The sequence below is a fragment of the Limnohabitans sp. genome, from assembly GCF_046052765.1.
Taxonomy (GTDB): Bacteria; Pseudomonadota; Gammaproteobacteria; order Burkholderiales; family Burkholderiaceae_C; genus Limnohabitans.
Genome location: NZ_JAVLFQ010000065.1, coordinates 1 through 57,671, shown reverse-complemented (window position 1 = coordinate 57,671; position 57,671 = coordinate 1). Strand labels below are relative to the sequence as shown.

The 57,671-nt window shown below is 46.2% G+C and carries 53 protein-coding genes, 2 tRNA genes and 1 pseudogene (1 of these 56 running past the window's edge); 19 read left to right on the top strand and 37 right to left on the bottom strand.

Annotated elements, in window-relative coordinates; all coding sequences use genetic code 11:
• The 10 genes and pseudogenes from der to AC9UG7_RS09305 form a co-directional block, all read right to left on the bottom strand.
• Positions 1 to 1,072, bottom strand: the 5' portion of a protein-coding gene (gene der / locus AC9UG7_RS09350) for a ribosome biogenesis GTPase Der (RefSeq protein WP_509586924.1). The gene continues 266 nt to the left of window position 1, outside the view; 1,072 of the gene's 1,338 nt are visible here — the first part of the coding sequence; its start codon is at positions 1,070 to 1,072; the stop codon falls past the left edge of the window.
• A gap of 16 nt (positions 1,073 to 1,088) precedes the next feature.
• Complete coding sequence (gene bamB / locus AC9UG7_RS09345; protein ID WP_509586922.1) at positions 1,089 to 2,225, bottom strand: outer membrane protein assembly factor BamB; 1,137 nt, start codon at positions 2,223 to 2,225, stop codon at positions 1,089 to 1,091.
• Positions 2,222 to 2,884 carry a YfgM family protein gene (locus AC9UG7_RS09340; RefSeq protein ID WP_509586919.1) on the bottom strand — a complete coding sequence of 221 codons (663 nt, stop codon included), beginning with the start codon at positions 2,882 to 2,884 and terminating at the stop codon, positions 2,222 to 2,224. Before AC9UG7_RS09340 ends, bamB begins: the two co-directional genes overlap by 4 nt.
• A 21-nt stretch (positions 2,885 to 2,905) precedes the next feature.
• A complete protein-coding gene (gene hisS / locus AC9UG7_RS09335; protein WP_509586916.1) occupies positions 2,906 to 4,201 on the bottom strand; it encodes a histidine--tRNA ligase in 1,296 nt (431 codons plus the stop codon).
• Positions 4,202 to 4,223: 22 nt separating this feature from the next.
• Positions 4,224 to 5,477, bottom strand: coding sequence for a flavodoxin-dependent (E)-4-hydroxy-3-methylbut-2-enyl-diphosphate synthase (ispG, locus tag AC9UG7_RS09330; protein ID WP_509586914.1), 1,254 nt, complete (start codon positions 5,475 to 5,477; stop codon positions 4,224 to 4,226).
• 18 nt (positions 5,478 to 5,495) lie between these two features.
• Positions 5,496 to 6,605: a dual-specificity RNA methyltransferase RlmN gene (gene rlmN, locus AC9UG7_RS09325; RefSeq protein ID WP_509586913.1), complete on the bottom strand. Its 1,110-nt coding sequence runs from the start codon at positions 6,603 to 6,605 to the stop codon at positions 5,496 to 5,498.
• 22 nt (positions 6,606 to 6,627) lie between these two features.
• Positions 6,628 to 7,053: a nucleoside-diphosphate kinase gene (ndk, locus tag AC9UG7_RS09320; RefSeq protein ID WP_509586911.1), complete on the bottom strand. Its 426-nt coding sequence runs from the start codon at positions 7,051 to 7,053 to the stop codon at positions 6,628 to 6,630.
• Positions 7,054 to 7,102: 49 nt separating this feature from the next.
• Positions 7,103 to 8,131, bottom strand: a pseudogene (locus tag AC9UG7_RS09315) (pseudouridine synthase); the annotation flags it as partial.
• Positions 8,132 to 8,139: 8 nt separating this feature from the next.
• Positions 8,140 to 8,832: an SMC-Scp complex subunit ScpB gene (gene scpB, locus AC9UG7_RS09310; RefSeq protein WP_509586908.1), complete on the bottom strand. Its 693-nt coding sequence runs from the start codon at positions 8,830 to 8,832 to the stop codon at positions 8,140 to 8,142.
• Positions 8,833 to 8,865: 33 nt separating this feature from the next.
• Positions 8,866 to 9,879: an RluA family pseudouridine synthase gene (locus AC9UG7_RS09305; protein ID WP_509586905.1), complete on the bottom strand. Its 1,014-nt coding sequence runs from the start codon at positions 9,877 to 9,879 to the stop codon at positions 8,866 to 8,868.
• Between the two features lie 63 nt (positions 9,880 to 9,942).
• Between AC9UG7_RS09305 and AC9UG7_RS09300 the strand changes: the two genes are divergently transcribed.
• Complete coding sequence (locus AC9UG7_RS09300; protein ID WP_509586903.1) at positions 9,943 to 10,716, top strand: outer membrane protein assembly factor BamD; 774 nt, start codon at positions 9,943 to 9,945, stop codon at positions 10,714 to 10,716.
• On the opposite strand, the gene yoaA is transcribed toward AC9UG7_RS09300, so the two are convergent.
• From yoaA to zapE, 3 genes are read right to left on the bottom strand one after another with little or no spacing between them, the layout of a single operon-like run.
• Complete coding sequence (yoaA, locus tag AC9UG7_RS09295) at positions 10,703 to 12,724, bottom strand: DNA repair helicase YoaA (RefSeq protein WP_509586901.1); 2,022 nt, start codon at positions 12,722 to 12,724, stop codon at positions 10,703 to 10,705. The genes AC9UG7_RS09300 and yoaA overlap by 14 nt on opposite strands.
• A gap of 12 nt (positions 12,725 to 12,736) precedes the next feature.
• Positions 12,737 to 13,429, bottom strand: a complete 693-nt coding sequence (locus AC9UG7_RS09290) for a hypothetical protein (RefSeq protein ID WP_509586899.1) — start codon at positions 13,427 to 13,429, stop codon at positions 12,737 to 12,739.
• Entirely contained in the window at positions 13,426 to 14,523 is a 1,098-nt protein-coding gene (gene zapE, locus AC9UG7_RS09285; protein WP_509586897.1) for a cell division protein ZapE, read from the bottom strand. The genes AC9UG7_RS09290 and zapE overlap by 4 nt, the downstream gene beginning before the upstream one ends.
• A 16-nt stretch (positions 14,524 to 14,539) precedes the next feature.
• Here zapE and AC9UG7_RS09280 point away from each other — a divergent pair, with 16 nt between their 5' ends.
• From AC9UG7_RS09280 to AC9UG7_RS09270, 3 genes are all read left to right on the top strand, one after another.
• The gene (locus tag AC9UG7_RS09280) at positions 14,540 to 14,980 is read left to right on the top strand and encodes a cupredoxin domain-containing protein (RefSeq protein ID WP_509586895.1); all 441 of its coding nucleotides are present in this window, start codon (positions 14,540 to 14,542) and stop codon (positions 14,978 to 14,980) included.
• 16 nt (positions 14,981 to 14,996) lie between these two features.
• Positions 14,997 to 15,815, top strand: a complete 819-nt coding sequence (locus AC9UG7_RS09275; protein ID WP_509586893.1) for an FTR1 family iron permease — start codon at positions 14,997 to 14,999, stop codon at positions 15,813 to 15,815.
• Positions 15,816 to 15,896: 81 nt separating this feature from the next.
• The gene (locus tag AC9UG7_RS09270; protein WP_509586890.1) at positions 15,897 to 16,589 is read left to right on the top strand and encodes a Bax inhibitor-1 family protein; all 693 of its coding nucleotides are present in this window, start codon (positions 15,897 to 15,899) and stop codon (positions 16,587 to 16,589) included.
• Between the two features lie 51 nt (positions 16,590 to 16,640).
• Here AC9UG7_RS09270 and rlmD read toward each other — a convergent pair whose 3' ends face one another.
• Genes rlmD through surE form a run of 4 tightly spaced genes read right to left on the bottom strand, consistent with a single transcriptional unit; the run spans position 16,641 to position 20,490 of the window.
• Positions 16,641 to 18,056, bottom strand: coding sequence for a 23S rRNA (uracil(1939)-C(5))-methyltransferase RlmD (gene rlmD, locus AC9UG7_RS09265; RefSeq protein WP_509586888.1), 1,416 nt, complete (start codon positions 18,054 to 18,056; stop codon positions 16,641 to 16,643).
• An 11-nt stretch (positions 18,057 to 18,067) separates the two neighbouring features.
• Positions 18,068 to 18,928, bottom strand: a complete 861-nt coding sequence (locus AC9UG7_RS09260; protein WP_509586886.1) for a peptidoglycan DD-metalloendopeptidase family protein — start codon at positions 18,926 to 18,928, stop codon at positions 18,068 to 18,070.
• On the bottom strand, positions 18,929 to 19,729 hold the full coding sequence (locus tag AC9UG7_RS09255) for a protein-L-isoaspartate(D-aspartate) O-methyltransferase (protein WP_509586883.1): 801 nt from the start codon (positions 19,727 to 19,729) through the stop codon (positions 18,929 to 18,931). It lies immediately after the preceding gene.
• Entirely contained in the window at positions 19,726 to 20,490 is a 765-nt protein-coding gene (gene surE, locus AC9UG7_RS09250) for a 5'/3'-nucleotidase SurE (protein WP_509586881.1), read from the bottom strand. Before surE ends, AC9UG7_RS09255 begins: the two co-directional genes overlap by 4 nt.
• An 89-nt stretch (positions 20,491 to 20,579) precedes the next feature.
• On the opposite strand from surE, the gene AC9UG7_RS09245 reads away from it, so the two are divergent.
• Both AC9UG7_RS09245 and AC9UG7_RS09240 read left to right on the top strand, forming a co-directional pair.
• The gene (locus AC9UG7_RS09245) at positions 20,580 to 21,557 is read left to right on the top strand and encodes an NADPH:quinone oxidoreductase family protein (protein ID WP_509586879.1); all 978 of its coding nucleotides are present in this window, start codon (positions 20,580 to 20,582) and stop codon (positions 21,555 to 21,557) included.
• Between the two features lie 249 nt (positions 21,558 to 21,806).
• Positions 21,807 to 22,238 (top strand): urate hydroxylase PuuD, encoded by a 432-nt coding sequence (locus tag AC9UG7_RS09240; RefSeq protein WP_509586877.1) that lies wholly within the window; start codon positions 21,807 to 21,809, stop codon positions 22,236 to 22,238.
• A 92-nt stretch (positions 22,239 to 22,330) separates the two neighbouring features.
• On the opposite strand, the gene AC9UG7_RS09235 is transcribed toward AC9UG7_RS09240, so the two are convergent.
• From AC9UG7_RS09235 to dnaE, 8 genes are all read right to left on the bottom strand, one after another.
• The gene (locus tag AC9UG7_RS09235) at positions 22,331 to 22,888 is read right to left on the bottom strand and encodes a YggT family protein (protein ID WP_509586874.1); all 558 of its coding nucleotides are present in this window, start codon (positions 22,886 to 22,888) and stop codon (positions 22,331 to 22,333) included.
• A 6-nt stretch (positions 22,889 to 22,894) separates the two neighbouring features.
• Entirely contained in the window at positions 22,895 to 24,049 is a 1,155-nt protein-coding gene (locus AC9UG7_RS09230; RefSeq protein WP_509586872.1) for an aminotransferase class V-fold PLP-dependent enzyme, read from the bottom strand.
• Positions 24,050 to 24,089: 40 nt separating this feature from the next.
• A tRNA-His gene (locus tag AC9UG7_RS09225) sits at positions 24,090 to 24,165 on the bottom strand.
• A gap of 42 nt (positions 24,166 to 24,207) precedes the next feature.
• Positions 24,208 to 26,121: a peptidylprolyl isomerase gene (locus AC9UG7_RS09220; protein WP_509586869.1), complete on the bottom strand. Its 1,914-nt coding sequence runs from the start codon at positions 26,119 to 26,121 to the stop codon at positions 24,208 to 24,210.
• A 53-nt stretch (positions 26,122 to 26,174) separates the two neighbouring features.
• Positions 26,175 to 26,250: transfer RNA gene (locus tag AC9UG7_RS09215), tRNA-Val, on the bottom strand.
• A gap of 14 nt (positions 26,251 to 26,264) precedes the next feature.
• A complete protein-coding gene (locus AC9UG7_RS09210) occupies positions 26,265 to 26,588 on the bottom strand; it encodes an HU family DNA-binding protein (protein ID WP_509587092.1) in 324 nt (107 codons plus the stop codon).
• Between the two features lie 124 nt (positions 26,589 to 26,712).
• A complete protein-coding gene (gene pgsA, locus AC9UG7_RS09205) occupies positions 26,713 to 27,282 on the bottom strand; it encodes a CDP-diacylglycerol--glycerol-3-phosphate 3-phosphatidyltransferase (RefSeq protein WP_509586867.1) in 570 nt (189 codons plus the stop codon).
• Positions 27,283 to 27,284: 2 nt separating this feature from the next.
• On the bottom strand, positions 27,285 to 30,746 hold the full coding sequence (gene dnaE / locus AC9UG7_RS09200) for a DNA polymerase III subunit alpha (protein ID WP_509586865.1): 3,462 nt from the start codon (positions 30,744 to 30,746) through the stop codon (positions 27,285 to 27,287).
• 89 nt (positions 30,747 to 30,835) lie between these two features.
• Between dnaE and trxA the strand changes: the two genes are divergently transcribed.
• The 5 genes from trxA (at position 30,836) to AC9UG7_RS09175 (ending at position 36,025) form a co-directional block, all read left to right on the top strand.
• A complete protein-coding gene (gene trxA / locus AC9UG7_RS09195; RefSeq protein ID WP_509586863.1) occupies positions 30,836 to 31,168 on the top strand; it encodes a thioredoxin TrxA in 333 nt (110 codons plus the stop codon).
• 143 nt (positions 31,169 to 31,311) lie between these two features.
• Entirely contained in the window at positions 31,312 to 32,574 is a 1,263-nt protein-coding gene (rho, locus tag AC9UG7_RS09190) for a transcription termination factor Rho (protein ID WP_509581340.1), read from the top strand.
• A gap of 79 nt (positions 32,575 to 32,653) precedes the next feature.
• Positions 32,654 to 32,911: a type B 50S ribosomal protein L31 gene (locus AC9UG7_RS09185; protein WP_509586861.1), complete on the top strand. Its 258-nt coding sequence runs from the start codon at positions 32,654 to 32,656 to the stop codon at positions 32,909 to 32,911.
• Positions 32,912 to 32,994: 83 nt separating this feature from the next.
• Complete coding sequence (locus AC9UG7_RS09180; protein ID WP_509586859.1) at positions 32,995 to 34,683, top strand: hypothetical protein; 1,689 nt, start codon at positions 32,995 to 32,997, stop codon at positions 34,681 to 34,683.
• Positions 34,676 to 36,025 carry an MATE family efflux transporter gene (locus AC9UG7_RS09175; RefSeq protein WP_509586857.1) on the top strand — a complete coding sequence of 450 codons (1,350 nt, stop codon included), beginning with the start codon at positions 34,676 to 34,678 and terminating at the stop codon, positions 36,023 to 36,025. Before AC9UG7_RS09180 ends, AC9UG7_RS09175 begins: the two co-directional genes overlap by 8 nt.
• Here AC9UG7_RS09175 and phoR read toward each other — a convergent pair.
• The 7 genes from phoR to pstS all read right to left on the bottom strand — a co-directional run bounded on the left by phoR (position 36,012) and on the right by pstS (position 42,639).
• Positions 36,012 to 37,370 (bottom strand): phosphate regulon sensor histidine kinase PhoR, encoded by a 1,359-nt coding sequence (phoR, locus tag AC9UG7_RS09170; protein WP_509586855.1) that lies wholly within the window; start codon positions 37,368 to 37,370, stop codon positions 36,012 to 36,014. The two genes, AC9UG7_RS09175 and phoR, sit on opposite strands and share 14 nt — an antisense overlap.
• 18 nt (positions 37,371 to 37,388) lie before the next feature.
• Positions 37,389 to 38,084, bottom strand: a complete 696-nt coding sequence (gene phoB, locus AC9UG7_RS09165; RefSeq protein WP_509586853.1) for a phosphate regulon transcriptional regulator PhoB — start codon at positions 38,082 to 38,084, stop codon at positions 37,389 to 37,391.
• A gap of 3 nt (positions 38,085 to 38,087) precedes the next feature.
• Positions 38,088 to 38,789: a phosphate signaling complex protein PhoU gene (gene phoU / locus AC9UG7_RS09160; RefSeq protein ID WP_509586851.1), complete on the bottom strand. Its 702-nt coding sequence runs from the start codon at positions 38,787 to 38,789 to the stop codon at positions 38,088 to 38,090.
• Between the two features lie 23 nt (positions 38,790 to 38,812).
• Positions 38,813 to 39,601, bottom strand: coding sequence for a phosphate ABC transporter ATP-binding protein PstB (gene pstB, locus AC9UG7_RS09155; protein ID WP_509586849.1), 789 nt, complete (start codon positions 39,599 to 39,601; stop codon positions 38,813 to 38,815).
• A 27-nt stretch (positions 39,602 to 39,628) separates the two neighbouring features.
• Complete coding sequence (gene pstA / locus AC9UG7_RS09150; protein WP_509587090.1) at positions 39,629 to 40,495, bottom strand: phosphate ABC transporter permease PstA; 867 nt, start codon at positions 40,493 to 40,495, stop codon at positions 39,629 to 39,631.
• 60 nt (positions 40,496 to 40,555) lie between these two features.
• Positions 40,556 to 41,533, bottom strand: coding sequence for a phosphate ABC transporter permease subunit PstC (gene pstC / locus AC9UG7_RS09145; protein WP_509586846.1), 978 nt, complete (start codon positions 41,531 to 41,533; stop codon positions 40,556 to 40,558).
• 83 nt (positions 41,534 to 41,616) lie between these two features.
• Positions 41,617 to 42,639: a phosphate ABC transporter substrate-binding protein PstS gene (gene pstS / locus AC9UG7_RS09140; protein WP_509586844.1), complete on the bottom strand. Its 1,023-nt coding sequence runs from the start codon at positions 42,637 to 42,639 to the stop codon at positions 41,617 to 41,619.
• A 206-nt stretch (positions 42,640 to 42,845) separates the two neighbouring features.
• On the opposite strand from pstS, the gene ppx reads away from it, so the two are divergent.
• Positions 42,846 to 44,348 (top strand): exopolyphosphatase, encoded by a 1,503-nt coding sequence (ppx, locus tag AC9UG7_RS09135; RefSeq protein WP_509586842.1) that lies wholly within the window; start codon positions 42,846 to 42,848, stop codon positions 44,346 to 44,348.
• Here ppx and AC9UG7_RS09130 read toward each other — a convergent pair.
• From AC9UG7_RS09130 to AC9UG7_RS09115, 4 genes are all read right to left on the bottom strand, one after another.
• Positions 44,345 to 45,478 (bottom strand): branched-chain amino acid ABC transporter substrate-binding protein, encoded by a 1,134-nt coding sequence (locus AC9UG7_RS09130; RefSeq protein WP_509586840.1) that lies wholly within the window; start codon positions 45,476 to 45,478, stop codon positions 44,345 to 44,347. The genes ppx and AC9UG7_RS09130 overlap by 4 nt on opposite strands.
• Positions 45,479 to 45,622: 144 nt before the next feature.
• A complete protein-coding gene (locus AC9UG7_RS09125; protein ID WP_509586838.1) occupies positions 45,623 to 45,889 on the bottom strand; it encodes a hypothetical protein in 267 nt (88 codons plus the stop codon).
• Positions 45,886 to 46,326, bottom strand: a complete 441-nt coding sequence (locus AC9UG7_RS09120) for a DNA polymerase III subunit chi (protein WP_509586836.1) — start codon at positions 46,324 to 46,326, stop codon at positions 45,886 to 45,888. The genes AC9UG7_RS09125 and AC9UG7_RS09120 overlap by 4 nt, the downstream gene beginning before the upstream one ends.
• Before the next feature lie 28 nt (positions 46,327 to 46,354).
• Positions 46,355 to 47,836 carry a leucyl aminopeptidase gene (locus AC9UG7_RS09115; protein ID WP_509586834.1) on the bottom strand — a complete coding sequence of 494 codons (1,482 nt, stop codon included), beginning with the start codon at positions 47,834 to 47,836 and terminating at the stop codon, positions 46,355 to 46,357.
• A gap of 26 nt (positions 47,837 to 47,862) precedes the next feature.
• Between AC9UG7_RS09115 and lptF the strand changes: the two genes are divergently transcribed.
• The 4 genes from lptF (at position 47,863) to AC9UG7_RS09095 (ending at position 51,473) form a co-directional block, all read left to right on the top strand.
• Complete coding sequence (gene lptF / locus AC9UG7_RS09110; RefSeq protein WP_509586832.1) at positions 47,863 to 48,969, top strand: LPS export ABC transporter permease LptF; 1,107 nt, start codon at positions 47,863 to 47,865, stop codon at positions 48,967 to 48,969.
• The gene (gene lptG / locus AC9UG7_RS09105; RefSeq protein ID WP_509586830.1) at positions 48,966 to 50,072 is read left to right on the top strand and encodes an LPS export ABC transporter permease LptG; all 1,107 of its coding nucleotides are present in this window, start codon (positions 48,966 to 48,968) and stop codon (positions 50,070 to 50,072) included. Before lptF ends, lptG begins: the two co-directional genes overlap by 4 nt.
• A complete protein-coding gene (locus AC9UG7_RS09100) occupies positions 50,072 to 50,428 on the top strand; it encodes a sirohydrochlorin chelatase (protein ID WP_509586828.1) in 357 nt (118 codons plus the stop codon). Before lptG ends, AC9UG7_RS09100 begins: the two co-directional genes overlap by 1 nt.
• A 124-nt stretch (positions 50,429 to 50,552) precedes the next feature.
• Entirely contained in the window at positions 50,553 to 51,473 is a 921-nt protein-coding gene (locus AC9UG7_RS09095) for a CysB family HTH-type transcriptional regulator (protein ID WP_509586826.1), read from the top strand.
• Positions 51,474 to 51,580: 107 nt separating this feature from the next.
• On the opposite strand, the gene hrpA is transcribed toward AC9UG7_RS09095, so the two are convergent.
• Positions 51,581 to 55,711 (bottom strand): ATP-dependent RNA helicase HrpA, encoded by a 4,131-nt coding sequence (gene hrpA / locus AC9UG7_RS09090; protein WP_509587088.1) that lies wholly within the window; start codon positions 55,709 to 55,711, stop codon positions 51,581 to 51,583.
• Between the two features lie 154 nt (positions 55,712 to 55,865).
• Here hrpA and AC9UG7_RS09085 point away from each other — a divergent pair, with 154 nt between their 5' ends.
• The 3 genes from AC9UG7_RS09085 to argA form a co-directional block, all read left to right on the top strand.
• Positions 55,866 to 56,132, top strand: coding sequence for a ribbon-helix-helix domain-containing protein (locus tag AC9UG7_RS09085; RefSeq protein WP_509586823.1), 267 nt, complete (start codon positions 55,866 to 55,868; stop codon positions 56,130 to 56,132).
• Positions 56,129 to 56,566: a TA system VapC family ribonuclease toxin gene (locus AC9UG7_RS09080; protein ID WP_509586820.1), complete on the top strand. Its 438-nt coding sequence runs from the start codon at positions 56,129 to 56,131 to the stop codon at positions 56,564 to 56,566. The genes AC9UG7_RS09085 and AC9UG7_RS09080 overlap by 4 nt, the downstream gene beginning before the upstream one ends.
• 11 nt (positions 56,567 to 56,577) lie before the next feature.
• On the top strand, positions 56,578 to 57,671 hold a 1,094-nt coding region (gene argA / locus AC9UG7_RS09075; RefSeq protein WP_509586818.1), incomplete at its 3' end, for an amino-acid N-acetyltransferase.

Genomic DNA, 57,671 nt, shown 5'->3' with positions numbered 1-57,671 from the left:
TAGACATTTTGCACATAGCTGATTGATGTGCCTGCGAAATGGATAACCAAACCGGGCCCAGACCTTGACGCTTGACAGCAGATATGTGGTGCAGTTTGGCAAACTTCAAAAATGCCAATCGACTTTCAATAGATCGCGCCAGCAGTTCTTTTTGGTAGTCGTCAACTGCGTCCCATTTGTTGACAACCAGCACCACTGCTCTGCCTGTTTCAAGGATATATCCAGCAATGTGAGCATCTTGGTCCGTGACACCTTGGGTGGCGTCTAGCAAAAGTACAGCGACATTCGAAGATTCAATCGCCTGCAGGGTTTTGACGACAGAGAATTTTTCAATGGCTTCAAATACTTTTCCACGACGTCGCAAACCAGCGGTGTCGATCAACTCAAATTGTTGGCCGTTACGTTCAAATGGAACGCTGATGGCATCGCGGGTCGTGCCAGGAAGGTCAAAGGCAACCAACCGTTCCTCCCCCAACCATGTATTGATCAACGTAGATTTACCGACATTGGGACGGCCCACCACCGCCAGCTTCAAAGGCTTGATGACGCCGTTGTCCTCTTCTTCTTCCTCTTCGGGCAGGTGTAAAGGTTCAAGGGCAGCCTCGATCATGCTGCGAATACCCTGTCCATGAGAAGCTGACACAGGCATCACTTCGCCGAGTCCAAGCTCGAAAAATTCACCCAGCTTGATGCCGTTTTGCATGCCCTCGGCTTTGTTGGCGACCAGCAGACAGGGTTTGCCTAAGCGACGTAAATAATTTCCGATGTCATAGTCTTGAGAAGACAAACCTTCACGGGCATCAACAACAAAAATAACCGCATCAGATTCAGCCACTGCTTGGCGCGTTTGTTTGGCCATTTCCTTGAATATGCCGCTTTCCGCGTCTGGTTCAAAACCACCTGTATCGATGACAATGAATTCATGCTTGCCATGTTTGGCGTTGCCGTAGTGTCTGTCGCGTGTTAGGCCAGCATAGTCAGCAACGATAGCATCGCGGGTTTTGGTGATGCGGTTAAACAGCGTTGATTTACCGACATTGGGACGGCCGACAATGGCCAGGACAGGTTTCACAGTTGAATGATACCGATCACGGCAGTTGGTAAGCCGAGAGTTGACCGTTGCGAGACAACATCACAAAGCCTCCATCGGCCAATGGGGTCGGTGCAGAGGCAAAACCAGAAGCAGTGGTTTGCAAACGGTTCAGCAAACTGCCATCCTTACCAGAGAGGACATATATCCATCCACCCTCATCACCGACCACCACACCCTTGGTTGTCCATAAGGGGGCAGAGAGTTCACGGTACTTCAAACGGTCTGTATCCCAAACTCTTTCTCCGGTGGAACGCGACCACGCTCTGACGACGCCATTGGATTCACTGCTGACAAGGACTTCAGCCTCACCGCCTAGACCTTTGATTCCCACAGAAGATTTGTTCCAAACCAATGCACCTCGGCTGGCATCCACGCACCCGATTTGCGCTTGAAATGCCCGAACGCAGACTGAATTGCGAACACGGGATGGACTTGCCACCAAGTCAACCAGTCGCTCTAAGTCATTGATGCCACGAGGGTTAGCGATGGCAACATCCCAAAGGATTTGACCGTTATCAGGGTTGAGAGAAACCAGATGGCCGCCCATGCCCGCCAGCAAACTGTTTTGGAATGCAGAAAGTACGCCGTTTTGTTTTAACACCAAGGGTTCGCCAGGGCGTTGTTGTGTCCACAGCGGCTGCCCAGTGCCCGCATCAAAAGCAGCAACCGAGCGATCAGCCAACAAAACAAATACCCTATCACCAGCGACCAAAGGATTGGTGTAGGACTGAGCTTTCATGCGTTTACGCCACAGTAACTTGCCGTCTTGCAGCACGACCAGTTCGTTAGATGCAGAGATAACCGCCAGTTTTTCACCATCGAAACCTGCACCGGAAAGCAAACGCATGCCCAATGCGTACTTCCATGATAGTTTTCCATCCGTGGTGTTCACCACCGCAACAGTGCCATCGGCAGATGCAAGTGCGACATGGTCATTGACTATCTGCAAGCTCTGGTTCAATTGATCTGTTGCAGCGAATTTAAATGTCCACAGCGTTTTGATAGCTTGCTGTGCCTTGAATTCACCTATGGGAGGCGGCTCAGGCCGGGACGATGATCCACATGCCGCCAGCAAGCCCAGCAAAACCAAACCAATTGCTGAAGTAAAAATAGAGGAACGGCGGATCTTCATGGATGTGATGCTGGCTGGGGATTGACACCTAAAGCGGCCAACTTGATTTCAATCAGTCGACGGTATTCATTTTTTTCTTCCATGGCCTTCCAAGCAGATAGGAAATAAGCTTTGGCTTCTTCTTTTTTGTCCTGCATCATCGCAATATCGCCCAAACGGTCGTCATAAAGCGCCTGAAAACCAGTGGGCGCTTTTTGACCCGCCAGCCAGCTTTGTGCTTTAGCAGGGTTTTTACGCTCGATATCAATGGCGGACATACGCAATCGCGCCAACGCAACAAATCCAGCGTCTGAGGACTGGTCAATCACCCATGCAAAACTTTTTTCCGCCTCGACATAGTCTGCTTTGTCCGTATAAACGCGGGCAGCCAGCAGTGAAGCCTGTTGCGCAGCGGTGGTACGGGGAAACTGAGATTGCAAATCAGACAATGAACGAGACATCAACTTTTCGTCTTTGCCACGCACAGACTTTTCAAAGGTGTCATACAACTTGGCCGCTTTCGTAGCCTGATGTTGTTGCCAATAATTCCAACCGTTCCAGCCTGCATAAATAAGCAACACAACGGTCAATAAACCGCTGATCAGGTTACCCCAGCGGTTCCAAAAATGTTTGAACTGGTCAAGTTGTTCTTGTTCTTCAAGGTCAAGATGGGTAGCCATGCGTTTCCAACTGTGCAAATATCAAAAGCTTGATTGTAGGCTGTGGCCCCATTCAGCAGTCTTGAGCAGGGATTCGGTTCTTTGCGCCCCTGTTCCGTCCCTTAAGGCCTTGATGGTGACTTGCTGCTGGGCCAATTCGTCAGCCCCGAAAATCAGCGCATAACTTGCGCCGCTGGCATCGGCTTTTTTGAACTGTGACTTCATGCTGCCCATGCCTCCCGAGGAATCTGCAGGTGAGTGCATTTGAACTGACACGCCCATTTGTCGCAAAGATTGCAGCACCGGCGTCACCAAAGGCAAGGCGTCGGCATCAGAAATGACGGCGTAGGCATCTGGCGTGACTTCGGGAGAGGCGTTGCCTTGCTCTTTCAAAAGTTCCAACACGCGTTCCACCCCCAGTGCCCAGCCGACAGCAGGGGCAGGCTTGCCGCCGATTTCCCCGATCAGGTAGTCATAGCGGCCGCCACCACATACCGTGCCCTGCGATCCCAGACGCTCGGTAATGAACTCAAACACAGTCAAGTTGTAATAGTCCATGCCACGCACCAAACGCGGATTGATGCTGTAAGCCACCCCGTTTGCGTCCAAAATCGCGCGCACCTTGTTGAAGTGAGCCAGACTTTCCTCACCAAGAAAATCCAGCAATTGGGGTGCTGCATCGTTCAAGGCTTTCATCGCCGGGTTTTTACTGTCCAAAATTCTGAGTGGGTTGGTGTGCAAGCGTCGTTTGGCATCCTCGTCCAGAAGGGTTGCGTTTTGCTCGAAATAATGAATCAAAGCGGCACGGTGTTGCATCCGCTCCGGCGGTTGACCCAAACTGTTGAGCTCGAGTCGAACATCCTGTAAATCAATGGCTTTCCACAACGCGCTAGCCAGCAGTATCAACTCGGCGTCCAGCTCGGCACCGCCAAAGCCCAGCGCCTCAGCCCCGATCTGATGGAACTGCCGGTAACGACCACGCTGGGGGCGTTCATGGCGAAACATGGGGCCCGTGTAATACAAGCGCTTGCCACCTTCATACAACAGGTTGTGCTCAACCACCGCGCGAACCACGCCGGCGGTGGATTCGGGTCGCAACGTCAGTTGTTCACCGTTCAACCGGTCCTCAAAGGAATACATTTCTTTCTCGACAATGTCGGTGACCTCGCCAAGACCACGCACAAACAAAGCAGTAGGCTCAACAATGGGCGTACGTATATTGCGATAGGCATGTAAACGCATGACTTCGCGCACAGCCGTCTCCAGCGCCTCCCAACGAGCAGACTCGGGCGGCAATATGTCGTTCATGCCTTTGACGGCGGTCAGTTTTTCAGCCATGGGTTTGTTTCGTGGTCAGCGCTTAGGCCTTGACCGCATATTTCTTGTGAACGTAGTTTTCGACAATGTCGTGGAATTCTTTGGCGATATTGTCGCCGCGCAAGGTCACCGCCTTTTCGCCGTCAATAAACACTGGTGCCGCGGGAGCTTCTCCGTTACCCGGCAAACTGATGCCTATGTCAGCATGCTTGCTTTCACCAGGCCCATTGACGATGCAACCCATGACAGCCACTTTCAGATTTTCTACACCGGGAAATTGTTTGCGCCAGACGGGCATTTGGTAACGCAGGTAATCGTCAATTTGCATGGCGAGTTCCTGAAACGTGGTGCTGGTCGTGCGTCCGCAGCCAGGGCAAGCGGTCACACTTGGTACAAAGCTGCGTAAACCCAATGCTTGAATGATTTCGGTGGCAATCAGCACTTCTTGCGTGCGTGCTTCACCCGGTTGCGGAGTCAGCGATACACGGATGGTGTCACCTATGCCTTCTTGTAACAACACGCCCAGGGCCACGCTGGAAGCAGCCGTGCCTTTGGTGCCCATGCCAGCTTCGGTCAAACCCAAATGCAACGGATGGTTGGTACAGTGGGCAAGTTCGCGGTAGACGGCTATCAAGTCCTGCACGCCGCTCATTTTGCAACTCAAAATGATTTGCTCTCTGGCCAAACCCAGTTTTTCAGCCAGTTCTGCAGACTCAAGCGCAGACGTAACCAGCGCTTGGTACATCACCTGCTTCGCATCCCAAGGATGGGCCCGCACAGCGTTATCGTCCATCAGTCGCACCAGCAGTTCCTGGTCCAGGCTGCCCCAGTTGACGCCGATGCGCACCGCCTTGTCATAGCGGATGGCAGCTTCAATCATTTGTGCAAATTGTTTGTCGTGCTTGTCGCCTTTGCCGACGTTACCTGGGTTGATGCGGTATTTGGACAGCGCCTTGGCACACTCGGGAAATTCAGTCAAGAGACGGTGACCGTTGTAATGGAAGTCGCCAATGAGCGGCACATGCACGCCCATTTTGTCGAGTTGTTCGCGTATGTACGGAACCGCCTTGGCAGATTCAGGTGTATCTACCGTGATTCGAACCAACTCCGATCCGGCCAATGCCAATTCCTTGACCTGAATGGCGGTACCGATGGCATCAGCCGTGTCGGTGTTGGTCATTGACTGCACACGGACTGGCGCATCGCCACCGACTGTGACGATTTGCTCGCCCCAGCTGATGCGGGCTTGCAGGCTGCGATGACGGATAGGCTTGGAAAATGGAATAGGTTGATTCATGCGGTGATTTTGCCGTAATCAAGCGTGAATACGGATGGTTTTAGCTCGTCTACCCGCAACATCAGTGCGGTCTTGGATGTCGCCAGCCAATTGCCCGCACGCAGCAGCAATATCGTCTCCACGGGTTTTGCGGATGGTAGTCACGATACCTGCCTCAGACAACAAAGCTGCAAAAGCTTTGACGCGGGTTGGCGTTGACCTGAGCAGGCCCGAGGCAGGAAATGGGTTGAAAGGGATCAGGTTGAATTTGCAAGGCAGCGGTTCGCCGTGCGGCGGGCGCACCAGCGCAACCAATGCCCTGGCATGCGCATCGCTGTCATTAACGCTATCTAGCATGCAGTATTCGAAAGTAATGAAGTCTCGCGGCGCATAAGCCAAGTAATCTCGGCAGGCTTGCATTAACTCGGCAAGGGGAAATTTCTGATTCAGCGGAACCAGTCTGTCACGTAACTCGTCGTCAGGCGCATGCAACGATACGGCCAAGGCAACCGGACAATCTTGGCTGAGTCGCTCAATCATTGGCACCACACCTGAGGTGGACACGGTCACACGGCGTCGCGACATGCCGTAACCATGGTCGTCCAGCATGGTTTTCAAAGCAGGCACCAAAGCGGTGTAGTTTTGCAGCGGCTCACCCATGCCCATCATCACGACGTTGGAGATGACACGTTCATCAGTCCCCAGTTCCCGACGCAAAGTGGTTTCAGCAAACCAAAGCTGAGCAAGTATTTCAGCAGTGGTGAGGTTTCTGCTGAAACCTTGTGCGCCTGTTGAACAAAAGGGGCAACCCACGGCGCAACCAGCTTGCGAGGAAACGCACAGGGTTCCTCGGTCGGTTTCGGGGATAAACACAGTTTCAATCGCGTTGCCCTGCCCCACATCAAACATCCATTTGATGGTGCCGTCTAGAGAGTCATGCCGGGAAACCACTGTCAAGGCGCGTACCTCGGCTTGGTCTTGCAACATCAATCGCAGGCTTTGTGCAAGATCGGTCATCAACGCAAAATCAGATACCCCTTTGTGGTGTATCCAGCGAAAAAGCTGAGTCGCACGGAATTTTTTTTCGCCCTGCGCCTCGCACCAAGCCACCAACCCGTCGAGATCAAAGTCGAGCAGATTGGTTTTCATGGTCAGGCGGGGCAAGCCGCCATCAACGGTTGAAAACGTTCAGGCCAGCAAAAAAGAAGGCGATTTCGTTCGCGGCTGTGTCAGGGCCATCAGATCCGTGCACGGCATTGGCATCAATACTGTCTGCAAAGTCAGCGCGGATAGTGCCTTTGTCGGCCTTTTTAGGGTCGGTCGCGCCCATCAGGTCGCGATTTTTCAATATGGCGCTTTCACCTTCAAGCACTTGAATCATGACAGGTCCAGAAATCATGAAATCGACCAAATCTTTGAAAAACGGACGCGCCTTGTGAACAGCGTAAAAAGCCTCGGCTTCAGCTTGGCTGAGATGCGCCATGCGCGAAGCTATGATTTTCAGACCGGCACCTTCAAAGCGGCTGTAGATTTGGCCGATGACGTTTTTGGCGACAGCGTCGGGTTTGATGATGGAGAGTGTGCGTTCAATGGCCATGTGAAAAGTTTCCAGAAAGTTAACAAAAATTGAGGACAAATATCCCGTATCAGCTGATTTTAGCCCTGCGCGGCAATACCTTTTTGCGTGAGGCCTGTGTTTTTTGGTCTCGCCGCTGTCTTGACAGGCTGTCGGCGCCAATGAAATCTGGTTTGGCTGCACCAACGGCTTGGTTTGAGCGGGTATTTCGCGCAACTGCTGGGGCCGGTGTGGACTGGCGAACACCAGCTGACTTGGCAGATACCCGACCCAATCCTGCACTGCGAATCAGTTGTTCAGTATCGACGCCATCGAGCTCCATGCATTCACCTCGCTTTAAGCCGCGCGGCAACAACATTTTGCCGTAGCGAATACGAATCAGGCGGCTGACAGCATGGCCTACGGCTTCAAACATACGGCGCACTTCACGGTTGCGGCCTTCCTGAATCGTTACTCGGTACCAACAATTGGCGCCCTCACCGCCGCCCTCCTCCAAGCTGCCAAAACGGGCCTCCCCGTCTTCCAATTGCACGCCTTCGAGCAATTTGGCTTTTTCAATATTGCTTAAATGACCCAGCACACGCACTGCATATTCCCGCTCCAAACCGAAACGCGGGTGCATCAGTTTGTTGGCCAATTCGCCCGAATTGGTGAACAGCAACAGCCCTTCGGTATTTAAATCCAGACGCCCGACGGATTGCCACTTGCCCGTTTGTAAACGCGGTAATTTTCGGAAAACAGTAGGACGGCTTTGCGGATCATCGCGGCTGACAATTTCCCCGGCGGGCTTGTGATAGGCGATGACGCGCGGCGGTGGCGGCTCTATGCGAACAAACAGTGGTTTACCGTTGACTTTGATGCGATCACCGTATTGGATTCGTTGGCCTACGTGGGCAGGTTCGTCATTGACCAGAACCTTTCCGTCGACGATAAGTTGTTCCATGTCCAATCGTGAACCCAGACCGGACTGGGCCAAGACTTTGTGAAGTTTGGGGGTGTCAGGTTGTGCGCTCAGCACACGTTTAAGAGGCTCGGGATGCGTACTGTGTTGAGCCTGACTGTCGTAGGCACCAGAGACAATTTCATCAAATTGAATACCGGTTTTAGTCAAGGTGTGGTACCCGCACGGTTGTTATCTTCTGCAGATGGACTTTCAGTCAGAGGCAGGTCTATCGTGACGGATGGACTTTCTGAATCCATATGTTCTTCAGTATCAAGAGAAATTTGCATTTGCGCCGGGTCAGCCTCTTCTGTGGTGGCCAATTGGTCGAAAAACCCTTGGGTCGCACCCTGGGTTTCCAGCGGGGGTAATTGGTCCAACGATGAAATACCTAAATCGTCCAAAAACTGACGAGTGGTGGCATAGAGCATAGGTCGGCCTACAGTTTCGCGATGACCGATGACTTCCACCCAGCCACGGTCCTCCAATTGTTTAATCACCAGCGAATTGACTGTCACACCGCGTATGTCTTCCATGTCGCCCCGAGTCACAGGCTGTCGATAAGCAATGATGGCCAAGGTTTCCATCGCAGCGCGGGAATATTTAGGCGGTTTTTCCGGATGTAATCTGTCCAAAAAATCTTGCATCTCTGGTCTGCTTTGCATACGCCAACCGCTGGCCACTTGCACCAGTTCAAGACCGCGTTGCTGCCAGTCCTGTTGAATGGACTCAAGCAAAGTTTTCAAAGTGTCTGCGCCAAGTTCATCATGGAACAACTGGCGTAATTCCCTGACCTGAAGGGGTTGGGAGGCGCATAACAAAGCCGTCTCTAGGACCCGCTTGGCATCCAGGGTATTCATAGTCGGTCATCCGGGGGAAAACAATCCGCCATTCTATCCGAGGGGGTTATTCAGCCCCATTTCAGAGAGTGCGGCTTGCATATCCAAGGGCAAAAGCGCTTCAAACTGCATCGCTTCTGCGGTGAACGGATGTTTGAAGCCCAGCCTGAATGCATGCAACGCCTGCCTTGCCAGCGAAGCACTTGCTGAGCCACCATACAAACCATCTGCCAGCAATGGCAATCCAATGGCAGCCATATGTACACGAATTTGATGGGTACGCCCTGTATGCAAGGTGCAATGCACCAAGCAACCTTGATCATTGCTGTCAAGGCTTTGCAAGCTGGTGTGTGCCGCTTTGCCAGATTGTTTTTGTAAATCAATCACAGCCATACGCAAGCGTTGTCGCGGGTCCCTGCCAATCGGCAACTCAACCTCACGGCGAACGTCACCACGCCAGGGACGTTGGCTCACTGCCAAGTATTCGCGATGGACTTCACGCGCAGCAATCATGTGAACCAAGGCATCCATACAGAGCCGGGTACGTGCTACCACCATCAAACCGCTGGTGTCTTTGTCCAATCGGTGAACAATCCCGGCGCGAGGCACCTGCGCTGCCGTAGGGTCCATAGCGAGCAAGCCATTCAGTAAAGTACCGCTCCAATTACCAGGTGCAGGATGGACCACCAAGCCTGCTGGTTTATGGATGATCCTCAAGTGCTCATCTTCGTAAACTACGTTTAACGACATGGGCTGAGGCACATAGGCCTGCGACATGGGGGTTGGTTGCAAGCGTACTTTGATGGCTTCGGCAGCCTTGACCAAATAAGCCACTTTGGCGATAGGAATCGCTGACACATTGGAGCTGACGTAGCCATCTTCGATCAGGTGCTTGAGATGATTGCGCGAAAATTCAGGCATCAATTGAACCAAGGCACGATCAAGACGCTGGCGATGAAGTTCAGCAGGTATTTCCAAATGTCTTTCCTCAACTTCTATGTCAAGGTCATCGGGCTCAGCATCCCCGGGCAAGGTCGATAAAGGGATTTGGCTGGCTGTGGGGTGCATCGTTGATAATCTGCTTAGTTCAATGTTCAAAGGGTTAATGTGTTGAGATTTCTTTCATTATCAATGGTGTTGGTTTCTGCGCTTTTGGTTGCGTGTGCAACCGATGAAAAAGACGCAACCGCCAAAATGTCACCTGAGGAAATTTATGCCGAAGCCAAAGACATCATGAAGGGCAATGTCTATGACAAAGCCATCGTGTTGTTCGACAAACTTGAGGGCCGAGCAGCTGGCACCCCCTTGGCACAGCAGGCGCAGCTTGACAAAGCCTATGCGCAATATAAAAACGGGGATCGGATATCTGCGCTCATGACACTCGAACGGTTTATCAAACTCAATCCTGCCAACCCCGCCATTGACTATGCGCTGTATCTCAAAGGCACGATCAATTTCAATGATGACTTAGGTTTAATGTCTAAATGGTTCAAGCAAGATTTGGCTGAACGCGATCAGATGGCGGCACGTGACTCGTTTGAAGCCTACAAGGAACTGGTTACACGCTTTCCCAATTCTAAATATTCCTCGGATGCCTCTTTACGAATGCGTCATATTGTCAATATTTTGGCCCAATCAGAATTGAAAGTAGCCAGACACTATTTCAACAAAGGTGCATATGTTGCAGCTGTGAATCGGGCGCAAACCACCCTCAATGACTACCCCAACAGCGAGGCTGCGGAAACCGCGCTCATCATTCTTATCGATTCTTACCGGGCACTTGGCCTGACACAACTCAGCGAAGATACTGAAAGAGTGTTGAAAGCCTCTTTTCCTGACAGCAAATACTTTCCCCAATCGGTAACGAATAAACCTGAAAAGAAAAAATGGTTTAACTTTTGGTGATCGAAGCCAGTGCGCTCAACAAGTCGGGTAATTGATCCAGCCTTTTCATGGGCGGCAAGCTTGCTAATAAGCGTCTGCCGTAGCCTGTGCTTACCAAACGGTTATCGCAGATAACCAGTGCGCCGCGGTCTGTTTCACGCCGAATGAGACGTCCAGCGCCTTGCTTGAGCGAGACACCGGCTTCGGGTAAAAAGTAATCATTGAAGGAACTTCGGCCTTGCGACTCCAGTCTTTGACTGCGTGCTTCGACCATCGGGTCATTCGGCGGAGGAAACGGCAATTTATCAATAATGACCGCCTGCAAAGCGTCTCCGGGCACATCAAAACCTTCCCAAAAACTGGCTGTGGCCACAAGCACGCAGCCGCTAGCGCCAGGCTTTGTCGCATCTCTGAAACGCTGCATCAACTCACGCTTGGGATGCTCACCTTGGACCAATATGACCAATTCAGGCGTGTTTTGCGTTGCTGCTTGGAGCTGTTCGCCAATCACACGCAAGGCTCGTGTGGTTGTGGTCAACACCAAGGTGCGACCACCTAAAACACGCGCTACCTGCAAGGACAAATCGGCAACTTCAGCGCTATGGCCTGGATCTTTGGGCTCGACCATCAATCTCGGCACATGCAGCCACGCCTGGTCTTCATAGTTAAATGGGCTTTGCACTTGCAAAACTTGCGCATTCTTTAACCCACACGGCTCAGTAAACCAAGTCAGTTGAGCGTCCGACCCCAATGTGGCTGAGGTGAAAATCCAGCTTCGCGGTAAGGAAATCGGCTCACTGTTTTCCCCTGGAACCGTCAGCACTTCGGAATCCAGCAATTTATGTTGAACCACGTCTGCAATATCCAATGGCGCTTCGATGCAACGAAGTTGTGCGTTCACATCCAACCATCGAACGCAACCTGGGGCGCAGGGTCGGGAAAAATAATCGATCAAGCCAACAATATCTGACAAACGCTCGTGCAAGCGCTGAAAATCTGGGGCTGCGTCCATGACTTTTTCTATGGCTTCTTGCAGTACAGCGGCAGCATTGTTCACATCAACCATAGCATGTTGCCAGTCATGATCGTTGACTCCATGGGGCTGAGATTGGTTCCAGCGCAACTTTGTATTGGGAGATTGTTTGCCCACCACCAAACGCCAATCACGCACACTTTTTTCAAAAGCTCCCGTCAAGGTTTGCCAATCAACCAGTCCCCTCGCCCATTGCAGTCCTGCCGTCAACACATCCCGCGAGAGGTCAAGCAATTGGGCACTGCCTAGTTGCTTTCCTAAAAACTGAATACCAGTCTCATTCAACTGGTGCGCTTCGTCAAAAATGACAACCCGCACGGTTGGTAACAGTTCTGCCATGCCTGATTCGCGCACGGCCAGGTCAGCAAAGAACAAGTGATGGTTAATGACCACCACGTCAGCTGCCATGGCATCTCGCCGTGCCAGGTTGACATGGCAGTCCCGCCAATGCGGGCAAGTAGAACCCAGACAGTTATCTCTGCTGGAAGTAATCAAAGGAATAAGTTGTGAACGTTCATCCAGCGTTGCCACTTCTGCCAGGTCCCCGGTCAAGGTGGTTGTCGCCCATCGCTTGACAATGGCCAGCGTTTTGACAGATTGCTTGTCCGGCAAAGTCGCTGATTCGAGCGCCAATTCAAACCGCTGCTGACAAAGATAGCTGCCGCGCCCCTTTAGCATGGCCAATTTGACTGGCAGGCCTAAAGCCTGGATGACATCGGGAATATCACGGGCAAACAATTGATCCTGCAAAGTCTTGGTTGCGGTAGACACCAAAACACGTTCACCACTGAGCAAAGCAGGAACCAAATAGGCGAAGGTTTTTCCTACGCCAGTGCCAGCTTCAACCACCAGGGAGCCGCCGCTTTCAAGCGTGTGAGCAACTGCCATTGCCATCTCCGTCTGGCCTTGGCGTGGTTGAAAAAATGCGGTTGCGCGTGCCAAAGGACCATGGGGCGTGAACATTTCGCGCACCACATCGCTGAGTTTCTCAGTCAAACCGACTCCTGATCATTGAGTAATGTCTGTGGTTTTTGGCTTTGTTAAGGATCGCGGCGTGTTGCTTTGGTTGGCCGCATCCTTTGCCAAATTTTTTCTATGAGTTTCAGCTTCTTGCTGCTTGCGCTGATACTCTGCCCTTTTTCTCTCTACTTCCGCCGCTTTTTCCGCATGTTTGCGTTGACGCTCCTGAACCTCTTCTAAACGTTGCTGGTTTTTTTCACGGTTGGATTCAATTTCCAATTGTTTATTGAGGTAGTTTTCGTTTTTCTCCAAGTTCTCGTTCAGCTTGTCTATGTAGTCATTTTTCTTGTCTAAGCGCTCTTGGTCCTGCTGTATTTGTTTATCCAAACTTTGTTTTTCCTCATTCCGTATCAAAGCTTTGTCCCCGCGTTGCTGTCTGGCGGCATTGTTGATAACCAATTCGAGACTGCGCAGCTCGTTATCCACGGCTATTTTCTGATCAAGCGCATCTTGTTTACAGCTGTTGACTGCAAATTTTTTGTAGCACAACTTAAGAGATGCCTTGTACAGATCATCAGCAGCGATACGCTTTTCACGAATGATTTTTCGCTCTTTTTCAATATCTATTCCTTGCACTTGTTCCGCTTCAGAATTTGCAGGCGTTACTTCGCCGGGCGTGACAGCCGTGGCATGGATATGCATACTAGCAAGACAAGCAATGGAAAAAATACGAAATTTCATGTGAGTGAAGTATCCACCAATCGTCTGCCTTGGGTTAAGAATGTTGCCGATTGCATTTCTCTCAGTCGAGAAGCTGTTCGTGGAAATTCGTGCGACATGGGGCCATTTGCGTACAAGTCCTCGGGTTCAACCTCTGCTTGTATCACCAACTTGACGCGGCGGTCATACAACACATCGATCAACCATGTAAATCGACGCGCCTCGGACGACATTCGCACCTCCATTTTGGGAACGCCGCTGAGAAAAACCGTATGAAATTGACTGGCTATTTCGAGAAAATCGTTTTGCGAACGTGGCCCGCCGCATAAAACCTTGAAATCAAACCAGACCATGCCTCCGGCACGACGTTTCGCCCACAGTTTTCTTTCCTCAATCAGCAACAGGCCATCTTCATCAGGTGTCTCTGCCAATCGGTCAAAGGTTTGCTGCATGATGGATTCGGTATTGTCATTACACGGGGTCAAATACAACTGGGCTTGTTCCAGCATTCGGCCACGGTAATCCATACCGTTATCTACATTCAATACTTGCATAGTGGCGTTGAGTAAATCTATGGCTGGAAGCAATCTATCGCGGTGCAATCCATCCGGATACAACTCATCTGGTCGAAAATTGGAGGTCGTAATGAATCCAATGTCGTTGTTTTGCATGGCCACGAGCAATCGATGCAAGATCATGGCATCTGTGATGTCAGCAATATGAAACTCGTCGAAGCAAATCAGCTTGAAACGTTTGGCCATGCGTTCGCCCAACACATCCAGTGGATTGACAGTGCCTTGCAGGTCCCTCAACTCCCGATGCACTTCTCGCATGAACTCATGGAAATGCAAACGCGTTTTACGCTCAATGGGAACCGCTTTATAAAAACAGTCCATCAAAAAACTCTTTCCTCGCCCCACTCCACCATACAAATAAACACCCTGCGGAATATCAGGATGATTAATCAATTTTTTAAACTTATTAGCTCTTTTATGCTTGTAATCTGACCATTCGCTGGCACAGCGATCCAGTGCATTCACTGCCCGTAATTGAGCAGGATCGGGCAAAAATCCTCGGTTTTCCAGTTCTTGCTGGTAGGTTTCTAGGACGGACATGGCTCGCTATTGTGCCTTGAATTACCCTGAATTATTTCGGGTCAATGCAAATAAGAATAATTCGCAGTTAGAATTGGAGCATCTTTCAACTCTTCGGACCTTCGCCATGAACTTGTTTTTGATCCGCCGCTTTGTTTATGTCATTGCCTTTGGCCTGGGATTGACTGCTGTCACAGTCAGTGTCAAAGCACAGGAAATCGAGAAAACTATCACCATCAAAAACCACCAATTTGAGCCTGCTGAACTAAGAGTGCCAGCCAACCAGAAAATTAAATTGATTGTGCACAACCAGGACAGCAGTGCAGAGGAGTTCGAGAGCAAAACCCTCAAACGCGAAAAAGTTATTGCTGCCGGGGCCAAAGCAACGATTGTTATCGGACCTTTGAAAGCTGGTAAGTATGAATTCATGGGCGAATTTAATCCTGCCACCGCCAAAGGCGTGGTCATCGCAGAGTAAGCAGGAGAAGACCATCATGCTCGGTACTGGAATCATTGTTTTTAGAGAAACGCTGGAAGCCGCGTTATTTGTGGGTATTGTGGCGGCGTCCACCAAGGGCTTGGACAAGCGCTCTCGCTGGCTAAGCCTGGGTGTTGCCATGGGAATGGCTGGCTCACTGATCATGGCATCGGCCATGGAAAGTATCAGTAATTGGGCTGAAGGATTTGGTACCGATCTGGTGACAGCTTGTATTCTGGTCATTGCTTTAGCCATGTTGGCATGGCACTGCATCTGGGTGTCTGCCCACGCCAAAGACATGGTGAAAGATGCCAAGTCTCTAGGAAGCAATGTCGCCAACGGCAACAGCACCTTATGGGCCCTCAGTGTCGCCGTTGGTTTGTCTGTGCTGCGTGAAGGCGCTGAAACTGTATTGTTTGTCGGAGGTCTGGTCTCTGGCAGCACTGAATCGCCCACATTGATTGCATTCAGTGTCATGGCCGGTTTAGCTTTCGGCGCATTAGCAGGTTGGTTGGTATATGCCGGACTCGGTAAAGTCAAACCCCATCGCCTTTTTGCCGTCACCAATGTGCTGATTCTTTTGCTGGCTGGAAATCTTGCCAGCCAATTGGCCAAAACTTTGAACCAAGCTGACTGGATTCCCTATTTGAGTGACCTCGCATGGGACATCTCAGGTTTCTTGCCCAACGACTCTGCAGCCGGCATGTTGATGCATGGGATATTTGGGTATGACGCTAACCCTATGCAGTTACAGCTACTTTTTTATGCAATGGCTGTGGCTTTCATTTACTTGGCCACACGATTGGTGCAACAACGGACTCAATCCGCACACTGATACTCGATGGATATGATGAATGACCTTGTAATCTGCAATTTTGATAGCATATGATATAAATTGAACTCAACGGAGAATCAAATGACTGAACAAATTCAATCTATTTCCTACAGAGAACTGGGTATTGATACCAGCCAGAGAAACAAAGTATTGCGCAACACGTATTGGTTGCTTGCATTAACTTTGATCCCTACAGTTTTAGGGGCTTGGTTGGGTGTATCAACGGGATTAGGACAATTATTTTCAGGCGGTTTAGGCTTGGTTGTTTTCCTAGTCGGTTCATTCGGCTTCATTTATGCCATAGAGAAAACCAAAGACTCTGCCATGGGTATAGCCGTTTTGCTGGGCTTTACTTTTTTTATGGGCCTGATGATTTCCAGATTGATCGCAATGGTTCTGGGGTTTAAAAACGGCTCAGAACTGGTGATGATTGCGTTCGGTGGCACAGCGGGTGTCTTCTTTTTGATGGCCAGTCTGGCAACATTCATCAAGCGTGATATTTCTGGAATGAATAAGTGGCTTTTCGTTGGAGCCATCGTCTTGATGGTCGGAAGCATCATCAACATATTTGTAGGCTCATCGATTGGAATGATGGTTATCTCTATGTTGGCCATTGGAATTTTCAGTGCCTACATGCTCTACGATATCAAGCAAATCATTGATGGCGGTGAAACAAATTACATATCCGCCACACTTGCACTTTACTTAGATCTCATCAACGTGTTTCAAAGTCTATTAGCTCTTCTGGGCATCATGGGTGGCGAGAGAGACTAAATTATTTTTTTGGTCACGCAAGTCAATTCAAAAGACCCTTCGGGGTCTTTTTTAATTCAGGTCAAAAACTGTCATGCTTTCAACATGCGCAGTGTGAGGGAACATATTGACCATGCCAGTTGCGCTACACCTGTAAGAACCATACTGAGTCAAAACTTCGGCATCTCGCGCTAAAGTGGCAGGGTTGCAGCTGACGTAAACGATACGATCTGGCGGAACCCAATCACCTTTCACTGCTTCATCCTCTTGCATCAATCCGACCAAGGCTTTGACCAATGAAAAAGCGCCCTCACGTGGCGGGTCAATCAACCACTTAGAGTTACTACCGAAAAGTTTCAATTCATTTGGAGTGATTTCAAATAAGTTTTGACACTTAAATACAATGGAACATAAGGTTCTAGCATAGCTGGATACAGCATTTGTATTGAAAGTGACATTGTGGTTAGCCCATTTCAATAATTCTTGGCTACCTTCTACACCTGTTACTTTTCTGGCGTATCTAGCCATAGGTAAAGTGAAATTTCCAAGTCCACAAAACCAATCGATGACAGATTCGTCTGCTTCAATTTTCAACAGGGCTATTGCTTTAGAAACCAGCACCTTATTGATGGAGGGATTCACTTGCGTAAAGTCTGTCGGACGAAATAACATTCGCAATTGGAAATCAGGCAAGTCATAGAATAATTGTTTGTCCTCAACTGACGCTTGTTGCTGGTCAAGAAGAGTCACAGAATCTGGTCCACCCGATTGCAACCACCATTGAATCTGATGTTGGATTGCAAAAGCCTTAAGTTTGTTTAGATCTGAATCGCTCAAAGGAATAAGGTGGCGCAAAATAAGCGATGTCAGTTCGTCCCCGCAGGCCAATTCAATTTGCGGGCATTTATCCCTTGCCTCCAAATCTGCAATCAATTCTCTTAAAGGCAGTAGTAATTGGCTGACGTGAAGTGGCAATACCTTGCAACTTGACATGTCTGCCACATAACTACTTTTTCTCTCATGAAAACCTATCAATACCTTTGATTTTTTTGCAACATATTTGACTGACAGTCTCGCCCTAAAGCGGTAACCCCAATCAGGCCCCTGTAGCGGTCTAAACACCATTTCAGGTTTAACTTTTCCAATATGCAAAAGATTATCTTCAAGCACTCGCTGTTTCACCGCAATCTGTGAAGACATATTCAAGTGTTGCATTTTGCATCCGCCGCATGCGCCGGCGTGCAAGCCAAAATATTCACAATGGGGTTTTACTCTTTGCGAGCTAGATTTCAGTAAATTTTTTAAGGAACCTTGTTCCCAATTATTTTTTTTTCTGTGAATGTTGACTAAAACAGTTTCGAACGGAAGTGCACCTTCTACAAAAATAACTTTTCCATCTTCGCGATGTGCAATGCCTTGAGCCTCAAGATCTAGCGACTCAATAATCAAGCCGCAGTCGCTGGCAGTTGTTGAAATTTCATCATTCATTCATCTGTTACTCAACGCTGAGGTAATAATTTAAGTGGATCGATGGGCTTACCTTGTTTGCGAATTTCAAAATGCAGTTTTACTTGCTCTGAATCTGAATTCCCCATTTCAGCAATTTTTTGACCCTTTTTGATTGACTGATCCTCTCTTACCAACAAAGTCTGATTGTGCGCATATGCAGTCAAATAATTGTTACTGTGTTTCAAGATGACCAAATTACCATAACCTCTTAAACCCGAACCAGCATAGACAACGCGTCCGTCAGCAGAAGCTATCACCTCGTCACCCAGTTTGCCTGTAATGTCAATTCCTTTATTTTTAGATTCATCAAAAACCGATTGAATACTTCCGCTGGCAGGCCAAATAAAAATCACCCCGTCTTCATTCAATTCCGTCGCTGCGTTTGAGTTTGTGGGTGAGTTTTGGTTGCCTGTCGAAATTTCATGTCCGCCAGTTACTTGACCAGGAGGAGCGACGGGCTTGATCAACACCTGCTCAGTAGTCATTTCAGAGCCGGGAGGAATGACTCGAAGGACTTGCCCTACTTCGATCAGGTTGGGATTTTCAATTGAGTTCCAACGAATAATGTCACGCCAATTCTGTCCTTGATCCAGTCCGATTTTAATCAGCGTGTCCCCTGGTTTCACCGTGTAATAACCAGGCTTATTGACGGTCTCAGCGGGAACAGAATTTTTTGCAGATCGAATGGTTTCTGGGATTGGTTTAGGAGGCGTAGCTTTTACTTTTGCACGATCTTCAACCGGCGCTGGCGTACCTCTGCCAGCGGTCATACACCCAGAAACAATCAGAAGAACACTCCAAACAATCCAATGCCAATGATGTTTAGTTGAAATCAATTTAGAAATATTCATTCAATCAATGCCCGCTTTCAAGGGTACAAAATTCACCTGCTCTAAGATACTTTGTCGGATTTCGCCATTAATTTTATCGATGACGACCAAGCTCTGAATTCCTTTGCTCATAGACATAGGGGCAACTATTCGCCCGCCCTCATCTAATTGATCAATCCATGACTGAGGGATATTATCCCCTCCAGCCGCAGCAATGATGGCGGAATAAGGTGCGCCAACAGGATAACCCATCATGCCATCACCAAATAACAAATGTAAATTCGCTATGCGCATAGGACGCAAATTTTCTTTAGCCCTCTCATACAAGCCTTTGACTCTTTCAATGGAATAAACCTCTTTGGCCACATGACTAAGCAATGCCGCTTGGTAACCGCATCCCGTTCCAATTTCTAAAACACGTCCGAGCATGCCGTTGATGCGCAGATTTTTTCCCTGCCGAAGTAATTCAAGCATTCGGGCTACAACATTGGGTTTTGAGATAGTTTGTCCAAATCCAATAGGTAAACTTGTATCTTCGTAAGCCTGATTCGCGAGCGCAGTATCTAAAAATCTATGACGCTCTACGCGCTCTAAGGCGAGTAAAACCAAATTATCTTCAACGCCTGCTTCAGCCAGTCTTTTAACCATGTTTTTTCTAACAACTGAAGAATCCAATCCCAAACCACTGGCGGTTGATGCAACAGAATTCGTATGCTTTCCCGCTCTGCCACTTTCACTCCATTTCAAAGAAGAAATTGTGCTTGGGGCATTCCTCTGGGAAATATCATCTAATTTGGCAGGAAAACTTGGACGCTGTTTCATGCATCACTCTTGCATTTCTGTAGATAGGAATTCCAATTGTTTAATTCGGCGTGATCTGTCAAATCGACTTGTAAAGGTGTCACAGACACATGCCCCATGGAGGTAGCAAAAAAGTCTGTGTCATGTGCTTCGTCTTTGGCTGAGCCAGCGCCGCCTATCCAATACATGACTTCTCCTCTAGGGTTGGTTTGTGTGATAACCCTTTCGGCGGGATGTCGTCGTCCAAGCCTTGATGTCTTTGCAGATTTCAATTCGCCAATGGGCTTATTGGGGATATTGACGTTGAGTAACCAAGGCGTTGTGCCATGAGGGGGTAAATTCATCACATCCAAAATAAACTGCCTTGCCCATTCAGCAGCATCATCCACATGTGTCCACCCGCGCTCTACTTGGCTGAATGCGATCGCAGGGATTCCCATTAAATAACCTTCCATCGCTGCACCAACGGTTCCTGAATAAATCGTGTCATCACCCATGTTCGCGCCGTTGTTGATACCAGATATCACTAAGTCGGGCCTGTAGCCTAGCAAACCTGTTAAAGCAATATGCACACAATCTGCTGGCGTACCTGTGATGTACCGGAAACCATTGTCAGCATGACGAATATAAATCGGTGAATGTAGAGTCAGAGCGTTAGATTTAGCACTGTTATTTTGCTCTGGAGCTACAACCTCAACGTCGGCAATTTTTTTAATTGCGTTAAACAAAGCGATAATGCCTGGGGCTTGGTATCCATCATCATTTGAAATCAAAATTCTCATGAAAATCCCTGTAAAACTTGATTGTAGGGTCAGCCTGTCGCTTTTCTAAAACCACTCTGTATGTCTTTTTGAAATTGAAGGAACTTAATATGAAAGTCTGGCTTTGTGAGAATCCAATTGGTGTTGAAGCACTGACTTGGAAGGAATTGCCCGATCCCACGCCTTCTGCTACCGAAGTTTTGATCAAAATTCAAGCTGCAAGTCTCAACTTTCCAGATTTACTGATTGTTCAAAACAAATACCAAATGAAGCCGCCGCTACCTTTTGTTCCAGGATCAGAATTTGCAGGGACTGTGGTGGCTATAGGCAATGAAGTATCCAATTTACATGTAGGCCAATCTGTTGCCTGCCTGAGCGGCACGGGTGGATTTGGAACCCACACTTTAGCCTCAGCAAACCAGTGCATACCGTTACCTGAAAATTTTGATCCGGTAGATGCAGCCGCATTCATCATGATTTATGCCACCTCCTACCATGCACTCATTGACAGAGCCGAATTGAAGGCGAACGAGACTGTTCTTGTTTTAGGCGCAGCAGGAGGGGTAGGATCTTCTGCTATTCAAATTGCTAAGGCCGTTGGCGCTACTGTGATTGCAGCAGCATCAACTAAAGAAAAATGTGACTTCTGTTTAAATCTAGGCGCAGACTTTGCAATAAATTACAGCGAAGAAAATCTACGTGAAAAAATCAAAGAATTGACCAAAGGAAAAGGTCCTGATGTCATTTATGACCCTGTCGGCGGTGAGTTAACTGAACCGGCTTTCCGCTCTATCGCTTGGCGGGGCAGGTATTTAGTGGTTGGTTTTGCTGCAGGATCTATTCCCAATCTACCAATCAATTTAGTCTTACTCAAAGGGGCTTCTCTGGTTGGCGTGTTCTGGGGGGATTTTGCAAAACGTGAGCCAGTAAATAATGCGGCGATGATGAAAAAGTTGGTTGAATGGTATTTTGAAAAGAAAATTACGCCCCCCATTGACTCTACGCTGCCCATGGAGCAACTTCCACAAGCATTTGGCAGGATGAATTCACGCGCTGTGATGGGTAAATTGGTGATGGTAAACAAATAAAACAGCTGATGAAAAAATGGCAAAATAGGATTTGTACATGTTTCAATTTTGAAACAACCTGACTTTCGACAACTTTAAAGGTGCAATATGGCGCAAATACTTCAATCTCTCTACAAAACATTAGCCGCAGGCTTAGCTCTTCTCATCATCGTCATACTGATTGTTACTTCGATCACAGGAAATCCCATTCAATTCAGTCATGCTTGGGGTAGCTTTGTCTTTCGTTGGTTGCATGTTGCGTCTGGCATCATGTGGATTGGTTTGCTGTGGTACTTCAATTTTGTTCAAATCCCTTCGATGCCAAGTATTCCTGATGAACAAAAACCAGCCATCAGTAAAGTGATTGCACCAGCAGCACTTTTCTGGTTCCGCTATGCGGCATTAGCAACAGTCATTACAGGTTTGATTGTTGCTACCATGCAAGGCTACATCATTAGTGCTTTGACACTACAGCCTGGCGTGATTGCGATTGGACTTGGAATGTGGATTGCTTTAATCATGGCATTCAATGTCTGGTTCATCATCTGGCCTAACCAGAAAAAAGCGCTTGGAATTGTGGTGGTTGAAGCTCCTGAAAAAGCAAAAGCTGCCAGAACAGCTATGTTGACATCACGTGTCAACACATTGCTTTCAATTACCATGCTCTACATGATGGTTGCACAACAAAATGCTGGACTCTGATATATAAATTACCAGAAGTTAATTTCAATCAAAAAGCTGCTCATCTAAGAGCAGCTTTTTTTATTACGAAAATAATCTCATCTGCAATGAATTCAAAATAAGATTAATACTTTTATATTTACTAAAATGATATTTAGTAACTGTAAAAAAATAAGGCTAACAAGAACTGACAGATCAAATCCTGCAAGTTGTGGCGTGATTCTTCTGATTGGGGTCAGTATTGGACTTACCAAAATATCAAGGAAATATTTAATTTCTTCTCTGGCTGCTACCCAACTCATCAAAGCGTAAATAATGATGACTACCGTCAGACTTGAAATAACAGTGGAAATCAATTCAAAAAGACTGATTGCTATTACGACGCTCCCAGGGAAATGTCCTGTCAATAACAATGTTTGAAACAATACCAAAAGATATTGGAAAATAAAGGCGCAAAGCAAGCTGGCTGAGTCAAAATTACCCGACCTAGGCAATATTCTTCTCAAGGGTAATACAGCCCAATCAGTCACTTTAAAAACAAATTGACCCAGATTACCGCCCAATAAACTTAAATTAAATTTAATCAGGTAGCAATAAAATCGGAATAAAAACAACCCGATCCAAAAAGAACAAACTGTTTTCAGTAAAAAGTCAGCCAGTTGGGTGATCATCAAAAATCAGGCAGCCATAGCGACTTTTTCTTTAAATCCTAGGTGATCAAGTGCAGTAGATAAATGACCAATGCTTCGCTCTATATTATGAAGTTTTTCTAGCCCGAATAAACCGATTCTGAAGGTCATGAAATCTGCCGGCTCATCGCATTGAAGCGGTACACCGGATGCTGTTTGAAGACCCAAGGCCAAAAACTTTTTGCTGTTTTGGATCTCCGGATCAGATGTATAACTTACCACGACACCTGGCGCTTTAAAACCTTCTGCAGCAACACTTTGAATTCCTCTACCCTCAAGTAATTCCCTGACACGGGCACCTAATTCAATTTGCTCTTGCCTGACTTTTTCAAACCCATATGCCTGAGTTTCTTGCATGACCTTACGAAGTTGCGTGAGCGCATCTGTAGGCATGGTAGTGTGATAGGAGTGGGTCCCTTTTTCATAGCCTTCCATGATTTGAAGCCATTTTTTCAAATCGCAAGCAAAACTGGTACCTTGGGTAGTGTCAATGACCGTTCGGGCATGCTGGCTCAGCATGACCATTGCGCAACACGGGGACCCGCTCCATCCTTTTTGGGGTGCACTGATGATGACGTCAACACCAGTAGATTTCATGTCTACCCAAATTGCACCTGAGGCAATACAGTCCAAAACAAAAATTCCACCGTACTGATGAACAGCAGCGCAGACTTTCTTGATGTATTCGTCTGGCAATATGAGGCCCGCAGAAGTTTCTACATGGGGAGCAAAAACGACAGCAGGTTTTTCTTTTTCAATAGTGGCGACAACATCTTCAATTGGGCATGGAATCCAAGGAGCATTCTTTTCGGAACTCAAAGGCCGAGCTTTCAAAATGATAGCCTCAGAGGGAATGTCACCCATTTCAAAAATTTGGGACCAGCGATAACTGAACCAACCATTTCTAATCACCAAAACTTTTTTGTTTGTAGCGAATTGTCTGGCGACAGACTCCATACCAAAAGTACCACTGCCAGGCACAAGTACAGTGGAATGAGCGTGGTATACGTCTTTGAGTATTTTCGATATGTCTTTCATCACGCCCTGAAAACGCTGAGACATGTGATTCAATGCTCGGTCCGTGTAAACAACGGAGAACTCAAGCAATCCATCAGGATCAATTTCAGGGACTAGTCCAGGCATTTGAGAACTCCGATGATTTTAGATAAATGAGGGAATGTACTGGGGTGGCTGATGGGGCTCGAACCCACGACAACAGGAATCACAATCCTGGACTCTACCAACTGAGCTACAGCCACCACGAAACCATTATAACTAGCAATTCAGATTCTTTAGAGTCACTACTTCATCAGCATACTTTGATCAGGCGCAGGTTCGTAAATAGAAACTTTCAACACATTTTTCAAATAACTAAAGTAAGCTTGATTTTCTGCACCTGACCAGGATTTGATAAATTTTTGCTTCAATTCAGGCGTTTTAACCTGAGTTGTCGCTGGCAAAATTTTATTAACCTTGACAATACCATAACCCCTGGAACCTAAATCAATGCCTGAAATGACTGGTAATTTGGCGGGATCTACTCGCAAGGCTTCATCTAGCAAGTTAGCGGGTAGTTTCATATTTTGATCCCTACTCAATATAACTGGTGCTTGCCACTGAGCCTTCTCGGGGTTCTTTTTCCATTGCTCCAATTTGGCCAGACCATCTTCCTTTGCTAGCGCAATCGACTTTTGATTTAAAACTGCTTGAACCACAATGGGTTTGACTTCCTCTAAGGAAAGGAAATTGGAGGGGTGATACTTTGTAATTCTTGCTGAAACCAGTTGATTAGGCCCAAACTCAATAGCCTCTGTGTTTCTCAAAGTCTTGATACTTTCAGGTGAAAAAAGCGTCTTTAAAACATTAGGATTAGAGATCGCAATTTTATTTTCTGACTTTGAATCTCGGGTAATGTTCACCGCCGTTTGTATATCAAGCTTAAGTTTTTGAGCAACAGACTTGAAGTTGTCTGATTGCTCGTAAACCATATTGGTAAATTGCTCTGCAATTTCAGCATATTTTTTTTGTGCCAGTTGCTTTTTTAAATCCGCTTCCAAAGTGGCTTTCAATTGTTGAAAATTCGCACCAGTCGCAGACTTGATATCGGTCAATTGAATGATGTGGAAACCAAAATCTGATTCAACTATGCCGCTGATTTCGCCTTTTTTCATAGCATATGCTGCTTCCTCAAAAGGCTTCACCATGGCACCCTTCGCAAAAAATCCAAGATCACCGCCATTCGGTGCTGAACCAGGATCCTGGGAATTTTTCTTTGCAACTTCAGAGAACTGGCTAGGGTTTTTTTTCACCTGTTCAAGAAGACTCAATGCCTTTTCTCTGGCTTTGGACTTTTCAGTGTCGGAGCTTTCCTTAGGGGCATTAATTAAAATATGGCTGGCTCGACGCTCTTCTTTTGAAGCTAAGTTCGTTTCATTTTGCTCAAAATATTTTTTAATTTCGGCTTCAGAAACTGTGATGGTTTTTTCAACAGATTCTTGACTCAAAACGACGTATTCAATGTCTGCAGACTCAATGGATTTGTAGTCGTCTTTGTGAGTGTTAAAGAATTTAAGAACTTCATCATCAGTAGGTTTAGCTTGATCGATATAGTCTGAGCCTGAAAAAATGGCGACTTGAATTTCTCTTTGTTGAAAATAGGCATCCAATGCTGTGTCCATTTGAGCTGGCAAGAAGACACTGCTTTGCGTAACACCATTTACAACTTGTTTGACTGCAATATCAGATCGCAAACGGCCTTCAAAAATTTCGGGTGACATACCTTGGCCTGCTAAAAGTTGTTTGTACTTTTCTAAATCAAGGGATCCATCTGGTTTTCTAATAGAGGCTAGAACTTCCATTTCAGCTATGGATTGGGCAACCTTATCATCTGAGACTTTGACATTTAATTTTCGAACACTTGCTTCCAAAACCCTAGACTGCACCATTCTTTCAAGAACACCATACTTAACTGAAGGCGTATCAAACATACTGACATCTATATTCGGCATGGAAGCTCGCATGCGTGTGATTTCAGCTTGATGAGCCTTGTCCCAGTCGTCCTGAGAAATATCAATGCCATCCACCGTTGCAACAACTTTACCTTGTCCATTGAATCGCTTGTAACCATCGATACCAAACAACACAAATGAAGGAAAAATGAGAATGATCAGCAAAATTTGCATGATCTTTTTATGGTTGCGTATGAAATCAAACATGGCGGCTATGTGAGTTAAAAAAGAAAAGGCGAACAGTGTTCGCCTAGGTGAGTTGGTGGGTGCTGACGGTCTCGAACCGCCGACCTACGCCGTGTAAAGGCGCCGCTCTACCAACTGAGCTAAGCACCCCACCGTGATCTCTTTCAGTTCAAAGCATCTTTCAAGGCCTTGCCAGGACGGAACTTTGGAACCGATGCGGCTTTAATTGTAATAGCAGCGCCAGTTGCAGGATTGCGACCGGATCTTTCAGCCCGCTTTGTTACCTCAAAAGTGCCAAAACCAACTAAGGAGACGGCATTTCCCTTTTTTAATGAAGCCGTGATGGCGTCAATGGTAGATTCAAGTGCGCGTGTTGCTGCAGCCTTAGATATATCAGCTTCAGATGCAATATGTTCAATGAGTTCAGATTTATTCACAAAGGCCCCTTTGACAACAGGTGTGTTTTGTTCGGTTGATAAAAGTGTCACAGACGAAGGAGTTTGGAAAAATTCGTGATTTGACAGAAAGTACAGCAGCTGTAACGAAAAGTGCAATCCAGAAAACCAACCCTTCGAAAAAACACAAGCATATTCTAGATGGTTTTTTATTTACTCATTTATTTGCATTTTCTCTGATGAATGGTATCGCTTTTTTCATATAAAAAATCATTGACCAGATGGTCAAAATTGAAGCTAGCCAAATGAGAAGGTTACCCCAAAATCCAGTAGAAATAGTTCCAAATAAGACGCCGTCATAAATTAAAAACGGAATAGCGACCATTTGTACTGTGGTCTTCAGCTTTCCAATCATGTGCACAGCTACTGACTTGTATGCGCCTATTTGAGCCATCCATTCACGCAAAGAGGAAATCGCAATTTCACGACCAATAATCAACAGTGCAACAATGACATCCACTCGTCCGAGGTCAACCAAGACAAGCAAGCTTGCACAAACTAAAAATTTATCGGCCACTGGATCTAAGAATGCCCCGAAAGCAGAAGTCTGATTAAGTCTTCGCGCCAAAAAACCGTCCAGCCAGTCTGTAAGCGCAAAGACAACAAACATGCAAGTAGCTATCAAATTACGCGTGCCCATATCCAATGGCCAGTGAAATACCCATACCAGCAAGGGTATGGCAATGATCCTTGTCCAGGTCATGATGGTTGGCAGATTAAAAAACATAGCTAATGGTAAATAATTCGAGAATCAACTGTTCGGAAATTTGACTTTAAATGAGTCAAGAATTCATCAGACGGATAGACTTTTGCTTTTTCACCTAACTGAAATTCAACTTCACCTTGTTCAAGTTCTAAATGTAATCTAACCCCGAGCAAAGAAGAATTTGGCAGCGTAGGTATCGAAAAGATATGCTGGGTGTGTAATTTCAAATATTCAGATATTTCATTGGTCTTTTTCTGAATGGAAATCATCAAATATTTTCCAAAATGACATCTTGCTTGTGTCAAATCCATCACTTCAAGCAAGCTGACTCGCAAACCTGTATTTCGCCTGTCGCTTTGGACCTTAACTAGCGCAATGATTAATTGATCTTCCTTAATGAAATTCTTGAACTTATTGAAAACCAAATCATCGCAAGTAATTTCTATTGAATTGCTGCCATCATCCAATATAAAAATATTTAATCTCCCTTTGGCAGTATTGATTGATCTTTCAGACCTGACAATGCCAGCGACCCATTGCGGTTCTCGGCTTTCTGTGATGTCAGTTAACCTTGAATTGATGAAAGATTTGACTTCACTTTCGACCTCATCGAATAAATGCCCTGACAAATGGAAACCTAAAGCAGATTTTTCTTGAGTTAATTTTTCCCTGATACCCCATTCTTGCTGTGTGATTAACTGCGGTTCTTTGGTGCTAGATCCATGCTCATCACCTAAGTCAAAAAGTCCAGCCTGATTGAGATTATTTTCTTGAGAATTAGCAAACTCAAGCGCCAAACCGACTGAAGAAAGAAGTTCGCTCCTGTTAGACCAAATCTTGTCAAAGGCGCCGGCCTTGATCAGAGCTTCTAAAGTACGTTTATTGACTTTATTTCGATCAACCCTGGAACAAAAGTCAAACAGACTTTGAAACAGTCCTGTCTTAGATCGGGTATTACAAATATCTTCAATGGCAGCTTGCCCTGTTCCTTTAATTGAACCCAACCCGTATCGGATAGATTTACTGGATACTGGTACAAAACCATATTCACCAGAATTTATATCAGGAAATTCAAAAGTAATTCCCATCTCAAGCGCATCATCGTAAAGAATTTTTAGCTTATCCGTGTCATCCATCTCAACAGTCATATTTGCGCTAAAAAACTCCGATGGGAAATGAACTTTAATCCAAGCGGTGTGGTAAGCCAATAGCGAATAAGCTGCCGCATGTGATTTATTGAATCCGTAGCCAGCGAATTCCTCCATCAAATCAAAAATAGCATCGGCTTGTGCAGTAGAAATTTGGTTTTTGGCAGCACCCTCTCTGAATACGGATCTGTGTAATGCCATTTCATCCGCTTTTTTCTTTCCCATTGCACGCCTGAGGAGATCAGCGCCACCCAGTGAATAACCGCCAAGCACCTGCGCTATTTGCATCACTTGTTCTTGATAAACCATGATTCCGTAGGTTTCAGACAATATAGGTTCAGCCAAAGAATGGGGGTACTTGACCTCTTCTCTTCCATGTTTTCGTGCAACGAAACTTGGAATCAGACTCATGGGACCGGGTCTGAATAATGCATTTAGAACGATTAAATCCTCCAAACGACTGGGTTTTGCATCCTTCAGCATTGCCTGCATGCCCCTGCTTTCAAATTGAAAAACCGCTTCAGTTTTTCCTTTAGAAAATAGTTCATAGGTTGCAGGATCATCAAGTGCGATGGATTCATATGAAAAATGTTGGTGTTCGGGATAACGTGAAACTATGAAATCTTTTGCTTTTTCAAGTATGGTTAAAGTTGCAAGGCCTAAGAAGTCAAATTTGACCAAGCCTATGGACTCAACATCATCTTTATCAAATTGGCTGACTGCGGCAGGGCTGCCAGGTTGCTGATACAGCGGACAAAAATCTGTCAGCTGTCCTGGGGCTATCAATACACCCCCTGCGTGCATTCCAATATTTCTGGTTAATCCCTCAAGCTTTTGTGCCAAATTAATTAGTATTTTTACTTCATCCTCCTGCTTGAATCGATGAGACAGGATGGGTTCTTGCTCCATAGCCAAAGCAATCGTCATAGGTTGTCCAGGCTTGTTTGGAATTAACTTCGATAAGCCTTCACAAAAAGAATAACTCATATCTAAAGCTCTACCAACATCACGTATGGCTGCGCGAGCCGCCATAGTTCCGAAAGTGACAATTTGACTCACTGCTTCACGGCCATATTGATTCTTTACATAGTCAATGACTCGGTCCCTGTTCAATTGACAAAAATCGATATCAAAGTCGGGCATGGATACCCGCTCAGGATTGAGAAATCGCTCAAAAAGCAAGTTGTATTTAAGTGGGTCAAGATCGGTGATGTTTAAGGCGAACGCCACTAAAGAGCCTGCTCCCGATCCCCGACCAGGTCCTACAGGACATCCATTTTTTTTAGCCCAATTAATGAAATCACTGACAATTAAAAAATAACCTGGAAACCCCATTTCCAAAATTGTTTTAATTTCAAAATCAAGTCGGTCGACGTAAATGTGTTTGTGCTTCTCACGTTCAGTCAGATCTGGGAACAACATAGCCAAACGGTTAGCTAGACCTTCATAGGAAACTTCTCTGAAATAAATATCAACGGGTTTTGCTGTCCCTTCAATCACTGGCGTAGGAAAAGCTGGCAATTGCGGTTTACCTAATGTCAAACTCAAATTGCAACGCTTTGCAATCTCAGCACTGTTTGATATTGCTGATGGGATATCTTTAAAGAGTTCCAACATCTGCGATGTCGATTGAAAAAATTGTTCCCGCGTGAATCTGCGCATACGTTTAGGATTGCCGAGTATTTCTCCGTGAGAAATACACACCCTTGTTTCGTGCGCATCAAAGTCCTCAGGTTTTAGATATTGGATGGCATGGGTAGCTACAACAGGTAATTGCAAATCTGAAGCCAGTTCTAAAGCTTGTGAAATATAAATTTCGTCATCAACACGCCCACACCGTTGTAATTCAATATAAAAGCTATCTTTAAAAACATTTGCTATTTCAATAGCTATTTCTTGTGCGCTATGACGGTTGCCGACTTTCAACGTTTGCCCTAGGGGTCCATGCTGTGCGCCGGACAACAAAATTAAGCCGTCAGAAAATTTAACTACTTCAGCCCAATTGAGACAAGGTTGATTCTTACCAGCCTGATCTGTCCAAAGCATGGTCAATAACTTAGATAGGTGAAAGTATCCTTTTTCATTTTTGACCAAAAATACCAATTTAGAAAGCTCGTCGAGCCCCGGAAATAACACATGAATTTCACTTCCAAGAATAGGTTTGATACCAACCTTTCTGCAAGCTGTATAAAATTTGACTGCAGCAAAAAGATTATTGAGATCAGTGATGGCGATAGCAGTTTGATGATCTGATACTGCTGCATCAACAACTTCTTCAATGCGGCATGTACCGTCAGTGATTGAAAATTCCGTATGAAGTCGCAAGTGAGTAAACATCAGAACATTCTAGAGAAATAAATTTGATTTTTTCTTTCTCGCCTATGCCCAATGAAATTATCTTAAAATGTCTTAAACAAAGGAAAAACATGGCAAACGAACTCATCAAACATGTCACTGATAGCACTTTTGAATCAGTTGTCATTGATTCTAAAGACACTGTTTTGGTTGATTTTTGGGCAGAGTGGTGTGGTCCGTGCAAAATGATTGCTCCAGTCCTTGATGATGCTGCTACTACTTACAAAGACAAGTTGCAAATAACCAAAATGAATGTCGATGACAACAGAGATATTCCAGCCAAATTTGGAATACGCGGCATTCCTACCTTGATGCTTTTTAAAAATGGCCAACTTGCTGCAACAAAAGTCGGGGCAATGAGTAAAGCCCAACTCACGGAGTTTCTTGAACAACAACTTGCCTGAATTTTCCCATGTTTTTTTCGTGCCATAATAAGACCACGTGATTACTGCGTACTCCCTCAGCAGTCATTCACGTTCTCATTGCAGACTTTCAGTCTGATCACTTCCCCCCGCCACTATGAATGAACTCCTAAAGGAGTACCCCTATGCATCTGAATGAACTCAAAGCTCTTCATGTGTCCGAAGTATTGAAACAAGCTGAAGAATTAGAAATTGAAAATACCGGAAGAATGCGCAAACAAGAGTTAATGTTTGCCATTATCAAAAAACGGGCTCGTGCAGGTGAACAGGTTTTTGCTGATGGTGTTCTTGAAATACTGCCGGATGGTTTTGGTTTTTTACGCAGTCCTGACACGAGTTATACGGCCAGTACAGACGATATTTACATCAGCCCAAGTCAAGTCAGGCGCTTTAATCTTCATACGGGCGACATGATTGAGGGTGAAGTTCGAATACCCAAAGATGGTGAACGATATTTTGCTCTAACCAAACTTGATCAAGTCAACGGTGATCTTCCTGAAAACAACAAGCATAAAGTAATGTTTGAAAATCTAACCCCTTTGTTCCCTAAAGAACAAATGAGGTTAGAGCGAGATATCAAGGGCGAAGAAAATATCACCGGCCGTATCATTGACATCATCGCTCCTATTGGAAAAGGTCAAAGAGCACTTCTTGTTGCACCACCAAAAAGTGGCAAGACTGTGATGATGCAGCACATCGCACATGCTATTTCCGCCAACTATCCGGAGAGTCATGTCATGGTTTTACTGGTTGACGAACGACCAGAAGAAGTCACAGAAATGCAACGCAGCGTCAAAGGTGAAGTCATAGCATCGACCTTTGATGAGCCAGCCGCTCGACACGTTCATGTCGCAGAAATGGTAATAGAAAGAGCAAAACGTCTGGTAGAACTGAAAAAAGATGTTGTTATTTTGCTTGACTCCATCACTCGTCTGGCAAGGGCTTACAACAACGTTGTTCCTAGCTCAGGAAAAGTACTCACAGGCGGTGTTGATTCAAATGCATTACAACGGCCTAAACGCTTTTTCGGCGCAGCCAGAAAAGTGGAGGAAGGTGGTTCTTTAACCATCATTGCTACCGCTTTGATTGATACTGGAAGCAGAATGGATGAAGTAATCTTTGAAGAATTCAAAGGAACCGGTAATTGTGAAATCCATCTTGATCGTCGCTTGTATGAAAAGAGAGTATTTCCTGCCATTCAACTCAATCGCAGCGGTACACGCAGAGAGGAGCTCCTGCTCAGTCCTGAAATACTACAGAAATCAAGAATATTAAGACAATTCATCTACAATTTAGATGAAATTGAATCCATGGAATTGATGCTTAAAAACATGAAGGCCACGAAAACCAACGTTGATTTCTTTGACATGATGCGACGCGGTGGCTAGTCAGTTCGTGCATAATACTAGGTTACCGAAAAGTGCAAGGGATAGGCTCTTGTGGCTGTCGAAATGACAAGGAAATGATATGAAAGAAAATATTCACCCCGAGTACCGCGAAGTCTGCTTTGTAGACTTATCAAACGGATTCAAATTTGTTACTCGCACATGCGCTAATACCAAAGAAACCATCAAGATGGACGATGGTCGCGAACTTCCACTTTACAAATTGGATACTTCTAGTGAATCTCACCCTTTTTATACTGGCACGCAAAAATCAGTTGATACCATGGGCGGTAGAGTTGAAAGATTCCGCAACAAATACGGTAAAACTGCAGCTAAATAACCATTGCTCTCTGGAAAAAAGCAGCTTAATAGGCTGCTTTTTTTATTTCTGAAATCAAATGTAGTTGACTAAATTAACCAAAGATGAATACGCCATCGCCGGCAATCGTATCTGATCTTGCAGTCCAACGATTGCCGAAATACGCATTAATCGCTTTATGCGTCATTTACGTTTTAACAGGTTCATTTGGCCGAGACCCATGGAAAAGTATTGATTTAACCTCGCTAGGTTATATGATGAGTTTAGCCAATCACTCATCCTCGTTATTTAACATCAATATGGCGGGAATAGCGCCTGAACTGGATGCGTTATTGCCCTATTGGCTTGGTATGCTTGCCATGCAGTGGCTTACATGGTTAAGTCCCGATATTGCTGCTAGAAGTGTATTTGCACTTTTTAATCTATTAGGAATGGGTTGTTTGTGGCTTGGCATATATTTTTTGGGAAGAAACCCCAAAGCTCAACCTGTCGCATTTGCTTTTGGCGGTCAAGCAAACCCTAAAGATTACGCATGGTCAATGGCTGACGCAGGTTTATTGGCTTACATTGCATGCCTTGGATTGGCATTACCCAGCCATGAAATTACTCCGATGGCGTTTCAACTTAATTCTGTATGCATTATTTTTGCAAGTGCTGCCAGCCTGGCTTTTTATCCAACCATCGGAATAATGGGTGTCTTGCTTAGTTCAATACTTCTGAGCTTAAGTGGTGCGCCAACTATAGGTTCAATTTTTTTTGCAGGTATATCCATTCTATGGTTACAGCATCCTCAATCAACCAAAAATCAAAAACTGTTTCTAGTTGTAGCTTTTATTTCTATTGTTTCTCTCATTTTTTACTTGGAACTCTGGCAATGGCGCATAGTCAAAACTTATGAATTGAGAGCCAAAATCAAAGAGCAAGCAGAGTTATTGATTTGGTTTCTTTGGCCCGCATGGCCTCTTGCAGCTTGGAGCATTTGGAAATGGCGAAGTCATTGGCAACAGCAAGCATGGACTCAGCACCTTACGATCCCTATTTTCTTTTTTGTTATCACATTATTTTCTAGCTTATTTACTGAAAATCCTGACAGAACATTGCTGCTTGTGTTGCCAAGTATTTCTGCCCTCGCCGCTTTTGCATTACCCACATTCAGCAGAGCAGCTGCTTCATTAGTCGATTGGTTCACACTGTTATTTTTTACTGTGTGTGCTTTGGCTATTTGGATAGTATGGATTTCACTTGAAACAGGTATACCCACTCAACCCGCTTTAAATGTCTATAAATTGGTACCTGGTTACATGCATCAATTTCAACTCTTACCATTGATAACAGCAGTCGCTGCAACCGTATTTTGGATTAAATTGGTCATTTGGAGAGTCGGTCGTCATCCATCGGCACTCTGGAAAAGTTTGATACTTCCAGCCGGCGGCACAAGTTTATGCTGGATATTGCTTATGACTTTATGGCTGCCATTTCTTGACCATGCATTGAGTTATAGAACATGGACTCAACAATTACGTCAAATCATTGGCAATGACACTTGCATTTATTTTTCGAACATAGACAGACATCAAATCGCAGGTTTTAGTTTTCACGGAAATTTTGTTTTTGAACATATTTCTGAACCTAAGCAGACGTGTCATTGGCTCTTGATAAAGCCTTCACAAAAAACCACACCATCTATCCCGAATAAATCTGAATGGCTATTCCAACAAACTATGGTGAGACCTGGTGATAAAAATGACGTAATTTCGATTTATAAACGAGTGGCACCATCCAAACATGACTGAAAAAAAGATCATCCTAAAACATGCTGGAACTGTGCTCCTTGGCCAAATAGCTGTCGTTGCTTTTGGCGTCACGGACACTGTGATTGCCGGCAGATATGAACCCCAAGCTCTCGCAGTTTTATCGGTCAGCTCTGCCATATATATTTCTGTATATGTTTCACTTTTGGGTGTTATTCAAGCCTTACTCCCTATATTTGCAGAGCTATTTGGAGCGAAAAAGCTAGAGTCGATCGGATACCATTTCAGACAAGCGCTATATATATGGTTGATATTGTCCATATTAGGCGCAATGATTCTTCTTTCTCCTTATTTTTTATTGCACCTGACACAAGTACCTGAATCAGTTCAACCATATATTCAAACTTACCTAGGCACTCTTGCAATTGCAATACCAGCAGCACTATTCTTTAGGCTCTACAGTTCTTTGAATCAAAGTATTGGAAAACCTAGGCTCATCACTTGGATACAAATATCAGCGCTGATTGTCAAAATACCACTTTCCATTCTTCTAACATTTGGGACAACTGAGTATCCCGGACTCGGAATTCTGGGTTGTGCACTTGCTACCGTGATTGTCAGCTATTTGATGTGCTTCGTAGCCATCTGGCTTTTACATACCAATGAAATATATAAAAGTTTTCAAGTGTGGTGCTCTCTGGAAAAACCCGACTTAGTTAAGCTCATGAAAATGGTGAAGTTAGGAATTCCGAATGGATTCAGCGTTTTAGTTGAGGTAACGTCTTTCACTTTAATGGCACTATTCATTGCCCGCTTAGGGACAATGGCTACTGCCAGTCATCAGATTGCAGCGAATATGACGGCACTTATTTATATGATTCCACTTTCATTTTCGATTGCTGTCAGTGCAAGATTGAGTTATTGGATAGGTGCAAAAAATAATTTAAATGTTCTTAAAGTTATTCGCATCGGTTTTCAAGTAATTATTTTAGAATCAACTTTTATAGCGTGTATTCTTTTTCTATTTTCAGATTCAATTGCTGATTTATATGCAAAAGACGAATCGGTTAAACAAGTTGCTGCCAAGTTATTGATTTTGGTAGGGTTCTTCCATGTTGGAGATGCAATACAAACTTTGTGTTTTTTTATACTTAGAAGTTTTAAAATTGCTTTACTTCCATTTATCGTATACGGAACTATGCTTTGGGGGATAGGTTTAACTGGAGGATATTTTCTTGCCTATAAGGGCTTAGGAATGTATGCTCCGATGGAGTCACCGGAAGCATTTTGGATAATGAGTGTGATTGCATTGGCATTTGTTTGTATTTGCTTGATATACATCATCATAAAGAATTTACCGAAAAACAAAATCACTCAGGATTAATCATAGGTTTTTTACGCATTCTGGATGCAGGAAAAGTAAGCGTAAATTTTGACCCGATATTCAGCTTACTCTCAATCTCCATCGTGCCTTCATGACGTTGCATGACATGTTTGACTATAGCCAAACCCAGACCTGTACCTCCCGTGTCCCTGGATCGACTTCTATCTATACGATAAAACCGCTCTGACAAGCGTGGAAAATGCTCAGGCGCTATTCCTTGCCCTGAATCTTTCACACTAAAAACTCCTTTTGTGTCGAATTCGTTCCAAGAAACAAGAATTTCACCATTGGCAGGTGTATATCTAACTGCATTACTGATTAAATTTGAAAATGCACTTATCAATTCAGTTGAAGAACCTAAAATTTCTGTATCAATAGAATTTTTATCAATAACAAATTTAATTGATTGTTTTTCAGTTTCAAATGAATGTAATTTAAAAGAAAGACCAACAGCTTCATCTTCAAGTTGTTTAAATATCTTTTGCAAAGATACCCATTGATTATGACTAGGCAAAGGACGTCCGTCGAGTCGAGATAAGGTAAGTAAATCCTCAACAAGCGACTTCAATCTATACGATTGTTTTGCCATCAATTCCAAGTATCTATCCTGTTCATCCTTATTCAGAGGTAAGGACTGAAGGGTTTCTATAAATCCTGAGAGAACAGTCAGTGGAGTTCGAATTTCATGAGAAACATTTGCAACAAAATCTCTGCGCATAGTTTCTGCTTGTTCAATCAACGTCACATCACGCGACAATAAAAGCATACGGCCGTCGCCATAAGGAAACAATTGAATACCCAATTTATGTGGTCTATCTACCCGATGCAATCGACCTTCAATAATGATCTCATGGTCAAAAGATTTTGAATTCACATAATCTGTAAAAGTAGGATTACGAAGCATATTACCTATCAATTGCTGTAAATCCAAATTAGCATCTAAACCAAGGTGTTGTGATGAGGTTTGATTGCTCCATTGGATTCTCATGTCTTTATCTAAAATAATGACACCATGTGGTGATACTTGGATGGCTGCTAGAAATTGCCGTAAACTTTCTTCGCTTACCAACCTTAATTTATCTTTATTGTTAATCAATCGAGAGATTCGATTGATAGCATCAGCAAATCGAGCACCAATTTTTATACTGGAATTTGTCTCGGGTTGTCTGATCCATTGAAATAATTTTTCTACTTGACTAACTTCCAACAAATACAAAACTGTAACTACTGATAGCATCCCTAAGCTTGCATAAAGCAGCCACTGACCAGAATTATCTGATAAAAATATACCGATACCTGAACCAATGCAAAGCCAAAATATTAAGCTAATCAATCTACCAATCATTTAAAGATTATGGCAGTTTTAAGTATGTGATTGATTTGTAAATCTATATCCTACGCCTCTTACAGTTTCAATCATGTCGCCCGCTTGCCCCAAGGCTTCGCGCAATCGCTTAACGTGAACGTCTACTGTTCTTTCCTCGATAAATACATGGTCTCCCCATACTTTATCCAAAAGCTGTGACCTGCTGTGGACTCTTTCAGTATGGTGCATCAAAAAATTGAGCAGCTTAAATTCAGTTGGACCCATTTTCAAAAGCATGCCTGATAAAGTTACTCGGTGAGTCGCTCCATCTAAATGCAATTCACCAATGGTGATGGCATCTTCAGCCTGCTGCGGTGATCGTCTGCGCAAAACGGATCTGATACGCGCCATCAATTCCTGAGTAGAGAAGGGCTTGGTAATGTAATCATCTGCACCTGCATCCAGACCAGAAACTTTGTCAATTTCTTCACTTTTAGCTGTCAAGAAAAGTATGGGAATGGTTTTAGTGCGTGAATCATTTCGCCATTTTCGGGCCCAATAGATTCCGCTCTGACCTGGCAACATCCAGTCCAGAAGAATGACATCTGGTAAAACTTCATCAATGGAAATTTGGGCTTTTTCTCCATTCTCAACCCAAGTTGGAGTTAAACCGTTATGCCTCAGATTGATGCAGATTAATTCTGCAATAGATGGCTCATCTTCTACTATCAAAACCTTGGGTAAATGACGCATGATTTATTGAAGTGTTGACTCAATATGCTCCAGTGAAGTGTGCCGTACATCTTCACCTTTAACGATATAAATAATCAATTCAGCAATATTCTTAGCATGATCACCAATTCGTTCAAGTGCTTTTGCTGCGAAGAGTAAATCCAAACTTGAACTAATGGTTCTGGGATCCTCCATCATGTAGGTGATTAATTTACGAACGAAACCGTCAAACTCTTTGTCAATTAAATCATCTTCTTTCAATATAGTGAGTGCTGTCGATGTATCCAATCGTGCGAATGCATCTAATGATTTTCGAAGTAAACCGCTGGCCATTTCAGTAGCTAGGCGCAACTCAGATGATGGCAGAGATCTCAAACTGCCATTGTTAATAAGCGATTTAACCATCCGCGCAATTTTGTTGGCCTCATCACCGGCACGCTCTAAGTTGGCCGTTGCTTTTGAAATGGCCATCAACAAGCGTAAGTCCTTGGCGGTAGGTTGTCGGCGAGCGATGATGGTAGACAACTCACGGTCAATTTCCACTTCCATCATATTCACTTGGTTTTCAGTTTTGATCACTTGATCTGCAACTTCTTCAACAAACAAAGAAAGTGCATATACAGCTTGTTGAATTTGAGATTCAACCAAGCCGCCCATCTCCATCAAACGAGATGAAACCCCATTGAGTTCATTATCAAACTGTGAGGATAAGTGTTTATCAGGCATGAAAGTCCTTAGAAAAAAATAAATTAGCCAAAACGACCTGTGATGTAGTCTTCAGTTTCTTTTCGTTTGGGTTTAAAAAACACTTGCTCAGTATCACCAAATTCAACCAGATCACCTAGATACATATATGCCGTGTAATCTGAAACCCTTGCGGCCTGCTGCATATTATGCGTAACAATCACAACGGTGTATTCACTCTTTAGCGTTGATACCAATTCTTCCACTTTACCTGTTGATATAGGGTCAAGCGCTGACGTTGGTTCGTCAAGTAACAATATAGACGGCTTAACCGCTATGCCCCTTGCTATGCATAATCTTTGCTGCTGACCACCAGACAAAGATAAACCACTTTGGCTTAACTTGTCTTTCACTTCATTCCAGATAGCCGCTTTTTGAAGTGCCCATTCAACTCTATCGTCCATTTCGCTTCTGGACAAATTTTCATAAAGACGAACACCAAAAGCAATATTGTCATAAATTGACATTGGAAAAGGGGTCGGTTTTTGAAAAACCATTCCTATACGTGCTCGCAACAAATTCAAGTCTTGGTTAGAGGCAAGAATATTCTCCCCTTTGAAATTAATTTCTCCTGTCGCTCTTTGGCCAGGATAGAGGTCATACATACGGTTAAAGGTTCGCAGTAATGTAGATTTGCCGCAACCTGAAGGCCCAATGAATGCAGTGACACTGTTTTCTTGAATATCTAAATTGATATCTTTTAGGCTATGAAAATTGCCGTAATAAAAATTTAAATTTCTGGCTTCAAGAATATTTTTTTGCTTTGTTAACACGGGCATTTCAGTAGTAGACATTGTGATTTCTCTCAAAAATATCAGTGGTCAAAGAGACACTTTATTGCGGAAGTAAACCCTGGCCAATATATTTAAGCCAAGAACAGCCAAAGTGATCAATAAAGCGCCAGCCCAAGCCAAGTCAACCCAATTTTGGTATGGACTCATGGCGAATTGAAAAATAACCACAGGCAGATTTGCCATTGGTGCATTCATATTGAAACTTAAAAATGGATTATTGAGAGCCGTAAATAGCAAGGGTGCTGTCTCACCACTGACTCGTGCTAAAGCCAACAATACACCCGTCATCACGCCACTTTGGGCTGCCTTCAAAACAATAAATGTAGATACTCTCCACTTGGGTGCGCCCAAAGCAAATGCTGCTTCTCGCAGACTCACTGGCACCAAACTCAACATGTTTTCTGTGGTTCTGACGACGACTGGTATGGCGATTAAACTGAGTGCCAACGTTCCGGCCCAACCAGAAAAATGTTTTGCGTTCACCACCACAAGTGCGTATACAAATAAACCAATCACAATCGATGGGGCGGACAACATGATGTCGTTTAAGAATCTGGTTATGTTGGCAAATGGACTGTTTTTTCCAAACTCAGATAAATAGATTCCAGCCATTACACCAATCGGCGTACTTACAAGCGTACAGGAAAACACAATCATCAAACTTCCAAGTATTGCATTGGCAAGCCCCCCGCCATCGCTGTCAGGCCCAGGAGTTTTATTCACGAATAGGTCAAAACTCAGGACAGAAAATCCCTTGAAGAAAAGCAATCCTAATATCCAAAATAAAAATGCCAAGCCAACAACCATTGCAGATATCGACAAAAGCAAACCAATCAAGTTTTGCCTTTTACGCTTTGCGTAGATAGACGCATTGAAATTGGATTGTTGGCTCATATTAATTTGACTTGCAGCTTGACTGTAAGTGTCAGAAGGAGTGTTGATCATTAAGATGTCTCATGTTTTCATGCCTTTTTTGGCTTCCGCCCTGATCAGCATCCATTTGGCCAATGAAAGAACAATCAAGGTAATCACGAACAAGGCAAGACCTAAAGCAAATAAAGAAGAGTAATGCAGACCTGGTTCTGCTTCACCGAACTCATTAGCGAGCGTGGAAGCGATGGAATTTCCAGGAGAAAATAATGACGAGGACAGTTTATGAGCATTACCAATAACAAATGTAACTGCCATTGTCTCTCCCAACGCACGACCCAACCCCAGCATGATTCCACCAATCACTCCTGCTTTTGTATAAGGTAAAACAATCTGAGTGACCACTTCCCAAGTTGTGCATCCCAAACCGTATGCAGATTCCTTCAATACAGGAGGAACGATTTCGAAAACATCGCGCATGACAGATGCGATAAAAGGAAGAATCATCATGGACAAAATCAATCCAGCAGCCAAGATACCAATTCCGTTAAAAGCGCCGGCAAAGAAAATGGAAAGAAAAGGGAGTTGGCCTAATGTTGAAGCCAGAAATGGCTGGCCATATTCTGCAAATAACGGAGCAAAAACAAATAATCCAAACATGCCATAAATAATTGAAGGAACTGCAGCCAGTAATTCGACAGCAGTACCCAGTGGACGCCTTAAATTCATCGGACAAATCTCAGTCAAAAAGACTGCAATGCCAAAAGCCAGCGGAACAGCTATAAGAATGGCGATCAAAGCGGTTGATAGAGTTCCAAAAATAGCAATCAATCCACCGAATTCAGAATTAATGATGTCCCATTCGATGGTGTAAAAAAAAGGAAAGCCGAAAGCTTCTAATGCTGGCCAAGCGCTGACAGCTAAAGAAATAATAATCCCTGATAAAGCAAGAAGCGTGGTACCAGCAAATAAAAGCGTGAGATGCTCAAAGACGAAGTCCTGTAAGCGCATTAACTTTAATTTCCCAATATTTGCTAATTTATTATTTTTAGGATTGTTCATTGTCGATATATAACCAAGTGTCTAAAGGTTTCAACCGAAGACCTGAGGTCTTCGGTTGATCAGCTATTCAAAAGACTTTTAAATTATTTAGTTTCGATTTTAGACCATACGTTTTTGCGTATGAAATCAGTGGTGGAATCTGGCAATGGAACATAGTCCAGATCAATTGCCATTTTTTTGCCGTCCTTGAAACCAAAATCAAAAAACTTGAGTGCATCAGCTGCTGCCGCCTTGTTGGTAGGCTGTTTGTACATCAGAATAAAAGTTGCTGTGGTAATGGGCCAAGACTTTGCACCTGAAGCATCTGTTAAAGATGCAGCCATGGCAGGAAACTTAGACCAATCGGTGCCAGCAGCAGCAGCGGCGAACGTCAAATCATCAGGTTCAACGATGTTGCCGTCTTTATTTTTCAAGTTGATGTGTGAAAGTTTATTTTTCTTAGCATATGCGTACTCAACATAGCCAATAGAATTTTTGACACGGCTGACGTTAGCTGCAACACCTTCGTTGCCTTTTCCACCAACAGAGGTTGCTGCAGGCCATTTAACGGAAGCACCAAAACCCACTTTGTCTTTCCAATCTGGACTTACCTTAGACAAATATTCAGTGAATGTGTAGGTGGTTCCAGATCCATCAGCACGGTGAATCACGGTAATGTATTCGTCTGGCAATTTCACATTGGGGTTCATCTCTTTGATTTGCTTGTCATTCCATGTAGTGATGGAGCCCATGAAAATTTTTGCAAGCAACTCACCTGTCAATTTGATATCACCAGGATTGACGCCGGATAAATTAACCACAGCAACTACACCACCAATGACTGCGGGGAATTGAACCAAACCTTCTTTTTCAACTTCATCAGCCTTTAACGGTGCATCAGTGGCGCCAAAGTCAACAGTTTTAGCTTTGATTTGCTTGATGCCACCTGATGAGCCGATGGATTGGTAGTTCACACCGACACCAGATTTTTCTTTGAAAGCTTCAGCCCATTTGCTGTAAACGGGGTATGGAAAAGTAGCACCAGCGCCGGTGATGTCGGAAGCAAAAGCACTTGCTGAAATTGCTACTGTAAAAACTGCGGAAATCAGGTTTCTTGAAAAATTCACGAGCACTCCTTGAGAAAAAACTGTCTATAACTAAATTAGGATGAAATGAATGTAGGCGAAAAATATGACAGTTTCATGTCCATCGTGTTCTCTTAAATTGCAATTTTGAGAGTAAGATCTCAACTGAAAGTTTTTTTCTTATTACTAATGTGCTATTTAATGTATTCAGACTTTTTATTTTCTCCACGCCTTAACTCAGATCAACAATGAAAAACGGAACCCTTCTGGCGGCAATTGACCTTGGATCCAACAGTTTCAGACTGGAGATTTGTCGATTTAACAATGGTTTGTTTCAACGGTATGAGTATCTCAAAGAAGCAGTCAGACAAGGCAGCGGGCTTGATCAGGATAGAAACTTAAGCGTTTCATCGATGGAAAAGGGATGGGATTGCCTCGCAAGATTTGCAGAGAGACTCTCAGGTTTTGAACCAACTCAAGTCAGAGCTGTTGCGACTCAGACCCTCAGGGAAGCGCGTAACGCAAAAATGTTTCTTGAAAAAGCCAACCGAATACTGGGTTTTCCTATCGAAGTTGTTTCTGGCAGAGAAGAAGCGCGATTGATCTACCAAGGTGTTGCTCATTTACTTCCCTCATCTGATGAGCGCAGGCTTGTTATTGATATCGGTGGTCGGTCTACAGAATTTATCATCGGAAAAAATAAAGAGGCACTGCAGCTTGAGTCATACCGTGTGGGCAGTGTGGCATCAAGTATGAAATATTTCTCCTCCGGCGAATTCTCTGCCAGCTCATTCCAACGAGCGGAAATTGCAGCCAAGGCCATATTGGATGAAGCTTTGCCTATTTTTGCAAAAGACGCTTGGGACAAAGCGTACGGGTCCTCCGGTACCGTGAGTGCAGTTTCAGAAGCGCTGACTCAAGCTGGGTGGCCATCAGACAGAATCACACAAGAAGGGATTGATTGGTTAAAGAATGAATTGATTCGCATCGGTCACGTGGATAAATTGCGCTTAGAGGGTATCAAAGAGGATCGAAAAGCGGTGATAGCTGGAGGTTTGAGCGTACTAAGCGCCTTACTTGATTTGTTTGGCATCAATGAACTCCTAGTCACTCCAGGTGCACTAAGGCACGGGGTCTTGTATGACCTCATTGACAGAGAAGATGAAGACAAAGACATACGTGCAATGACAATCGCCGCTTTGCGTAAAACCTTTCAAGCTGATGCATCACAAGCGCAAAGGGTTAGCAGATTAGCCTCTGAATTTCTTAGTTCATTACAGACTTACGATGAAGGCGCTCCTGAGTGGACACGATTAAAGAAAAAATTAGACTGGGCAGCACAACTGCATGAGATAGGTAATTTGATTTCACATACAGATTCTCACAAACACGGCGCCTACATTATCGAAAACACAGATACGCCTGGATTTGCGAAACATGAATTGCATAGGTTAAGTTTGTTGGTACTTGGCCATAAGGGCAAATTGAGAAAGCTGGATGTGGATTTTGAAGATGAGCATTTGGTTTACCAATTACTGAGCTTACGTCTCGCCGTCATTTTGTGTCACGCAAGAAGAGATCCAGAAAGCGCACTTTTGCGAATTGAAAAATCCAAAGAGTCGCCTCGGTGCTTTGATTTAAAAATAGAACCGCTGTGGTCACAGCGGTTCCCTCAGTCCACACATTTGCTTCAACAGGAAGTTTTATCCTGGCAAAAAACGAGCTGGAAATTAAGACTTGTGCTAGGTTAACGAACCACAGCAATAGTTATTTTTTTACCAGCCTTGAATGAATGCAATGTCAATGCACCATTCTTGATATCGCCTTTGTCATCAAATCCGATGTCTCCGGTCACACCTTTGTAACCTGCTGTCTTTGCAAGTACAGGCAGGTATTTGGCTGGGTCAGATGAATTGGCTTTAACCATGGCATCTACCATGACATTCACTGCGTCATAAACATAGGGTGCGTAGATTTGTACATCAGCGTTAAAACGCTTTTTAAATTTCGCGTTGAAATCAGCCAGAATCTTTTCCTGAGGACCTTCAACACCGCCAGCTTCAGCGCAATACACTTGGTTGTCAGCAATGGTGTCTCCAGACAATTTCACCAGTTCACCGGTACAAATACCGTCACCGCCCATAAACTTGGTGTTCAAGCCAAGCGCTTTCATTTGTTTGATCATCGGACCAGCTACCGCGTCCATTCCACCGAAAAAAATCACATCAGGCTTCTTGCCCTTCAAGGTGGTCAAAATGGCTGTGAAGTCAGTTGCTTTATCCGTTGTGAATTCGCGACCCACAATGGTGGCGCCAGCTGCTTTAGCAGCCTTTTCAAACTCATCGGCAACACCTTGACCGTAAGCAGTTCTGTCATCAATCACAGCAATATTTTTTGCACTCAATTTTTGAACAGCGTATCGACCAAGGGTTCCACCCAGATGAACGTCGTCTGCCACCACACGAAAAGTTGTTTTATAGCCTTGTCGGGTGAATTTAGGGTTGGTGGATGAGGGTGAAATTTGTGGAATACCCGCATCGCTGTATATCTTGGATGCCGGAATAGATGTGCCTGAATTTAAATGACCAACCACGCCGTTCACCTTTTGGTCAACCAGTTTTTGAGCAGCTGCAGTGCCTTGTTTGGGATCGGCAGCATCATCTTCCGCTAGCAATTCAAATTTAACTTTTTTACCGCCAATAGTGACGCCCTTTGCATTGAGCTCTTCGACGGCCAGGCGAGCCCCATTTTCATTGTCTTTACCTAAGTGAGCGATCGGCCCACTTAGAGGTGCGACGTGTCCAATTTTGACGATGTCCTGTGCGAACGCAGTTCCACCGAAACAGGCTGCAAGTGCTAGTAGCGTGAGTTGATTTTTCAAGATGATCCCCTAGAATTTATGGTTGATTGCAAGTGATTGCAAACGCATGTTACTAAAAAAACAATTCCTAAAGACAACTATAGGAAATACTGATTGTTAAGTGGGTAATTGCATAAAGTTACCTACTAAAACTTATCAAAAAGATTATCCATTTGTTTTTTTGGCGTGCTCTGTCAACACATGTTCGACAGCTTCGCGGATAAGCTCAGGCATGATGTCAGTGATGCGATTCTGCACCCGTTCAATCACTTCCTCGGCCAAAACATCTTGGACCAAATATTCACTCTTCAAGGCATCTCTGACTAGCACTTTGGGACTCCAAGGCAGCACAGCCGGTCGTAAAGAATCATTGATGCGGATCACATCCTTCAATTGCGGTACCTGTGTGTGAGGTGAAACCGGCTTGTTCATGGTGCGACAGTAGCTACATCATGTCGAAGCAATGCGTAGCCTCTGTCCGCATAATATTTCCATCGTTTTCTCGCCTGACTTTTGTCTTCATCATTCACAGAAACAATTTCAATGATGCGCTCAAAGGCTTCAAAGCCTTTGACCAAGCCTTGTCCCAAGTTCAACAATACATGCCTGTGTAATAGCGTTTCTGGCAATTGCGAACCAGGGACCAACACCACAGGTGTATGCGTCAACGTTTCGATACTTGCATCGTAAATACAATGGGGAATAAAAGTTTGTGCACTGAATGACCACAAAGCCGAATCAAGTGCATGCAATTGTTGTTCCTCTCCAGTCACCACTACCTTGGCAGCGTTTGCAAACGCTTTCCTCAACAAGCGGCAAGCGTAATCCAGCTTGTCAGTCGTATTGAAATGGAAGGCAATTTCAGTCATAGGAGCGGTTTCCCAACAGTAGACAGGATTATTTTTTTGTTGGAGCTGATGTTTTTGAAGCGGGTTTTGGAGACAAGTTTGCCTGCATCATGACATAGGCAAGCAAAGCGGGCACAGGTCGCCCCGTTGCGCCTTTGGCTGCACCGCTTTTCCAAGCTGTACCAGCAATGTCCAAATGTGCCCAAGGGAAGTCTTTGGCAAAGCGTTCCAGAAACTTTGCGGCAGTGACTGAACCAGCTGCACGATCAGCAACGTTGGCCACATCTGCAAAATTGGATTTCAAGCCATCGGCGTATTCCTCGTCCAACGGCATACGCCAACACAAATCAAGGCTTTGTTCACCTGCCTGCAACAGTTGCTGCGCAAGTTTTTCGTCGGTCGCATACAAACCACTGCGCAAATGTCCGAGGGCGATCACGCAAGCACCCGTCAAAGTGGCAATATCAATAACTGCAGTCGGTTTGAAACGCTTGGCATAGGTGAGAGCATCGCAAAGTATCAACCGACCTTCTGCATCGGTATTCAATATTTCAATGGTTTGTCCACTCATACTTGTGACAACATCGCCTGGCTTGAGGGCTTGACCGCCCGGCATATTTTCGCAAGCAGGTATCAAACCAACCACGTTTACGTTGGGTTTTAAGTGGGCCAGTGCTTCAAAAGTGCCCAGCACGCTGGCTGCACCGCACATGTCAAATTTCATTTCATCCATGCCCGGGCCAGGTTTGAGCGAAATGCCGCCAGTATCAAAAGTTATCCCTTTGCCCACCAATACGACTGGGGGTTTCGAAGCATTTGTGCCTTTGTAATTCAGAATGATGAACCGAAGTGGCTGGGATGATGCTTGAGCAACAGCAGCGAATGAGCCCATGCCTAAACGCAATACCTCTTTCAGCCCAAGAACTTCACAGGAAATAGAGGGGTGTTTCGCCAGGGCTTTGGCCGCTTTAGCCAACAAATCAGGCGTGGCATGGTTGGCTGGCCGGTTTCCCCATTCACGCGCCAAAGCAACCCCGCTAACCTGCGCTTTGGCAAGAGAAAATGAAAGTTGGCTTGACTTGGCATCAGGCACACCAATAACGACTTGGGTAATTCCAGTCAATTTAGCGCTAGGCTTGGTATGGGAATAAACGTAGGCAGCATCAGCGGCAGCCTGAGCAGCTATGACCAAGTGATGAGAATGCCCTTCATCCAAACAAATGGCTACTTTGCTTGATTTGGTTTTTTTCACGGACTGAATGGCCAAGGTCACAGCCTGACGCACATCCTGAGGTCTTCCCTCTCCAGTCGCCGCAAACACCAAGCGCTGCGTTTTCAGGCCAACAGGCTTCCACCAAAGCATACATTGACCGACAGCTCGGTTGAAATCGCCCGACTTTTCCGCTTGAGACAACATGGTTGACAAAAGGCCGGTATGTTTTGTCTGTTTCTGAGAAACTAGGACGATCAAGGCGTCTACATGTAAAGATGCCGCCTGTGCCCAAGATAGTGTTTGTAGATCCAAGTTCATAATTAGCCCTTTTAAAACCAACGACCATGTTATTCGATTCCTCCTTTCGGCAAGAACTGGCGCGGTATTTCTGGGCCACATTGGTGGTTTTAACCATCATTGTGATCACCGTATGGTTGATTCGAACATTCGGTGACGCTTCTATGGGCAAATTCAATCCCAAGGATGTGGGAATGGTTTTAGGCTACACAGCCATGGGCAATTTGCACTCCTTGCTGACATTGAGTCTTTACATTGCCATGGTTTCTACGGTCTCGCGCATGTATGCAGAAAGCGAAATGGTCGTCTGGCAATCGAGTGGTCAAAGTGTGTTGTCGCTGCTGGCCCCGACCTTCAAATTCGCTTGGCCATGGTTGATTGCTATTACTGCGTTATCTCTGATGGCATGGCCTTGGTCAAATCTACAAATCAGAGATTTGCGCGAACGCTTCGAAAGACGAGGAGACCTTGAAAGAATCAAACCTGGACAATTTCAAGAATCAGCGGATGGGAAAAGGGTTTTTTATATTGACAACACCAGCATTTCTCAAAATAACGGTAACCGAATATTTATAGTTTCAAATGAAAACAACACCCAGTCTATTGTGACGGCACAAACTGGCATCATTGAAACCAGAGAAAACAACCGATTTTTTGTTTTACACAATGGTCAGCGGATTGAAATCAAACCAGAAAAAAATGAATTTAAATTGGTCGAATTTGAGACTCACGCTTCCAAGATAGACACACTTCCTATTCAACTTAGTTCAGCGGATGCTCAGACCACCCAACCTTTGGGTCTTCTCGCCACACCCACACCGGTTAATTTAGGTGAACTTGGCTGGAGGATTGGAATGGCCATCGCAGCTTTGAACTTAACCATTTTGGCTATTGCCATACCTTTTATCAACCCTCGCAGCGGGCGATCAGGCTCATTGATAGTTACCATCATCAGTTTTTTTACTTACTACAACATGGTCAACATGAGCAGGGGCTGGATTGCAAATGAGATGATGAGTTTGACGCAGATGCTCATTACATTGCATTTGCCGGTACTCCTTTTAGCTTTGGGTATTCTTTACTGGCGACAACAGCAAGGACTTATCTTCACCAAACAACGCAAAGAAGTTTCAGTCAAAGTGATTCAGGCATGAAAACCTTAAGGGGAATGATTTACCGGGAAGTTCTTCAAAAAGTAGGTTTTGCAACGCTCGGATTTGTTGCATTATTTTTCTTCTTTGATGCTATCGATGAACTCAAGCTGATTGGCAGCGGCCCAGGCCCTGGATATTCCATGCAACATGCCATGTGGTATGTGGTGTTAATGATCCCAAATCATCTTTATGAACTATTACCTATCACTGTTTTAATAGGCACCATTTTTGTGATGGCCCGATTGGCACAAAGTTCAGAATTCACCATCATGCGTACCAGTGGTCTAGGACCATTGCGTGCGCTGAAGACATTGATGGAACTCGGTTTATTTTTTGTGTTGCTTGCTTTTGTGGTGGGCGACTACGTCACACCAGTTAGCAGTCGGCAGGCTCAATTGCTCAAAGCCCGTTATCTTGGGCAATCCATTAGCAATGGCGCATCCGGTGCTTGGCTTAAAGAAAACAAAACCGATTCGTCAAGTATTGCAAATGTGTTGGCGTTGAACCGTGATGGACAGTTGACAGGCATACGTATTTTTGAATTCAACCAACTAGGAAAATTGACCACCATCATTTATGCAGCTTCCGGGGTCTTCATGGACTCTAACGAAGGATGGCTACTCTCAGAAGTCGTGCAAGATAAATTCACTGACGGCATCGATAAAAATATTGACCGATTAAAACTCAACACCTTGATTTGGCCCAATGGATTGACCGAAGACATGGTGTCAGTCGCCATCTTAAAACCTGAAAAAATGGCTACTTGGGATTTATTCAAATACATTACCCACCTAAAGAAAAATGAACAAGCATCGCTTCGTTATGAAATTGATTTCTGGAAGAAAGTGTTTTATCCGCTGAGTTGTATGGTGATGGTGGTTCTGGCTTTGCCTTTTGCTTACTTGCATTTACGAAATGCAAATATGAACACCATGGTATTTTTGGGCGTGGTTCTGGGCATTACCTTTGTTCTGATCAACAACTTGTTTGGCTACATAGGCAATTTGAATTCATGGTCACCTTGGCTCGCTGCAGCAACGCCAGGGCTGGTGTTCATGACAGGTTCGCTGTTGGCGTTCGCTCGTCTGGTGTTGAGACATTGATGCAAGCCGTCATTTTGTTCGCCCACGGTTCGCGTGACCCACAATGGCATTTGCCTATGCAGGCAGTCCAAGCGCGTGTGGCACAAATGCAACCCCAAACGCCTGTCGCATGTGCTTACCTGGAAATGAGTCAACCCGATTTGCCGCAAGCGGTGGCCGATTTGCTGACCAAAGGCGTGACCCACATACGCGTGGTGCCCATGTTTTTGGGCGTCGGAAAACATGTTCGACACGATCTTCCCCAAATGATGGCTGACCTTGAGCAACAGTACCCCGAAGTGTCTTTTGAGTGCCAGCCTGCGGTCGGCGAGCACCCTGATCTGCTGGATCTATTGGCGCGTATTGCCGTCGCTTGATAGCCGGCTGCTGACAGTGGGGGATGTCTGAGTCATGCAGCCAACGAGCCAGCTATATGAGCTTTTAGCGGCCATTACCCCCGAATAAAGGCATAATGAACAGCTGTCGTTATATGGATTCGTTATGAACCTACACCAATTCCGATTTGTCCAAGAAGCTGTCAAACGTAACCTCAATCTCACTGAAGTCGCCAAATCGCTGCATACCTCGCAGCCCGGCGTGTCCAAAGCCATTTTGGAACTGGAAGAAGAATTGGGCATTGAAATTTTCGGCCGCCACGGCAAACGCTTGAAACGCGTGACAGAACCCGGCGAGCACGTGCTCAAAAGCATAGACATTATTTTGAGGGAGGTAAACAACCTCAAGCGCATAGGCGAGCAATACAGCACCCAAGACTCAGGCACTTTGTCTATCGCCACCACCCACACACAAGCGCGTTACGTGCTGCCTGTTCCCGTCGCGCAATTGCGCAGCGCCTACCCGAACGTGAACATCAGCCTGCACCAAGGCGCGCCGGACCAAGTGGCTCGCATGGTGATGGACGAAACCGCAGAAATTGGCATTGCGACCGAGTCTTTGTCGGATTACCCAGAGCTGATCACCCTGCCCTGTTACGAATGGGAACACGTGCTAGTGCTGCCCAAAGACCATCCGCTTGCTTCGGTAGCAGACCTGCAACTCAGCGACTTGGCGAATGAGCCCATCATCACTTACCACCCCTCATTCACGGGTCGCACACGCATTGACAAAGCCTTTGCCGCCCTACACCTGACGCCGCGCATTGCGCTGGAAGCGATTGACTCGGACGTGATCAAAACCTATGTGCGCTTAGGCATGGGCGTGGGCATCGTCGCCGAAATGGCGGTGCGCGACATCACCGACGAAGACCTGCTGGTTCGCCCCGCAGGGCATTTGTTCGGTCGCAACTTGGCACGCATTGCATTTAAAAAGCAGGCTTATTTGAGGCAATTTGTGTTTGAATTTGCGCAACTGCTGAACCCGGAGTTGAACGCAGTGAGGATTGCGGAGTCCATGGAAAATTGACCAGAACTGTTCAAAAATTTTCTCTGTGATTCGACTGCCCTCAAACCTTCTAGCCACGACTCACATGCCTTTCAGGAAGACCTGAGCCTACGCTGAAAATCATGTGCTCAGTGCGAAAGCTGAGCCCATACTTTTTCCAACCGTTTCACACTCACTGGTTGCGGCGTTCTAAGCTCTTGCGCGAAAAAGCTCACGCGCAGTTCTTCCAATAACCACCTGAACTCCAGCATGCGCGAGTCGGTCTGGCCTTTGCGCTCGACCACCAGCCGCCAATACTTTTGCTCCAGCGGTTTCAGCTCGGCCAATCGTTGCGCGTCACGCGCAGGGTCAGCTCGGTATTTCTCCAACCGCAGGCTGATGGCTTTCAAGTAGCGTGCGCAATATTGTAACTGCGGCCACGGGGTGGCGGCCAAAAAGTTTTTTGGTAACAGTCGTTGCAGTTGCTGGGTGCAGTCGGCGGTGGCATCCGGTGCGTTTTTGGTGTCTTTGATTTTTCGCTGTGCCAGCGCAAACTCGCTCAGCACGCCCAACGACAAACGCGCCACTTCGTTCGCTATCAAGGTCAAGCGCCCGCGCCCCTCGTCTATACGCCGCTTAAAGCTGGCTTCATCGTTCGGCAAGGGTTCGAGCAGAAACGCACGGTCCAGCGCCACGTCAATAATTTGCACTTTCAATTCATCGGCGCTGCCTAGCTGCATATAAGCCACCGCCATTTTTTGCATGTCTGGTATGTTTTTCTCGAGGTACTTGAGCGCGTCTTTGATTTGCAATGCAAACAAGCGGCGTAATCCAGCACGGTTTTTGGTAGCGGCGACATCTGGCTCATCAAACACTTCGATGCTGACCGCGTCGCCTAAGTCGACCAAGGCGGGGAAGCCGATGAGGCTTTGCCCGCCTTTGCTGATTTCCATCAACTCGGGTAGTTCGCCGAAGGACCAGTTGGTGTATTTTTTATTAGCGATCTGGGAATTGAGGGCAGAGCCCTTTTTCTCTGACTTGAAATTGGGGTCAGAGCCCTTTTTCTCTGACTTGAAATTGTTGTTCACGAAATTGGGGTCAAAGTCCGAGAAATTGGTGTCAGAGCCCGAGTTTTGCTTCGCAAAATCGGGATCTGACCCCAATTTCACCGACCCCAATTTCACCGACTCCAATTCCTCTGACCCCAACTTCTCAGTTGAAGAAGCCAACTTCAACCCCGCCAACGCCTGAAAGGCACCTCTGGCCTTAGAGCCCAACTCCGCCTTCAACGCGCCAAGATTTCTGCCCTGTCCCAACTGTCGTGCGTGTTCGTCTACCACGCGAAAATTCATGAAGAAATGCGCGCTCAACATGTCCAGCTTGAAGTCGGTACGTTTGATGTCCAGACTGGTTTCATCACGGGCTTTTTTCAACAGCACGTCAGTCAAACCACCCGAGCCAAACACCTCAGGCGCTGACAACTCAGCCGCCAAGCGAGCGGCGCTCTCAGGCAGCGGCACAAACCTGCTGCGCGGGCGCTGCGGCAGGCTTTTGAGCAACGCTTGTATCTTGTCTTTCAACATGCCGGGCACCAGCCACTCTGCGCGTTCTTCGCTCACCTGGTTAAGCACAAACAAAGGCACGGTCACAGTCACGCCGTCCTTGGCGTCACCCGGCGCGTGCAGATATTGCGCGGCGCAATCCACACCGCCTAAACGCACCATCTTCGGAAATGCCTGCGCGGTGATACCTACAGCTTCGTGCCGCATCAGCGATTCACGCGTCATCAACAAAGGCTCGCTGTTGTCACCCGCGTCGCGCCTGCGGCGGCTCTCGTCACGGTGCCAGCGCTCCAAGCCTTTGCAATTGCAAACGTCCTCAGGCAATAACTGTTCGTAAAAAGCTTGGATCATGCTGTCGTCCACCAACACATCTTGGCGGCGTGACTTGTGTTCCAAGTCCATCACTTGCGCGATGAGTTTTTTATTCGCTGCCATGAACGGCAACTCTGTTTGCCACTGCGCTTCAACCAGCGCTTGCTGAATGAATATTTGTCTGGCTAACACCGGATCAGCTTTGGCAAAAGGCACTTTTCGTCCGCTGTAAATCACCAAACCGTAAAGCGTTGCGCGTTCGAACGCGACCACATCGCCTTGCCTAGCTTCCCAATGTGGGTCCAGCAATTGTTTTTTCAGCAAATGCGCGCCGGCTTGCTCCAGCCACACGGGGTCGATATTGGCAATGCCGCGCCCGAACAAACGCGTGGTCTCCACCAACTCGGCGCACACCAACCACTTGCCGGGTTTCTTCTTTAAATGCACGCCGGGATGGCGGTAAAACTTGATGCCACGTGCGCCAAGGTAGATGTCTTCTTCGTCTTGTTTGCAGCCTATGTTGCCAAGCAGTCCGGTCAACATGGACTGGTGCAATTGCTCATAACTGGATGGTTTTTCGTTCATCGCCCAGCGCTGCTCGTTCACCACGGTCAAGAGTTGCGAATGCACGTCGCGCCATTCGCGCCAGCGCCGTATGTTGATGAAGTTTTGTCGCAACAGGTTTTCATGCTGACGGTTACTGAGTTTATGGGTCGCGCCAGCTGGGCTTGGAGGCCCATTGCTTTGGGCTTGCTTTCCTTGCTTGGCCTGCACTTGTGGAGGTTTGCTAGCACCAGCACCTTGGTGGTCAACAGATGTGCGCTCGCCGCCGCGCGACGCTTCCAGCCAATCCCACAAGCGCAAATAGCCGCTGAATTCACTTTTTTCGTCCTTGAACTTGGCGTGCGCTTGGTCGGCTTGCGTTTGTGCTGTCAAGGGGCGGTCGCGTACGTCCTGCACGCTGAGCGCCGAGGCGATGATCAGCACCTCTCTTAACGAGTTCAACTCACGCGCCGCCAAAATCATCCGCGCCACGCGCGGGTCTAAGGGCAATTTGGCAAGTGTTTTGCCAACAGGTGTAAGGCTGTTGTCCTCGTGTACAGCACCCAGTTCGTTCAGCAACTGAAAACCATCGGCAATCGCTTTGGGTCGTGGCGCTTCTAGAAAGGGAAAGTCAGCCACATCGCCCAAGTGCAGCGACATCATGCGCAAAATGACCCCGGCCAGCGAGCTGCGCAATATTTCAGGCTCGGTGAAACGTGGCCTGCCGTTGAAATCTTTTTCGTCATAAAGTCGAATACAAATACCGTCAGAGACACGGCCGCAGCGACCGGCGCGTTGATTAGCTGCCGACTGGCTGATAGGCTCAACCAACAACTGCTCGACCTTGCTGCGAAAGCTGTAACGCTTGACGCGTGCCAATCCGGCATCAACCACAAAACGAATACCCGGCACGGTCAGCGATGTTTCGGCGACGTTGGTGGCCAGCACAATACGCGGTGCGCCACCGGTCTCGAACACGCGCTCTTGCTCGGCTTGCGTGAGGCGCGCGAACAGCGGCAGCACATCCACGTGGCGCGTATACACGTTGTGCGACAAATGGCCGCGCAGGTGTTCGGCGGCTTCGCGTATCTCACGCTCGCCCGGCAGAAACACCAATATATCGCCGCGAGGGGTACCTGACCACAGTTCATCCACTGCATCAGAGATGGCATTTGATATGTCGTACTCGCGGCTTTCTTCCCATGGGCGGTAGCGCATTTCAACCGGAAAGGTGCGGCCCGACACCATGAGCACGGGTGCCGGACCTTTGGCGCTGGCGAAATGTTGCGCGAAGCGGTCAGCGTCTATGGTGGCCGAGGTGATGATGATTTTTAAATCCGGACGACGCGGTAATATTTGTTTGAGGTAACCCAGCAAGAAGTCAATATTCAGGCTACGCTCGTGCGCCTCGTCGATGATGAGCGTGTCGTAGGCCAACAGCAGCGGATCGGTCTGTGTTTCTGCCAGCAAGATACCGTCTGTCATCAGCTTGACCGAAGCGTCACGCGACAACTTGTCTTGGAACCGTACTTTGTAGCCGACCACATCGCCTAATGGTGTTTTCAACTCCTCGGCGATACGTTTGGCCACAGAGGTGGCGGCGATGCGGCGGGGTTGGGTGTGGCCGATGATTTGGCGGCGTTTGGGTTTGGTGAAATTAGGGTCAGACACCGATAAATTGGGGTCAGAGCCCGAGTTTTGCTGCGCAAAATCGGTATCTGACCCCAATTTCCCGGGCTCTAACCCCAGTTTCTTCCAGCTTCCCCTGCCAAGTGCCAACGCCATTTTGGGCAATTGCGTGGTTTTGCCCGAACCGGTTTCACCGCAAACAATGACCACTTGATGGGCTTGAATCGCCGACATGATGTCATCGCGGCGGGCGCTGACCGGCAGGTCTTCGGGAAAATCGATGGCTTGAGGCGGGTTGGGCTTTGTCACGGCGCTAATTATCCCACGTCACAGATTCACATATTCACGTGCTACACTGGTTCACATAGACTTTGGAGGGAGTTTCCAAATGACCAATCTCACCATCTCTCTGGACGAAAACCTCGTCAAACAAGCGCGCATCAAAGCCATTCAAGAAGGCACCTCGCTCAGCGCGAAGGTGCGCGAAATGCTGGCTGCCTATGTGCGGCAAGAAGTACCTATTGCACCGGCAGTTATCCCTAAACTGCCGATCTCTAAGTCCACTGGCGGCCTGATGCCGGGCATAGACCCCTGCAGCAACCGTTCCTTTTATGACGCCATGGATGCCAACATGGACATCAGCAATCTCAAATGACACCCGACGTGAACGTGCTGGTGTCGGCTTTCCGTCCGGATCACCCGCACCACCTCACCGCACACCAGTGGCTGGACGACACAGTGCGTCAGGCGGGCAATGGTCGCGTCAGTTTGCAACTCCTGGGCATGGTGGTGACTGGTTTTGTTCGCATCACCACCCACCCCAAAATATTCCACGAAATTGATCCCTTGAAAGATGTGAGCAACTTCCTAGACAGTCTGCTCAGTTGTCCAGGCGTGCAATTTCAAACGCAAGGAGCAGCTTGGCCGCACTTTAGAGAACTATGTCTGACTCGACAAGTCAGGGGCAATCTGGTTAGCGATGCTTGGATTGCGGCAACCGTCTTGCATTCTGGTGAGACACTCTGCACATTCGATCGTGACTTCACACGCTTGCTGCCCTCTAAACAATTGATTCTGCTAAAGCCTTAAAGCTCAAACCCATGTCCACTGTTTTTAATTTCACTTTCGTCCCCTGGTTCCGCTCGGTTGCTCCTTACATACATATGCACCGTGGCAAAACCTTTGTGGTCGCCATATCAGGTGAAGCCATTGCAGCAGGTAAATTGCCCAGTCTGGTGCAAGACTTGGCCATGATTCAGAGCATGGGCGTGAAAGTGGTGCTGGTGCATGGCTTTCGCCCGCAAGTCAACGAGCAACTCAAAGCGAAAGGCCATGCGCCCAAGTATTCGCACGGCATACGCATCACCGACAGCGTGGCGCTGGATTGCGCACAAGAAGCCGCCGGTCAATTGCGTTATGAAATCGAAGCCGCGTTCAGCCAAGGCTTACCAAACACGCCGATGGCTGGCGCCACCATTCGCGTCATCTCGGGCAACTTCATCACCGCACGGCCGGTGGGTATTGTTGACGGCGTGGACTTTCAACATTCCGGTCTGGTGCGCAAAGTCGATATCACCGGTATCAGCAAAACGCTTAGCTTGGGTGCGATGGTGTTGTTGTCGCCGTTCGGTTTTTCGCCGACCGGTGAAGCTTTTAACTTGACCATGGAAGAAGTCGCCACTTCGGTAGCGAGTGCCTTGCAAGCGGACAAATTGATTTTCGTGACTGAAGTGCCCGGCATACGCATCAAGCCCTTGGAGCCCGCCGGTGAAGACAACCCGATTGACACGGAAATGCCGCTGGATGTGGCTGAGCAACTGCTGGCAGATGCACCGCCGGCCAATCAACCGACCGACATCGCTTTTTACCTGCAACACTGCGTCAAAGCATGCAAGCACGGTGTGGAGCGCAGCCACATACTGCCGTTCGCGGTGGATGGCGTTTTACTTCTGGAAATTTATGTGCACGATGGCATAGGCACCATGGTGGTGGATGAGCGCTTAGAGAGTTTGCGCGAAGCCACACCGGACGATTTGGGCGGCGTGCTTCAATTGATTGAACCTTTTGAAAACGACGGCACGCTGGTGCGTCGCGAACGCACAGAAATTGAGCGCGACATAGGCAACTACTCGGTGATTGAACACGATGGCGTGATCTTCGGCTGCGCGGCGCTCTACCCTTACCCGGAAAACAA

What these genes read in the sequence shown, in the direction of transcription:
- bamB (WP_509586922.1), bottom strand. Translation starts at nt 2,225, where the DNA reads ATGAAGATCCGCCGTTCCTCTATTTTTACTTCAGCAATTGGTTTGGTT.
- AC9UG7_RS09340 (WP_509586919.1), bottom strand. Translation starts at nt 2,884, where the DNA reads ATGGCTACCCATCTTGACCTTGAAGAACAAGAACAACTTGACCAGTTC.
- hisS (WP_509586916.1), bottom strand. Translation starts at nt 4,201, where the DNA reads ATGGCTGAAAAACTGACCGCCGTCAAAGGCATGAACGACATATTGCCG.
- ispG (WP_509586914.1), bottom strand. Translation starts at nt 5,477, where the DNA reads ATGAATCAACCTATTCCATTTTCCAAGCCTATCCGTCATCGCAGCCTG.
- rlmN (WP_509586913.1), bottom strand. Translation starts at nt 6,605, where the DNA reads ATGAAAACCAATCTGCTCGACTTTGATCTCGACGGGTTGGTGGCTTGG.
- ndk (WP_509586911.1), bottom strand. Translation starts at nt 7,053, where the DNA reads ATGGCCATTGAACGCACACTCTCCATCATCAAACCCGACGCTGTCGCC.
- scpB (WP_509586908.1), bottom strand. Translation starts at nt 8,832, where the DNA reads ATGAATACCCTGGATGCCAAGCGGGTCCTAGAGACGGCTTTGTTATGC.
- AC9UG7_RS09305 (WP_509586905.1), bottom strand. Translation starts at nt 9,879, where the DNA reads ATGCACCCCACAGCCAGCCAAATCCCTTTATCGACCTTGCCCGGGGAT.
- AC9UG7_RS09300 (WP_509586903.1), top strand. Translation starts at nt 9,943, where the DNA reads ATGGTGTTGGTTTCTGCGCTTTTGGTTGCGTGTGCAACCGATGAAAAA.
- AC9UG7_RS09290 (WP_509586899.1), bottom strand. Translation starts at nt 13,429, where the DNA reads ATGAAATTTCGTATTTTTTCCATTGCTTGTCTTGCTAGTATGCATATC.
- zapE (WP_509586897.1), bottom strand. Translation starts at nt 14,523, where the DNA reads ATGTCCGTCCTAGAAACCTACCAGCAAGAACTGGAAAACCGAGGATTT.
- AC9UG7_RS09275 (WP_509586893.1), top strand. Translation starts at nt 14,997, where the DNA reads ATGCTCGGTACTGGAATCATTGTTTTTAGAGAAACGCTGGAAGCCGCG.
- AC9UG7_RS09270 (WP_509586890.1), top strand. Translation starts at nt 15,897, where the DNA reads ATGACTGAACAAATTCAATCTATTTCCTACAGAGAACTGGGTATTGAT.
- rlmD (WP_509586888.1), bottom strand. Translation starts at nt 18,056, where the DNA reads ATGAATGATGAAATTTCAACAACTGCCAGCGACTGCGGCTTGATTATT.
- AC9UG7_RS09260 (WP_509586886.1), bottom strand. Translation starts at nt 18,928, where the DNA reads ATGAATATTTCTAAATTGATTTCAACTAAACATCATTGGCATTGGATT.
- AC9UG7_RS09255 (WP_509586883.1), bottom strand. Translation starts at nt 19,729, where the DNA reads ATGAAACAGCGTCCAAGTTTTCCTGCCAAATTAGATGATATTTCCCAG.
- surE (WP_509586881.1), bottom strand. Translation starts at nt 20,490, where the DNA reads ATGAGAATTTTGATTTCAAATGATGATGGATACCAAGCCCCAGGCATT.
- AC9UG7_RS09245 (WP_509586879.1), top strand. Translation starts at nt 20,580, where the DNA reads ATGAAAGTCTGGCTTTGTGAGAATCCAATTGGTGTTGAAGCACTGACT.
- AC9UG7_RS09240 (WP_509586877.1), top strand. Translation starts at nt 21,807, where the DNA reads ATGTGGATTGGTTTGCTGTGGTACTTCAATTTTGTTCAAATCCCTTCG.
- AC9UG7_RS09235 (WP_509586874.1), bottom strand. Translation starts at nt 22,888, where the DNA reads ATGATCACCCAACTGGCTGACTTTTTACTGAAAACAGTTTGTTCTTTT.
- AC9UG7_RS09230 (WP_509586872.1), bottom strand. Translation starts at nt 24,049, where the DNA reads ATGCCTGGACTAGTCCCTGAAATTGATCCTGATGGATTGCTTGAGTTC.
- AC9UG7_RS09220 (WP_509586869.1), bottom strand. Translation starts at nt 26,121, where the DNA reads ATGTTTGATTTCATACGCAACCATAAAAAGATCATGCAAATTTTGCTG.
- pgsA (WP_509586867.1), bottom strand. Translation starts at nt 27,282, where the DNA reads ATGTTTTTTAATCTGCCAACCATCATGACCTGGACAAGGATCATTGCC.
- dnaE (WP_509586865.1), bottom strand. Translation starts at nt 30,746, where the DNA reads ATGTTTACTCACTTGCGACTTCATACGGAATTTTCAATCACTGACGGT.
- trxA (WP_509586863.1), top strand. Translation starts at nt 30,836, where the DNA reads ATGGCAAACGAACTCATCAAACATGTCACTGATAGCACTTTTGAATCA.
- rho (WP_509581340.1), top strand. Translation starts at nt 31,312, where the DNA reads ATGCATCTGAATGAACTCAAAGCTCTTCATGTGTCCGAAGTATTGAAA.
- AC9UG7_RS09185 (WP_509586861.1), top strand. Translation starts at nt 32,654, where the DNA reads ATGAAAGAAAATATTCACCCCGAGTACCGCGAAGTCTGCTTTGTAGAC.
- AC9UG7_RS09180 (WP_509586859.1), top strand. Translation starts at nt 32,995, where the DNA reads ATGAATACGCCATCGCCGGCAATCGTATCTGATCTTGCAGTCCAACGA.
- AC9UG7_RS09175 (WP_509586857.1), top strand. Translation starts at nt 34,676, where the DNA reads ATGACTGAAAAAAAGATCATCCTAAAACATGCTGGAACTGTGCTCCTT.
- phoR (WP_509586855.1), bottom strand. Translation starts at nt 37,370, where the DNA reads ATGATTGGTAGATTGATTAGCTTAATATTTTGGCTTTGCATTGGTTCA.
- phoB (WP_509586853.1), bottom strand. Translation starts at nt 38,084, where the DNA reads ATGCGTCATTTACCCAAGGTTTTGATAGTAGAAGATGAGCCATCTATT.
- phoU (WP_509586851.1), bottom strand. Translation starts at nt 38,789, where the DNA reads ATGCCTGATAAACACTTATCCTCACAGTTTGATAATGAACTCAATGGG.
- pstB (WP_509586849.1), bottom strand. Translation starts at nt 39,601, where the DNA reads ATGTCTACTACTGAAATGCCCGTGTTAACAAAGCAAAAAAATATTCTT.
- pstA (WP_509587090.1), bottom strand. Translation starts at nt 40,495, where the DNA reads ATGAGCCAACAATCCAATTTCAATGCGTCTATCTACGCAAAGCGTAAA.
- pstC (WP_509586846.1), bottom strand. Translation starts at nt 41,533, where the DNA reads ATGAACAATCCTAAAAATAATAAATTAGCAAATATTGGGAAATTAAAG.
- ppx (WP_509586842.1), top strand. Translation starts at nt 42,846, where the DNA reads ATGAAAAACGGAACCCTTCTGGCGGCAATTGACCTTGGATCCAACAGT.
- AC9UG7_RS09125 (WP_509586838.1), bottom strand. Translation starts at nt 45,889, where the DNA reads ATGAACAAGCCGGTTTCACCTCACACACAGGTACCGCAATTGAAGGAT.
- AC9UG7_RS09120 (WP_509586836.1), bottom strand. Translation starts at nt 46,326, where the DNA reads ATGACTGAAATTGCCTTCCATTTCAATACGACTGACAAGCTGGATTAC.
- AC9UG7_RS09115 (WP_509586834.1), bottom strand. Translation starts at nt 47,836, where the DNA reads ATGAACTTGGATCTACAAACACTATCTTGGGCACAGGCGGCATCTTTA.
- lptF (WP_509586832.1), top strand. Translation starts at nt 47,863, where the DNA reads ATGTTATTCGATTCCTCCTTTCGGCAAGAACTGGCGCGGTATTTCTGG.
- lptG (WP_509586830.1), top strand. Translation starts at nt 48,966, where the DNA reads ATGAAAACCTTAAGGGGAATGATTTACCGGGAAGTTCTTCAAAAAGTA.
- AC9UG7_RS09100 (WP_509586828.1), top strand. Translation starts at nt 50,072, where the DNA reads ATGCAAGCCGTCATTTTGTTCGCCCACGGTTCGCGTGACCCACAATGG.
- AC9UG7_RS09095 (WP_509586826.1), top strand. Translation starts at nt 50,553, where the DNA reads ATGAACCTACACCAATTCCGATTTGTCCAAGAAGCTGTCAAACGTAAC.
- hrpA (WP_509587088.1), bottom strand. Translation starts at nt 55,711, where the DNA reads ATGTCGGCGATTCAAGCCCATCAAGTGGTCATTGTTTGCGGTGAAACC.
- AC9UG7_RS09085 (WP_509586823.1), top strand. Translation starts at nt 55,866, where the DNA reads ATGACCAATCTCACCATCTCTCTGGACGAAAACCTCGTCAAACAAGCG.
- AC9UG7_RS09080 (WP_509586820.1), top strand. Translation starts at nt 56,129, where the DNA reads ATGACACCCGACGTGAACGTGCTGGTGTCGGCTTTCCGTCCGGATCAC.